The sequence below is a fragment of the Citrobacter amalonaticus genome (assembly GCF_002918555.1).
GTDB lineage: Bacteria > Pseudomonadota > Gammaproteobacteria > Enterobacterales > Enterobacteriaceae > Citrobacter_C > Citrobacter_C amalonaticus_A.
Map to the genome: position 1 here is coordinate 691,525 of NZ_PQMB01000001.1, position 57,671 is coordinate 749,195.

Sequence of the window (57,671 nt, forward strand, 5' to 3'; positions counted from 1 at the left end):
CCGTGGCGTCTTTCCCGGCCAGTGGGCGCTTTCCGGCGGCGGCGTTGAGCCCGGCGAGCGTATTGAAGAGGCATTACGCCGTGAAATCCGGGAAGAACTGGGCGAGCAGCTTGTGGTAACGGAGATAACCCCCTGGACTTTCAGTGATGACATCCGCACCAAAACTTACGCTGACGGGAGCCAGGAAGAAATTTATATGATCTATCTGATCTTCGACTGCATCAGCGCAAATCGTGAAGTACAAATTAACGAAGAGTTTCAGGCTTATGCGTGGATAAAACCTGAAGATCTGGCAGGTTACGATTTAAATGTCGCAACGCGTAAGACCTTAACGCTGAAAGGCTTACTGTGAAAAGGGATGACAGCCAGGCATGGCTGTCATCCCCGAAACAAATTTTATTGTCATTTTGCAATAAATTCACCATCAAGAAACAGTTTGCCATTCTCAGCATGCATCACCAGTCCATCGAGATAATCGGGAGTAAATTTAACGCCACGTTTATCTTTTGCGATATATGTCAGACAGTGGTTATGGGTAAATGCCACGATATTATTATTGGCAGATTTTTTCAGTATCGCATTAATCGAACCATAAATGCCGCTGCCGCATTCCATCAGTTTTTTATCAACCGTCAGTTTTTTACCGCCAGAAAACCAGGTCGCGGACTGGATAGTACGAACCGTATTGCTGGAATAGAGTTCAAAATTTTTGATATCCGCGCTGAACGCTTTTCCTGACGCACGGGCATCCTGCGCCCCCTCCACGGTAATCCCTGTTTTATCTGACAGGCACGCATTATCTGAACGGTCACAGCGCTCAGCGTGGCGGAACAACACGATCACCGGATGCTGAGTGGCAAGCAGGGCCAGCGTCTTGCTGTCAATTCGCGGCAGTCCATTGCTGCTCCATGCATGTTGAGCGCCAAACCCAGCCAAAATGATGAACGCGGTCACGAGAATAGCGACATATTTCTTCGTTTTTACGACACTGATAGCAGATGCAAGCACGTTAATCTCCACCCTGAAAAACAGGTTGGCGATCCCTGGCGCGCAAAACGGATAAAAGGATCCGTCGCGATAAAAAGGATCGCAGCATAAAATAAACAGATTTAGATGAGCGCAAAATGCCCTAAAATTTTTGCAAAAGCAAAAAATATATATGCAAAAGTCAAAAAAAACGTCTATTTATACGCTACATTAATTTCTTAAGGTTAAGTTAATATTCTATCCTTATCCTGTATGACTAAATGAAATAATTAACACTGTACTCTCCTTTTCATTATTCAATGAATTAGCGAGTAACGGAATTTAAAATGGCTATACTCGTCATACTTCAAGTTGCTGGTGCGTTGGCTTTATTACTCGGCCCATCCCTGGGCTTCGCCCTTTCAGGGCCGCTGCAAGCAGCGTTCAAATCTGTTCCTGACAGATTTGTCGCTCACCCCAGTCACGTACTCATGTACGCTCCAGGGGACTCGCTGCGTTGCCTCCTTCCCGCAACTCAAATTATTTAGAGTATAAAGGAAATATGATGTCTGACTTTTTGCCTTTCTCACGTCCGGCGGTAGGTGCTGAAGAACTTGACGCAATCAAGGCGGTTCTCAGTTCTGGATGGATCACTACCGGCCCGAAAAACCAGCAACTGGAAGAGGCATTTTGCCAGTTAACAGGAAACCAGCACGCAATCGCGGTCAGCTCCGCCACCGCAGGTATGCATATCGCCCTGATGGCGCTGGGAATTGGTGCAGGCGATGAAGTGATTACCCCCTCCATGACCTGGGTTTCCACACTGAATATGATTGTTTTGCTGGGCGCAACCCCAGTTATGGTTGATGTCGACCGCGACACGCTGATGGTGACTCCTGAGCAAATTGAAGCGGCGATAACGCCCCGCACTAAAGCGATTATTCCCGTTCATTACGCCGGCGCACCTGCCGACCTGGACACCATTTACGCCATCGCTGAACGTCACGGCATTCCGGTAATCGAAGATGCGGCCCACGCGGTTGGTACGTACTACAAAGGCCGCCACGTCGGCGCACGCGGCACCGCAATTTTCTCTTTTCACGCCATCAAGAATGTGACCTGCGCGGAAGGCGGGCTTGTCGTCACCGATGACGAAAAGCTCGCCAGCCAGTTACGCAGCCTGAAGTTTCACGGACTGGGCGTCGATGCCTATGACCGCCAGACCTACGGTCGCGCTCCGCAGGCGGAAGTTCTCGCGCCGGGCTACAAATATAATCTGACGGATATTAACGCCGCCATCGCCCTGGTGCAGTTGAACAAGCTTGAGATGCTTAACAGTCGCCGCGCCGCCATTGCAATACAGTATCAGCAGGCTCTGGCAGAGCTCCCGTTTCAACCGTTAAGTCTGCCGCCGTGGCCCCACGTTCACGCCTGGCATCTGTTTATTATTCGTACCGATGAAGAGCGCTGCGGCATCAGCCGGGATGCCCTGATGGAAACCCTGAAGGCTCAGGGAATTGGTACAGGTCTGCATTTCCGTGCGGCACATACGCAGAAGTATTATCGCGACCGCTTTACAACCCTGTCGCTGCCAAACACCGAGTGGAATAGCGCACGCATCTGCTCATTACCGCTTTTCCCCGATATGACTGCTGATGACACCGCTCGCGTCATCGCCGCGCTTCGCCAGATTGCAGGAAAATAACCATGTTTGAAGTCGCCCCGATTAAGAAAGTTTCGGTGGTTATTCCCGTCTACAATGAACAGGAAAGCCTGCCAGAATTGATAAAGCGCACCACCGCCGCCTGCGAGAAGCTGGGAAAAGAGTATGAAATCCTGCTGATCGACGACGGCAGCAGCGATAACTCAGCACAGCTGCTGGTCAGCGCGTCAGAGGCGAAAGACAGCCATATTGTGTCGATTTTACTTAACCGTAACTACGGCCAGCACTCTGCCATCATGGCCGGTTTCAGCCACGTCACGGGCGACCTGATCGTCACGCTGGATGCCGATCTCCAGAACCCGCCGGAAGAGATCCCGCGTCTGGTCGCTAAGGCCGACGAGGGGTATGACGTGGTCGGGACCGTGCGCCAGAATCGCCAGGACAGCCTGTTCCGTAAGACGGCGTCGAAGATGATCAACCACCTGATTCAGCGTACCACCGGGAAAGCGATGGGTGACTATGGCTGTATGCTACGCGCCTACCGCCGCCACATTATCGATGCCATGCTGAATTGCCACGAACGCAGCACGTTTATCCCAATCCTGGCGAACATCTTTGCTCGCCGTGCGGTGGAGATCCCGGTGCACCACGCTGAACGTGAATTCGGCGACTCAAAATACAGCTTTATGCGCCTGATTAACCTGATGTACGACCTGGTGACCTGCCTGACCACCACGCCGCTGCGTCTGCTGAGTCTGCTCGGTAGCGTGATTGCGGTGAGCGGTTTCACCCTGTCCGTGTTGCTTGTCATTCTCCGCCTGACGCTGGGTCCACAATGGGCGGCGGAAGGTGTGTTCATGCTGTTTGCCGTCCTGTTTACCTTCATCGGCGCACAGTTTATTGGGATGGGATTGCTCGGGGAATATATCGGGCGTATCTACAACGATGTCCGCGCCCGCCCCCGCTATTTTGTTCAGCACGTTATTCGCCCGGAAAGCTCGCACACTACAGAGGAAAAACACGAATGAAAGCCGTCGTCTTTGCGTATCACGATATGGGATGTCAGGGAATACACGCTGTGCTGGACGCAGGTTATGAAATTGCTGCCATTTTCACCCATGCCGACAATCCAGGGGAAAAAGCCTTTTTTGGCTCCGTTTCCCGCCTGGCGGCGGATGCCGGGATCCCTGTCTACGCCCCGGATGAGGTCAATCACCCGATCTGGATCGAACGCATCAGCCAGCTTGCGCCGGATGTTATCTTCTCGTTTTATTACCGCAATCTGCTCAGCGAGGAGATCCTGCGTCTGGCTCCCGCCGGCGCATTCAACCTGCACGGCTCGCTGCTGCCGAAATACCGCGGTCGCGCCCCGCTGAACTGGGTGCTGGTCAACGGCGAAACCGAAACCGGCGTCACCCTGCACCGAATGGTGAAACGCGCCGACGCGGGAGCGATTGTCGCACAACAGCGCGTCGCAATTTCCCCGGATGATGTGGCGCTCACCTTGCACCACAAATTGTGCCAGGCGGCCCGACAGGTGCTGGAGCAGGCGCTGCCGGCGATCAAAAATGGCAACACGCTGGAGATTGCCCAACGCGAAGATCTGGCAACCGTGTTTGGTCGCCGCACTCCGCAAGACAGCTTCCTTGAATGGAACAAACCAGCCACCACGCTGCATAATATGGTGCGTGCTGTTGCCGATCCCTGGCCAGGCGCGTTCAGCTATGTCGGCACCCAGAAGTTCACTATCTGGTCATCCCGCGTTCACCCACAAACTCAGGCGGTCCAACCCGGTACCGTTGTCTCCGTGTCTCCTCTGCTGATTGCTTGCGCAGAAGGCTCGCTGGAGATAGTCACCGGACAAGCCGGCGACGGCATTACCATGCAGGGCTCACAGCTGGCACAGGTTCTCGGTCTTGTTGCCGGTTCTCGTTTGAACAACGCATCGCTTACCACCAGCAAACGCCGGACCCGCGTGCTGATCCTCGGCGTGAATGGCTTTATCGGCAACCACCTGACTGAGCGTCTGTTGCGTGAAGACCATTACGAGATCTATGGTCTGGATATTGGCAGTGATGCGATTAGCCGTTTTCTCAACCATCCACGCTTCCATTTTGTGGAAGGTGATATCAGCATTCACTCAGAGTGGATCGAATATCACGTTAAAAAATGCGACGTGGTGCTACCGCTGGTGGCCATCGCCACCCCGATTGAATATACCCGCAACCCGCTGCGCGTCTTTGAACTGGATTTCGAAGAAAACCTGAAAATCATTCGCTACTGCGTGAAATACCGTAAGCGCATCATTTTCCCGTCAACGTCTGAAGTTTACGGCATGTGTACTGACAAGGTTTTCGATGAGGACAGTTCTAATCTGATCGTCGGACCGGTAAACAAGCCGCGCTGGATCTATTCGGTCTCCAAACAGCTCCTGGACCGCGTAATTTGGGCATATGGCGAGAAGGAAGGACTTCGCTTCACCCTCTTCCGCCCGTTTAACTGGATGGGGCCGCGCCTTGACAGCCTGAATGCCGCACGTATCGGCAGCTCACGCGCCATCACGCAGCTGATCCTCAACCTGGTAGAAGGTTCACCGATTAAACTGATCGAAGGCGGCAAGCAGAAACGGTGCTTTACCGACATTCGCGATGGTATTGAAGCGCTGTACCGTATTATCGAAAACGAAGGTGGCCGCTGTGACGGCGAAATCATCAACATCGGTAATCCGGACAACGAAGCGAGCATCCAGGGGCTGGCTGAGATGCTGCTTGAGAGCTTTGACAAACATCCGCTTCGCCCTCACTTCCCGCCGTTTGCCGGTTTCCGGGTGGTCGAAAGCAGCAGCTATTACGGAAAAGGTTATCAGGACGTCGAGCACCGCAAACCGAACATTCGCAATGCAAAACGGTGTCTGGACTGGACCCCTGCGATTGAAATGCGCGAAACGGTAGAAGAGACGCTGGACTTCTTCCTGCGCAGTGTCGATCTTACGGAACACTCATCATGACAAAAGTGGGCTTGCGAATTGATGTCGATACCTTCCGGGGGACGCGCGAAGGCGTGCCCCGCCTGTTAGCAACATTGAGCCGATATAATATTCGGGCAAGTTTTTTCTTCAGCGTGGGGCCGGACAATATGGGACGCCATCTCTGGCGTCTGGTGAAACCCCAGTTTCTGTGGAAGATGCTGCGTTCAAATGCAGCATCGCTCTACGGCTGGGATATTCTGTTGGCGGGAACAGCCTGGCCGGGTAAAGAAATTGGCCGCGCGAACGCGGAGATTATCCGTGCGGCGGCCCGCGACCATGAGGTCGGGCTTCACGCCTGGGATCATCATGCCTGGCAATCCCGTAGCGGTCACTGGAGCGAACAGCAATTGGTGGATGATATTTCCCGCGGTATTTCCGCTCTGGAAGCCATCACCGGGCAACCGGTCACCTGCTCCGCGGTTGCCGGCTGGCGCGCCGACCAGCGCGTCGTTCTGGCGAAAGAAAAGTTCAATCTTCGCTACAACAGCGACTGCCGGGGTATTTCACCGTTTCGTCCGGTTTTCAAGGCAAACCATGCTGGCACACCACAAATCCCGGTGACGCTGCCCACCTGGGATGAGGTTGTGGGCCGTGAAGTGCAGGCTGGCGATTTCAACAGCTACATTCTCTCTCGTATGCTGCACGACACGGGAACACCAGTGTATACCATTCATGCCGAAGTCGAAGGTTGCGCATATCATCACGATTTCGAAGATCTTCTCCGGCAAGCGGCAGATAAGGGAATGATCTTCTGCCCACTTGGCGACCTGCTGCCTGAAACCCCGGAGACATTGCCCATTGGACAAGTTGTTCGCGGCAAAATAGCGGGAAGGGAAGGTTGGTTAGGCTGTCAGCAACAGGTGAGCATCACACGATGAAGAAAACTCGTTACTCTCTGATCCTGATTGCATTTATTGCGCTCTGGTATGTCATTCCTGTTAACTTCCGTCTGCTATGGCAGCCGGATGAAACGCGCTATGCCGAAATCAGTCGCGAAATGCTGGCGTCCGGTGACTGGATCGTCCCGCATTTCTTAGGGCTACGTTATTTTGAAAAACCCATTGCCGGTTACTGGCTAAACAGCATAGGTCAGTGGGTATTTGGCGCGAACAATTTTGGCGTTCGCGCTGGCGCTATTTTCGCAACGCTAATGACCGCAGCGCTGGTGGCCTGGCTTGCCATGCGCTTATGGCGGGATACGCGCACCGCGATACTCTCCGTTTTTATCTTCCTGTCGCTGTTCCTTGTTTACGGTATCGGTACCTACGCGGTACTCGATCCGATGATCGCACTCTGGCTAATGGCCGGGGCCTGTTGCTTCTGGCAGGCAATGCAGGCAAAAAGCTGGCAAGGAAAAAGCATGGGATTTCTGCTCCTGGGTCTGACCTGCGGCATGGGCGTTATGACCAAGGGCTTCCTCGCGCTTGCCGTTCCGGTGATCAGCGTCCTGCCCTGGGTGGCTGTCCAGAAGCGCTGGAAAGATCTGTTCCTCTATGGCGGACTGGCGGTCGTGAGCTGCATCGCCACCGTCCTGCCGTGGGGAATGGCGATTGCGCAACGTGAAGGCGATTTCTGGCATTACTTTTTCTGGGTTGAACATATCCAGCGTTTTGCGATGGATGACGCCCAGCACAAAGCGCCGTTCTGGTACTATCTGCCGGTACTGATAGCCGGAAGCCTGCCCTGGCTGGGTCTGCTTCCCGGCGCGTTGAAAACGGGCTGGCAGGCGCGCGATGACTCACGCAGTTCGCTGTATTTGTTAAGCTGGATAGTCATGCCGCTGCTCTTTTTTAGCATTGCCAAAGGTAAGTTGCCGACCTATATCCTCTCCTGTTTCGCACCACTCGCAATGCTAATGGCGCGTTACGGTCTGAGCGCGGCAGAGAAAGGGTACGCCGCGCTACGCATTAACGGCTGGATCAATATCCTGTTTGGGGCGATCGGCATTATTGCGACAATAGTGGTCTCCCCCTGGGGGCCTATGAAAACCCCGGTCTGGGGGCATATCGAAATTTACAAAGTGTTCTGTTCACTGGGCATCTTTTCCGCCTGGGCATTTTTCGGCTGGTATACGCTGACAAACACGGAAAAAAGCTGGATCTTCGCGGCGTTGTGCCCGTCAGGGCTGGCACTCCTGTTTGGTTTCTCCGTGCCCGACAGAGTTATGGAATCAAAACAGCCGCAGTTTTTTGTCGAAATGACCCGGGAAAACCTTGCGCCAAGCCGCTATATTCTCACCGATAGCGTCGGTGTCGCCGCCGGTCTGGCAGGAAGCCTGAAGCGGGACGACATCATGATGTACGGACAAAAGGGCGAGCTGAAGTATGGGCTTAGCTACCCTGATGCGAAGGGGCGTTTTGTCAGTTATAGCGATTTTACACAGTGGCTCAGCCAGCACCGTCAGGAGGGAATTATTACGCTCGTACTCTCAATTGCGAAGGATGAAGATATCAACCATCTTGCCATCCCCCCTGCGGACACGATTGATAATCAGGGGCGCCTGGTCTTGATTCAGTATCGTCCCAAATGATCTGGCTGGTCCTGGTGCTGGCGAGCCTGCTCAGCGTGGCGGGACAACTGTGCCAGAAGCAGGCCACTCTCCCCGTGCCGACAGGAGCGCGGGGACGGCACATCACGCTATGGCTGGGACTGGCATTAGCCTGCCTCGGTCTGGCGATGGCGTTGTGGCTGCTGGTGCTGCAAAACGTCCCCGTGGGGATAGCCTATCCGATGCTAAGCCTCAATTTCGTCTGGGTCACCCTGTCGGCATGGAAAATCTGGCACGAGCCGGTGGCGGCGCGCCACTGGTTCGGCATTGCATTGATTATTACCGGTATTTTTATCCTTGGGAGTGCGGCGTGATGGGATTACTGTGGGGATTGTGTAGCGTGATTATCACCTCAGTCGCCCAGTTAACGCTGGGGTTCGCCATGACGAAATTACCGCCAATGCAGCACCTGTGGGCGTTTATCCACGCCCTGCTCTCCTTTGAGGCGGGTACGCTTCCGCTCTTTGCCGGATTAGCAGGCTATCTGCTTTCTGTTTACTGTTGGCACAACGCGTTACATCGCCTCGCGCTGAGTAAAGCGTATGCGCTGCTGAGTCTGAGCTACGTCCTGGTGTGGCTTGCCTCAATGGTTTTGCCCGGATGGCAGGGAACATTCTCGCTGAAAGCCCTGATGGGGGTACTCTGTATTATGGCCGGACTGATGGTTATTTTCTCGCCTGCGGCACAAAAAACGCGTTAAGGGCAGTGCTCAGACTTTTCCATGACGCTGGCTTAACCGTTCCCACTCCTCGCTGGTGTAGTTTTTGGCATCAAGAATCTTCACCGTCCGCCCTTTTTCACGGTTAATGCAGTACAGAGCATCTTTCATTGGAGAGAGGATATCACCCGGATTAACCGCGATATCGGTTTTGACTTCCGCAATCATTTTCAGTGAGCCACCGGCATCACTCAACACGAGTACCTGCTCCCCTGATTTTTTGTCGTAACACGACTTTTTTACCAGCCACTCCATTGCTTACCTTTGCTCGCTGAGAACTTTCACATTAAGTTACACATTAGCAGATAAACAAAGGCGCAATGACAATGAATTGGCAGAAATGAGAAGCGAACTTAATGTTTTATTGAGCTTTTTTCCTCTGAACCCAGTCTGTTAACGCCTGACGAGAAATCTTGATGCCGCCATTTTTCAGTTCAGCAGGAAGTCTGAACCATTGTATCGGCTGCTGAAAACGGGCCAGCTTACCCTGCACCCATTCGCTAATGTCGACGTCCCCTGCGTCAGCGGTATATTCAACAACCGCGACGGGGCGCTGACCAAACTCCCGGTCCGCAACCGGTACAACAAAAACCTGTAACACCTGCGGATGCCCCGCAATGACCCTCTCCACCTCTTCCGGCTGGATCCCTTCCCCACCGCTAAAAAAGAGGTTATCCAGACGCCCCACAATGGTCAGCTTACCTTCAGCCAGCACACCACGATCGCGGCTGGCAAACCAGCCTTGATCATTGAGCAGCGGGATCAGGCGGCCGTTACGCCAGTAGCCTTTCGCCATGCTGGCAGCGCGGATCCAGACTTCGTCATTAACAATCCGAACCTCTCTGCCGGGTAGCGCAGAACCGACATCCCCCAGACCATCAGCTTCTTTTGCACACACGGTGGAGGCAAATTCCGTCAGTCCGTAGCCGCACCAGCAGCGGATCCCCTGCGCTCGCGCCTGCACGGTCAGGTCGACCGGAATCGCCGCCCCGCCCAGCAACACCGCTTTCAGCGCAACTGAAGCATGGTTGACCAGTAGCCGCCAGAGCTGCGTCGGGACAAGTGAAGCATGGGTACACCCTTCCAGCATTTGCTCCAGGGGTTGCTTCTCACGGACCGTCATCCGGGCGCCGGCAAACAGCCAGCGCCACATAATCCCCTGACCGGAAACGTGAAACAGCGGCAAAGAGAGCAGCCAGTCATCCTCTGCGCCAAAGGGGATCAGCGACAATACCCCCTGTGCGCTGGCAAGATGAGCCTGACAGGTATGGACGGCGGCTTTAGGTAGCCCCGTGGAACCGGAGGTTAACGTCATTGAGCTTAAACGCGCCGGTTGCCAGCTCGCGGCATATCCGTCAGCGCTTTCCTGCATCTGCAATGGACGTAGCGCCAAAAAGGTATTCTCGCCTTCCAGCACCAGCGCAAACCGCAGCGTCAGGTCGGGTAAAAGCACATCAAGAAGCGCCTGGGGAAGCTGCGGATTGACCGGCAGGATTCTGGCGCCGCACTGCAACAGCGCCAGCCAGGCCAGCAGCGTGTCCGGTTGATTCCATGCCCGAAGCATCACGCCGCTGCCTTCCGTCACGCCCTGAGCGGCAAAACTCCCCGCCAGGGCATCAATACGCGCGCAGAGCGTGCGCCAGCTCAGCACCTCATCATTCAGGCGTAAGGCTGGCGCATCTCCACGAACCTGCCGCCAGTGACGCCACGGCCAGTCAGGAAAGGTCATAACAGTCGTTCCAGCCGTTCTTTATCAACGCACGGCAGCGTACTGTCCGGCCAGCGCCGCACCTGCTGCGTCTGCATCAGGCTCAGCGTGTCCAGACCGGGAATCGTCTGCGGCGTCAGCCAGGCAGCGATACGCGCCAGCTGAGTGAGGCCAAGGCTCGATTCGATGGAGGAGCTGATCACCGCCGTCAGTCCCAGCGCATGAGCGGTCTGTACCTGCTCACGAACCTTATCCAGCGAACCGGTTAGCGTGGGTTTGATCACCACCGCACTGACGCCCTCTTCTGCGACAAAAGAAAAGTCGTCTTCACGCAGGCTCTCATCCCAGGCAATTGCAATCCCCGTTTCGCGGGCAAAAGCGCGGGAATCATCGCGGGTTTTGCACGGTTCTTCGAGAAAAGCAATGCGGGAGCGATGCTCCGGGTTGACGTACTTCGCAAACTGCTGTGCCTTCAGCGGCGTCCAGGCACGATTCGCATCCAGACGTAACCGCAGTGCCGGAATGGCTTCCAGCAGCAGGTTAACGACCATCCCGTCACGAACCGCTTCGTACAGACCGACTTTGACCTTCGCCACTTTCTCGCCCGGCATATCAGCCAGTTGCAGCACCAGATCGTCCGGGTCGCCGGTACACAGCGGCGCGGCGCGGTAGTCTGCCGCCTCGGGCAACGTTCCAGCCATCTCCGCCAGCGCACAGCTCACGCCAAAGGCGACCGAAGGCAGCTGCGATGGCGCATCACGCCCCTGTAGCCAGCCATCAACCCAGCCCAGCAGTTCGGCCTGCGCCTCTTCCCAGGTTTCATGGCTGAAGCCCGGAAGCGGGGAGATTTCTCCCCACCCTTCGCGCTCGCCGTCCTGGAGACAGACATACAGCCCGTCGCGGGTTTTTAACCGCCGATCGCGCAGAACCACCCCCGCGTCCATGGGGATCTGCCAGCGGTATACCTGCGCGCTACGCATTACGGATTCCGTTTAAATTTGCTGAAATCAGGCTGACGTTTCTGGTTGAAGGCGTTGCGGCCTTCCTGACCCTCTTCCGTCATGTAGAACAGCATGGTGGCGTTGCCCGCCAGCTCCTGCAATCCCGCCTGACCATCACAGTCGGCATTCAGCGCAGCTTTCAGGCAGCGCAGCGCCATCGGGCTGTTTTGCAGCATTTCGCGGCACCAGCGCACGGTCTCTTTTTCCAGGTCAGCCAGCGGCACGACGGTGTTGACCAGCCCCATGTCCAGCGCCTGCTTCGCGTCGTACTGACGGCACAGGAACCAGATTTCACGCGCTTTTTTCTGGCCGACGATACGCGCCATGTAAGAAGCGCCCCAGCCGCCGTCAAAGGAACCCACTTTCGGACCGGTCTGGCCGAAGATAGCGTTTTCCGCCGCAATGGTCAGATCACACATCATGTGCAGCACGTGACCGCCGCCAATAGAATAACCGGCTACCATTGCCACTACCGGCTTCGGACAGGTACGAATCTGACGCTGGAAATCCAGCACGTTCAGGTGGTGTACGCCAGAGTCATCCTGGTAGCCGCCGTAATCGCCGCGAACCTTCTGGTCGCCGCCCGCACAGAACGCTTTATCGCCTTCGCCGGTCAGGATAATCACGCCGACGTTGTCGTCATAACGTGCATCCGCCAGCGCCTGAATCATCTCTTTGACGGTCAATGGACGGAATGCGTTGCGCACCTGCGGACGATTAATGGTGATTTTAGCCATACCGTCAGTAGATTTTTCATAACGAATGTCCGTATACCCTTCGGAACAGTCTTGCCATTCTACCGGTGCGTAAAGCATTGTTTCATCAGGATAGATCATAGTGTGTCCTTTAGTCAGAGACGCAAAATTCGAGCCAGGCTGTCAACCACGCCTGCGGGGTTTTCCCGATGCGCGTTGTGTCCGGCGTTATGAATCACATGGCAGGTGACCGCCATTTCCGCCGCCAGAGCGCGGAATTTACTGTCACGTTCGCCACATAAATAATAAAACGTAAACGTGCGCGCGTGGAGCGCGTCACGTAAATCAGGTTGTACCGCCAGCGAGGTCGATTCGAGCATCGCCGCCAGCGTTTCGCCATTGTTCCGGCTGCGCAGGGCGACCAGCGCTTCTCTTTGCACTGCATTAAGCGAGGCAAAAACCGGCTGCCGATACCAGTCGTTGAAGACATCCACGAGCGATTCACGGCGAAAACGCTCCGCCCAGCGGCTGTCGGAGAGCTGGCGAGCCTTACGTTCAGCGTCACTTTGCAGCCCCGGATGTCCACCTTCAACCACCAGCCCACAAAGTCCGGGCATGTCCTGACAGGCCGCCATCATCGCCACTCTGCCGCCGAGGGAATATCCTATCAGCCAGTAGTTAAGTATGTTGTAACTATACAGGGTATTACGCAACATTTCGCACACATCCGCAAAGCCGCTGACGCCAGTTTCAGCAGAACCGCCGTGCCCCGGCAGGTCGATATACAGTCGCGAGAAATCGGGAAACTGCTCACCGATCTGCTGCCATTCCCGGCAGTCCCCGGAAAAACCGTGCAGAAAAACCAGCCAGGGTGAACCTGGCTGAGCTTCATTTGCCTGCGCATGCAGGATCACAGATGGCTTACCTGCGCCAGCAACTGTTGCAGGGTTTGCGCCCCGTCAGTCTCGTTAACCACCAGCTCTATCACCGTGGTGGCCGGTGTCCGCCATGCGCCAGCCAGCGCAGCGTCCAGCTCATCCCAGCTTTCCGGGCGATGATACGTGAGATTAAACATGGCGGCCGCATGTTCAAAATGGACATTTTGCGGCATCAGATAAAAACGTTCACGTTCGCTTTGCGGCGTGGGTAAAAGCGAGAAAATCTGCCCGCCGTTATTGTTCACCACAATCAGCACAAACGGCGCAGACACCTGGCGCAACAGCGCCAGCGCGTTGAGATCGTACAAAGCAGACAGATCGCCCACAATGGCCAGCGTCGATTTGGCGCTGGCACGCTGAACGCCCGCCGCCGTCGAGATTAAACCATCGATACCGCTGGCACCCCGGTTGCTGTAGACCGGATAGCCCGCGGGCAGCTGCGACAGCGCGTCTATCAGGCGGACCACCAGACTGTTGCCCACGAACAGCTGCCCCTGCTCCGGCAGATAGTCGCGAATACGGTGCGCCAGCTGTGCTTCGCCAAACGTATCACGACGCGCAGCCACCGCCTGCCACGACAGCTCCGCAAGGCGCGGGATGTCGACGCACCAGGGCTGGCGTTTTTCTGCCGGATGCAGCGCCAGCCAGTCGGCGACCTTCGCCACCAGCCTGCGCCCGCGATGATGCGCGGGATCCAGGCAGCCTTCGATGTTGTCGATAATCCAGTACTCTTCCGGCTCACAGCTTGCCTGCCACTGCAGGAGACGTTTTCCGGTCAGGCTGCTGCCAAGCTGGACGACAATCTGCGCACGCTGTAACTCGGTTATCGCTTTTGCATTTCCCAGCCAGAGATCGGCACAGGGCAACGGCTGACCGGTTTGTGACAGCACGTCGCCAATCAGCGGCCACCCCAGCGTTTGCGCCCACTGAGCGACTTTTTTACCCTCTTCCGCGCTCATGCGACCGGCAACCACCACGCCGCGCTTTTGCCGCCAGAAGAACCAGTCGCGTTGTTTAACGCTCTCCAGCCGACGCGCTACGTGCAGCCAGGGTTTGTCGTCCTGCCACCAGTCCCCAGGACGCTGTTGCCAGGCCAGACCGGTTTCGTCCATCTCTCCATACAGCGGCTCCGCGAACGGGCAGTTAATATGTACCGCCCCACCGTGCAGCGCGGCCAGGGCGTTGTCGATCGTCGAAATCAGCCAGCTTGCCGGGATATCCTGCGTCGGGCGCGGTAGCGAAAGCGTTTGTGATGGATGCGAGGCAAACATCCCCGGCTGACGAATGGCCTGGTTCGCACCACAGTCAATCAGCTCTGGAGGCCTGTCCGCCGTCAGTAAAATCAGTTTTTCACCGGTCAACCCTGCTTCAATCAGCGCCGGATAGAGGTTCGCTACCGCCGTACCGGAGGTAACAATGACCGCAACAGGCTGTTGACTGACCTTTGCCAGACCCAGCGCCAGGTGACCAAGACCCCGCTCATCAAAGTGAGTGTGATGAATAAAGGCCGAGTTTTCCGCCGCCGCCAGTGTGAGCGGTGTCGAGCGAGAGCCAGGGGCAATGCAAACATGCCTGACGCCGTGGCGAGTTAATGCTTCCAGTATGACCGCCGCCCAGCGTCGGTTAAATGCGCTTACTGACATAAGTTGTCCGGTATCAATATTGCGACCAAGAGCCTGACCCATCAGGCTATTTTGCTTATCATTTCGAACCAGGTCCGCGCTCGCCATCCTCGCATACTGCATGTACGCTCCGGTGGCTGCGCGCTGTCCGTGTTCAAACCGTCTGCGCCAATTACGCCTGATGGGACAGGCTCCAAGTATAAAGATAAGAAATAATGGATCATTGATATGAGTCGGGAATCAGGTTTCCATCTGTAATAAAGTACGCAGACCCGCCGCTTTGTTCTCAATTTCCTGCCATTCCTGCTCAGGATCTGAACCGCGAACAATCCCCGCCCCTGCGTACAAGCGCACCACGTTTTCAGTCACTTTGGCCGAACGTAACGAGACGCAAAATTCACTTTGTTGTAATGAGAGATACCCGGCTGAACCGGCATACCACTCACGTTCAAAAGGTTCATGCCGGGCAATAAACGCTCGCGCCCGTTCACGAGGGATCCCCGCGACCGCCGCCGTCGGCTGAAGTTGCATCAAACAGAGCAGATCGTCCGCCTGGTTCAACGCCGTCCAGATACAACGCCGCAGGTGCTGCACCTTACGCAGTCTGAGAACCTGCGGCGGCAGCACATCAAGTGAATGCGTACAGTTTTGCAGACGCTGGCAGATGTCTTCCACCACCAGCATGTTTTCCCGCTGGTTTTTATCATCCTTCATCAGCCATTCGCCCAGTTGCCAGGCCTTATGGTCATCGGGATGGTTCGCCACCGTTCCCGCCAGCGCTTCTGTTCGCAGTGCGTCATCACGACGCCGCCAGAGGCGCTCAGGAGATGAGCCGAGAAATGCGCACCCGCCATTGAAAGCCATATAGAAATGATAGCAGTTCAGGTTCAAACGACGGCTGGACGCCATCACTGCCGCAGCATTTACCGGGCGAGAAAACTGCAAGTCGGTGGCCCGTGCCAGCACCACTTTCTCGAGTTGCTCTTCGGCAATGGTTCGCGTAGCCCGTTGAATCAACCCGACCCAGCCACGTTTATCCGGCCAGTGTTTTTCATCGGTTAACGTCAGACGTAACGCAGGCAGAGGCCTGACGCCAGCCAGCGCGGACAGAAAGGTTGCCGCCAGAGCGGCATCTTCTCGTAACGAAACCTCACTGCACAGATGCAAACGTAATATCGCCACCCCCGCGCTGCGCCGCCACTCAAGACGCGGCAGAAGTAAATGGCCCTGACGCGGCTCAAACGCGTTCAGCCCCCAGATCCGCAGATCGGGCTGCTGTTCATGCTGGCGAAGAAACTGCTGCGCCTGCTCAAGGGAAGAGAACGTTTTAACGGCGCCAAGTACGGCCGCTTCTTCGTCACCGTTACGTTGTTGCCAGTAGAATTGCGGGTAACAGGGCTGGCTTGCCAGCCAGCTCAACGCATCGAAAGCATCGTTAAGGGGGAAAGGGACGTCAAAGACACGAATTCCAGGTGCGGCCGGTATCGCGCGCGACAACAAGCGCGACAGATTTTCCAGCGCAGTAGTGAGTGAATACACGCGGACCTCTCCCTGTTAAAAACCTCGCATTATACGGGGTACTGCGGCAAAAGCAGTACCCTCATTTAGGGAGGAAAGGCGAATCCGCTCAGATTATCGCCGGGCAAGCAGGAGTCCCAGCACCAGGCCTACAGTTGCACCCACGCCAATTCCCTGCCAGGGTTTTTCATGAACATAGTCGTCTGCACGATAAGCCGCCTGCTTTGCGCGATAGTAATAGCTGTCCGAAGCGTGGCTCACACGGCTCTTAACCTCTTCCAGCGCCTGTTCCGCTCGTGCCTTTAGCTCAATATATTTTTGGTCGGCAGGATCGCCGGAGGAGCGCAGAACCTCTGCTAACGTTTCACTCAGAAGTTCCAGGTCATCATCGATACGTGAGTCGCCAAATTGATATGACATATTTGTTCTCCATTAGGGTAAACCTGCCCATAACTATAGACAATAGTTATGGGTTACGCCCGATTCGCTTCGCGCACCATGCCGATATGCGCAATGCCATCCTCGTCGTAAACGTCAGTCACCGGCACAAAACCAAAATAGGCGTAAAAGGCTTGCAGATGCGCCTGCGCCCCCAGATATAACGCCTTACCAGGCCAGTGCTGCTCACAAGAACGTAGCGTTTGCGCCATTAGCTGCTGACCCAGCTTCGCCCCGCGCAGCGCCTCGCTGACAATTACCCGACCAATGACAACGGGCTCTAATTCGTCGGCGCTTTTCAGAATCCTCGCATACGCCACCAGTTCGTCATTATGCCAGCCAAGGATATGCCGGTTTTCCCCCGCCAGGTCATCGCCGTCAACATCCTGATAAGGGCAGTGCTGCTCCACCACAAATACCTCGCAGCGCAGTTTCAGTAAGGCATACAGTTGCGGGACCGTTAATTCTGAATGATGAAGATCTTGCCAGATAATCATAGAGCGCTCCTTTTCCGTGTTAGCCTTATACTAGTCCGGTTACTTTTCAAAAGTGTAATGAAATAATGGAATTCATATTCTTAGGCACCTCCGCAGGCGTTCCCACGCGGACGCGAAACGTCACGGCGATGTTGTTAAATCTGCAACACCCGACCCACGCAGGGCTGTGGTTGTTTGACTGCGGCGAAGGCACCCAGCATCAGATGCTGAGTACCGCCTTTAATCCCGGCAAGCTCGATCGCATTTTTATCAGCCATCTGCATGGTGACCATCTGTTCGGTTTACCGGGGCTGCTGTGCAGCCGCTCAATGGCCGGTAACGTCCAGCAGCTAACAATATACGGCCCGAAAGGGATCCGTGAATTCACCGAAACGACCTTGCGTCTCAGCGGATCCTGGACCGATTATCCGCTGGAGATCATCGAAATCACCGCAGGTGAGATTGTCGACGACGGCCTGCGTAAAGTAACGGCGTACCCGCTGGAGCATCCGCTGGAGTGCTACGGCTATCGCGTCCAGGAACATGACAAGCCCGGTGCCCTGGATGCCAGTGCGTTAAAAACGGCGGGGGTGAAGCCAGGCCCTCTGTTTCAGGAGCTGAAAGCCGGAAAAACGGTGACGCTGGCAGATGGTCGCATTATTAACGGTGCGGATTTCCTGGGTCCCTCCACGCCGGGTAAATCGGTGGCGATTTTCGGGGATACCGCCCCCTGTGCTTACGCGGTGGAACTGGCGAAAGGGGTCGATGTCATGGTTCACGAAGCCACGCTGGACACCGCAATGGAAGAAAAAGCCAACAGTCGCGGCCACAGCTCCACGCGTCAGGCCGCGCTTCTCGCGCACGACGCCGGAGTGGGTAAACTTATCATCACCCATGTGAGTTCCCGCTACGATGAACGAGGCTGTCAGCGCCTGCTCGAAGAGTGTCGCGCCATCTTTCCCGAAACCGAACTGGCAAATGATTTTGCCGTTTTCACGATTTAGCGCTTCATTTTTTATCCTCTGTGCCGATAACTGTTTAAAGGTTAGCCTTCACACTGAGGACCGCATGGACAATTTCCAGAAAGATATTGATGACAGGGCGAACCTGACCCTGTCTAACCGCTTTGAACTGCTGTTGTTTCGACTCGGTACATCGCTCCAGGAACAGAAATCAGAACTATTTGGCATTAACGTCTTTAAGTTACGCGAAATTGTGCCAATGCCCACATTCACGCGCCCGGCGGGGATGAAATCGCCACTGCTGGGAATGGTTAACATCCGCGACCAGGTCATCCCGGTTATAGACCTCCCGGCAGTCGCCGGTTGCAAGCCAGAGAGTGGACTGAATATTCTGTTAATCACTGAATATGCCCGTAGCGTTCAGGCGTTCGCCGTGGAGTCAGTAGAAAACATTATGCGCCTCGACTGGCAGCAGGTGCATACGGCGGAGAAAGCCGTCAATGGTCGCTATATCACCAGCATTGCCTGCCTGGATGAAGATAAAGAGACCAATAATCTGGCGCTGGTGCTCGACGTTGAGCAGATTCTCTACGATATCGTACCGTCGAGCCACGATCTGCGCGCCACAAACCTGAAGGCCAACAAGTTCAATATCACCCCTGGGGCGGTGGCGATTGTGGCGGAAGATTCTAAAGTTGCCCGTGCTATGCTAGCGAAAGGTCTGAATGCGATGGAAATCCCGCATCAGATGCACGTGACCGGAAAAGATGCGTGGGAGAAAATCCAGCGACTGGCCAAAGAAGCCGAAGCGGAAGGCATACCGATTAATGAGAAGATCGCGCTGGTGCTGACAGATCTTGAAATGCCAGAGATGGATGGCTTCACCCTCACCCGCAAAATCAAAACCGACGAGCGACTGAAAAATATCCCGGTGGTGATCCACTCGTCCCTTTCCGGTAGCGCGAACGAAGATCACGTACGTAAGGTTAAAGCGGATGGCTACGTGGCGAAGTTTGAGATTAACGAGCTGTCTTCGGTGCTTAAGGAAGTAATGGAACGCGCGGAACAAAGCGCCAGCGGGTCGCTGGTAAGCCGTCAGTTGCTGAACTAAGTTTTTGGCAGGACATAAAAAAACCCGCGATGCGGGTTTTTTTGTTTCTGCATTTCGCTTACATCAGCGGCATCGCTAACTGCACAATGCTGATCAACGGTTGCGGGTAGACACCCAGAATCAATACCAGCAGCGCCGAGATGAGTACCACGATACCGCCCGCGCTGTACTGCCAGTTAGATGGCGCATCGCGATTCAGCTGCTGCGGCGCACTCAGATAGAGACTCACAGCAACGCGCAGGTAGTAGTACAAACCAATCGCCGAGCCAACCACCACGGCAGCCACCAGCCACCACAGGTTAGCCTGCACACCGACAGCCAGCACGTAGAACTTACCGATAAAGCCCAGGGTCATCGGGATCCCCGCCAGAGACAGCATCATCACCGTCATTACCGCAGCAAGAATCGGACGATGCCAGAACAGACCGCGGTAGGAGAACAGAGAATCCGCATCCGGACCACGGTACGGGCTGGACATCAGGCTGACCACGCCGAACGCGCCAAGGCTGCTGAACAGGTAGCCTGCCAGGTAGACACCCACCGCTTCCATCGACATCTCACCGCTCTGCAGAGCGATCAGCGCCACCATCAGGTAGCCGAGGTGAGAGATAGAGGAGTAACCGAGCAGACGTTTGATGTTGGTCTGGCTCAGCGCCATCAGGTTACCAAAGATGATAGACGCAAAGGCAATCACACCCAGCACTATGCGTACTGCTTCGCTGTCGCCAACCGGCGCGTACAGGAACAGACGCATCACCACACCGAAGATAGCGATTTTGCTCGCCGTCGCCAGGAAGGTGGATACCGGAGCAGGGGCACCCTGGTAAACGTCCGGGGTCCACAGGTGGAACGGCACCAGCGAGAGCTTGAAGCCCAGGCCAACAATCATCATGCCAAAGCCCGCCAGCAGCAGCGGCTCGTTCAGCATACCGTCGCTGAGGCTCTTACCGATCGCAACAAACGACAGGTTGCCGGACTGCGCGTACACCAGCGCCATACCGAACAGCAGGAAGGAAGAGGCGGCGGCAGACAGGATGGTATATTTGATACTGGCTTCCAGCGAGCGTTTCTGACGGAAAGCGTAACCGACCAGACCAAACAGCGGCAGAGAGATAAGCTCGATACCGAGGAACAGCGCCGCCAGGTGGTTGGCGTTAGCCAGAAGAATACCGCCCAGCGCGGCAATCAGCACCAGCAGGTAGAACTCTTCCCGGTTGTCGTCGTAGCCTTCCAGCCACGGGTAGGCAAAGGTACAGGTGGCAAGACTCGCCAGCAGCACCAGCCCGGTGTAGAGCATGGCAAAACCGTCGACCCGCATCAGCGGGGTGACGTCCATGGCGCCAGCCTGGCCTACGAACCAGAGCGAAACCAGCGCAGCGTTAAGCCCAATGACCGACAGCGTGGCATTGAGGAAGTGATTGCGTCGCCACGCAATGGAGAGCATCACAACCACCACCGTCAAGCCGACGATCAGCAGCGGTAGCAGCGCAATCAGGTGTTGTGGAGTTATTGTCATGGCGATTTACGGCCTTGTAGTAGTAACGGAATTAACAAACCACTGCTGGATGTTGCTCATCGCAGAATGCGAGGTATCCAGAATCGGCTGCGGATAGAAGCCAAGCAGTACCAGGAGCACGACCAGCAACAGGATGATAAACAGCTCACGCAGCGACATCCCTGGCAGTTCAACACTGGCAATCTGGCTCTTCGCCTTACCAAAGTAAGCGCGATGCAGCATCGCCAGCGAGTAAACAGAAGCAAATACCAGACCAAATGTCGAGATCACGGTAATGACCGGAACCACCTGGTAGCTGCCGAACAGAATCATAAATTCGCCAACAAAGTTACCGGTACCCGGCATACCCAGCGTACACACTGCGAAGAACATCGACAGCGCCGGCAACCATTTCATTTTGCCCCACAGGCCGCCCATCATACGCATATCACGGGTATGCAGGCGTTCGTACAGCTGACCACACAGAATGAACAGACCGGCTGCGGACAGGCCGTGCGCGATCATCTGAATAACCGCACCCTGGTATGCCAGCTGGCTACCGGTGTAGATGGCAATCAGCACGAAGCCCATGTGGGATACGGAGGTGTAGGCTATCAGACGTTTGATGTCGTACTGATTAAAGGCCATCCACGCGCCGTAGAAGATGCCGATAACGCCAAGCCACATTGCAACAGGTGCAAACTCCGCCGACGCGTTCGGGAACAGCGGCAGGGAGAAGCGCAGCAGACCGTAGGCCGCGGTTTTCAGCAATATACCGGCCAGGTCAACGGAACCTGCTGTCGGCGCCTGAGAGTGCGCATCCGGCAACCAGCCGTGCAGCGGAACCACCGGCATTTTCACCGCGAAAGCGATGAAGAAGCCCAGCATCAGCAGGTATTCCACGCCGTGGGACATCGGAGTATTCAGCAATTCTTCATAGTTGAAAGTCCACACGCCGGTCGCTTTGTAGTGCACAAACACCAGCGCCAGGATGGCAATCAACATCACCAGACCACTCGCCTGGGTATAAATGAAGAACTTGGTTGCTGCCGTGATACGCGTTTTACCGTCAGAGGCTTTATGCCCCCACAGCGCGATCAGGAAGTACATCGGCACCAGCATCATTTCCCAGAAGAAGAAGAACAGGAACATGTCAATGGCAAGGAACACGCCGATAACGCCACCCAGGATCCACATCAGGTTCAGGTGGAAAAAGCCCTGGTATTTTTCGATTTCATTCCAGGAGCAAAGTACCGCCAGAACGCCAAGCAGGCCGGTCAGCACCACCATCAGCAGCGACAAGCCATCGATAGCTAAATGGATAGAGATGCCAAAACGCGGGATCCACGGCAGGACAAATTCAGACTGCCATTGAGGAATACCGGCAGATTGCGTCAGTGAATAGCAGCCCTGCATCCACAGTTGCAGGCCAAGCGCCAGCGTCAGCCCCATGGTAATCAGCGCGATCCAACGCGGCACCTTCACGCCAAAGCGTTCGGTCTGCCAGCACAGGAAGCCACCGATAAAGGGGATTAATATCAACCAGGGTAATAACATAGCTAAGTATGTCCCTTATATTTACTCCTGCTCAGGCTATCTCACTCGTCAGCCCAAATCCCGGCAGTGCTCGCAATCCTCACGCACTTCAGTACGCTCCGGTTGCTCTGCGCTGGCGGTATTCGGTCTGACTTCGCCGATGACGCCTGTACTTCAGGAACAGATTTTCAACGAATTCTAAAAATTATTTTGGGTTTGTAGGCCGGATAAGCGTAGCGCCATCCGGCAGTCGTTCATCCAGCCAACAAACTCAACGCAGTACCATCAACAGAGCCAGCACAACGACGGCACCGATGCTCATTGATGCTACATACCAACGCAGATAGCCGTTCTCGCTTAACAACAGGCCTTTACCTGCAAAGCGGGAAAGGATCGCCGGAATGTTCATCATTGCGTTCAGCGGATCGCGTTTCAGCAACCATGCAACGCCCAGGAACGGCTTGACGAACACTTTGTCGTACAGCCAGTCGAAGCCCCAGGCGTTATACCACCAGGTACCCAGCAGACGGCCTGGCGCACTGTTGGCAATCGAGGTCACCAGCGTACGTTTACCCAGCCACAGCCATGCAGCGATCAGAATGCCTGCAATCGCGACGATACCGGAGGTAATTTCCAGCGTCATCACGCGACCATGCTCAAGCTCGGTCGTCGCAGGCAGTACCCCCTGCAGCGGTGGCACAATCAGTGCGCCAACGAAGGTGGACAGGATCATCAGCACAATCAGCGGCAGATGATGCGTAATCCCCTTCCCTGCGTGAGCGTGAATTTGCTCTTTACCGTGGAACACGATGAAAATCATACGGAAGGTGTACAGAGAGGTCATGAACGCACCGACCAGACCTGCAACCATCAGGTTGATATGACCGTTCGCCATCGCACCGGCCAGAATCTCATCCTTACTGAAGAAGCCTGCGGTAATCAGCGGCAGAGCCGACAGCGCCGCGCCACCGATCAGGAAGCAGAGATACACCAGCGGAATAGACTTACGCAGGCCGCCCATCCTGAAGATGTTCTGTTCGTGGTGACAGGCCAGGATAACCGAGCCGGATGCCAGGAACAGCAGCGCTTTAAAGAAGGCGTGCGTCATCAGGTGGAAAATCGCCGCATCCCACGCCTGAACCCCGAGAGCCAGGAACATATAACCAATCTGGCTCATGGTGGAGTATGCGAGAACGCGTTTAATGTCGGTCTGTACCAGCGCAGCAAAACCAGCCAGTACCAGCGTGATAGCCCCGATAATCCCCACCAGATGCAGGATTTCCGGCGTCATCAGGAACAGGCCGTGAGTACGTGCAATCAGGTAGACACCGGCGGTAACCATCGTCGCGGCGTGGATCAGCGCGGAGACAGGCGTCGGGCCCGCCATCGCGTCAGCAAGCCAGGTCTGCAACGGCAGCTGTGCCGATTTACCTACCGCACCGCCCAGCAGCATCAGCGTCGCCCACATCAGCATGTTGTTACCATCTGCAAAGTGAGCAGGTGCCAGTTCCACCATTTCGCGGAAGTTAAGGGTGCCCAGCTCGTTGTAGAGGATAAACAATGCGAAGGCGAGGAACACGTCACCCACACGGGTCACCACGAAGGCTTTCATGGCCGCGGCGCCATTCTTCGGATCGCTGTAATAGAAGCCGATCAGCAGATAGGAGCACAGGCCCACGCCTTCCCAGCCGAGGTACATCAGCAGCAGGTTATCGGACAGCACCAGAACAACCATGCTGGCAATAAACAGGTTGGTATAAGCGAAGAAGCGGGAGTAGCCCTCTTCACCGCGCATGTACCAGGAGGCGAACATGTGGATCAGGAAACCCACACCGGTCACCACACTGAGCATGGTCAGCGACAGGCCGTCCAGCACCAGGTTAAAACCGATATTGAAATCGCCGACAGACATCCACGTCCACAGCGGCTGGCTGAAAGCCTGCTTGCCGTTAGCGAAGAAGTCAACGCCGACAAAGGCGGTAACCAGCGCGGCCAGACCAATGGAGCCGACGCCCACGGTCGCAGAGAGGTTTTCCGACCAGCGACCGCGAGAGAACGCCAGTAATACAAAGCCAATCAATGGCAGAATAATGGTTAAGGCAAGCATGTTCATCCGCGCATCTCACTTACTGAATCGATGTTCAGGTTCTGGCGACGGCGATGAAGTTGCAGCAACAGCGCAAGTCCGATGCTCGCTTCCGCAGCCGCAAGGCTGATGGCGAGAATGTACATCACCTGACCATCGGTCTGGCCCCAGTAGCTTCCGGCGACCACGAAGGCCAGCGCGGAGGCGTTAATCATGATTTCCAGCCCGATCAGCATAAACAGCAGATTGCGGCGGATAACCAGGCCGGTTAAACCCAGCACGAATAAGACAGCCGCGAGGATCAGTCCATGTTGTAAGGGGATCATGCGTGCTCCTCCGTTTTTCTTTTCGCGCTGTCGTCCTTACGGTTGCTCAGCACCTCACCCGAGCGCTCTTCGCGACCGACGTGGAAGGCGACAACCAGACCGGCCAGCAGCAGCATAGACGCCAGCTCAACCGCCAGTACATAAGGTCCAAACAGCGTAATACCGACCGCTTTTGCGCTAACTGGCGTGCCGTCGATACCCTGGTCGTTAACACCCAGAATGGCATAAACAATAACCGCCAGCATGATGGCCGACAAAATCGCCGGACCAATCCACACCTGCGGCTTCAGCCACTGGCGCTCCTGCTCGATTTCAGAACCACCGAGGTTGAGCATCATGACCACGAACACGAACAGCACCATGATGGCGCCCGCATAGACGATAATTTCCAGCGCACCTGCGAAGTAAGCGCCCAGCGAGAAAAACACCCCGGAAATCGCCAGCAGCGAAATAATCAGGTACAGCAGCGCGTGCACCGGATTGGTGTGGGTGATAACTCGCAAGGTTGCGAGAATGGCTATCAGGCCACAGATATAAAAAGCGAACTCCATTGCCCCTCTCCTTACGGTAACAGGCCCTTGACGTCGATAGGCTTGGCTTCGTTCTCTGCTTCGCCCTTATCTTTGCCGTCGATTGCCATACCTGCCATCCGGTAGAAGTTATATTCCGGGTATTTACCCGGACCGGAGATCAGCAGATCCTCTTTCTCGTAAACCAGATCCTGGCGCTTGTACTCACCCAGCTCAAAGTCCGGAGTAAGCTGAATCGCCGTCGTTGGACAGGCTTCTTCGCACAGACCGCAGAAAATGCAACGTGAGAAGTTGATGCGGAAAAACTCCGGATACCAGCGGCCGTCTTTGGTCTCTGCTTTCTGCAAAGAGATACAGCCGACCGGACAGGCTACCGCACACAGGTTACAGGCAACGCAGCGCTCTTCACCGTCCGGATCGCGCGTCAGCACGATACGACCACGGTAGCGCGGCGGCAGGTAGACCGGCTCTTCCGGATACATTTGCGTTTCGCGTTTCGCGAACGCATGCAGGCCGATCATCCAGATACTGCGTACCTGGGTGCCGAAACCTACGAGTAATTCTTTTAAGGTCATGGTCTTTGTGCCCCTTATTGCGCCTGCCAGAGAATGACAGCCGCCGTTACCAGCAAGTTGATGAGCGTCAGCGGCAGGCAGATTTTCCAGCCGAAGGACATTACCTGGTCATAACGAGGACGCGGTAACGACGCACGAATCAAAATGAACATCATCATGAAGAACGCGGTTTTCAGCGCGAACCAGATGAATGGCGGTAAGAACGGGCCCTGCCAGCCACCAAAGAACAGCGTCACCATCAGTGCAGAAATCGTGACGATACCGATATATTCCCCCACGAAGAACAGACCGAATTTCATACCGGAATATTCGATGTGGTAACCATCGGCCAGTTCCTGCTCGGCTTCCGGCTGGTCAAACGGGTGGCGGTGACATACCGCCACGCCCGCGATGGCAAAGGTGACAAAACCAAAGAACTGCGGAATCACGTTCCAGATGTCAGCCTGGTTATTGACGATGTCGGTCATATTGAATGAACCGGCCTGCGCCACCACGCCCATCAGGGAAAGCCCGAGGAACACTTCGTAGCTCAGCGTCTGCGCAGACGCACGCATCGCACCGAGCAGCGAGTATTTGTTGTTGCTCGACCAACCGGCGAACAGCACCGCATACACCGCCAGACCCGCCATCATCAGGAAGAACAGGATCCCGATGTTCAGGTCAGCAACCACCCAACCCGGACTCACCGGCACGATGGCGAAAGCCAGCAGCAGCGAGGTGAAGGCGATCATCGGCGCCAGGGTAAAGATGACGCGATCCGAGAATTTCGGGATCCAGTCTTCTTTAAAGAACATCTTGATCATGTCCGCCACCAGCTGGAGCGAACCGCCCCAGCCAACGCGGTTTGGTCCATAACGGTTCTGGAACAGACCCAGCAGGCGACGTTCGCCAAAGCTCATGAACGCCCCGCAGGTGACGACCACCAGCAGGATCACCACCGCTTTGATGATGGTCAGCAGGATATCGATAAGCTCAGGTGTAATCCAACTCATTGTTGTGCCTCCTGCAGATCCTCAAGACGCGCACCTGCCAGAACTGGCGCGATACCCGGCATACCCATCGGTAAGCCCACCTGCCCTGCCGTCAGTCCTTCAGAGATCTCAACGAGCAGCGTGACCAGATTGCCTTCGTAACTAAAGGAGACGAGGGTACCCGCATTCACGCCCAGCTTCGCGGCATCGGCCGGGTTTAGCTTGATATACGGCTGCGGCATGCGGCTCTGGAACACTGGCGCACGCTGAGACATCTCATCGCTACCAAACAGATGATAGTACGGCGCGATACGCCACTGACCTTCCTGTGCCTGGAAACTGGCCGGAACGGTAGTGAAGTAATCCAGCCCCCCTTCCGTCGCCTCGATCAGACGCACACCGGGATCGCCATGACGCAGTTTGCCACCCACCTCATCCTGGAATTTGTTCCAGGCCTGCGGGGAGTTCCAGCCTGGCGCCCAGGCAAACGGGATCTGCGAACGCGGAGCATCCGGCTGGTTGTTCCCTTCCATCGAGAAGGCGAACATCGTGTCTTTGTCCTGCGGCTGGCGCGGTTCATGAACGCTGATGTTCGCACGCATGGCGGTACGCCCGCTGTAACGATGCGGCTCACGCGCCAGTTTCTGTCCACGAATACGGAAGCTCGCGTCCGGCGCGGCATCTTTAATCCCGGCCAGTTCCGGTATCGCGGCAATTGCGGCATCGATAACGTGGTCAAGCTGCGTCCAGTCCACTTCGCGGTTCTGCACGGTACTGTGCAACGAGTGCAGCCAGCGCCAGCTTTCCAGCATAATCGTGCTGCTGTCGTAGTACGACGGGTCATAGACCTGGAAGAAACGCTGTGCGCGGCCTTCGTTGTTAATGACCGTCCCGTCGCTCTCAGCAAAGCTTGCGGCGGAAAGTACCAGATGCGCATTTTCCATGATTGCCGTACGCTGATGGTCAACGACCATGACCAGCGGCGCTTTTGCCAGTGCGGCATTCACACGCGTGGCGCTTGCATGGCGATGAAGATCGTTTTCCAGCACAACCACCGCGTCAGCTCGTCCCGTTTCCAGCTCGGTCAGCGCATCATCAAGCGAACCGCCGCCCATAATGCCCAGCCCCATGCTGTTAACAGAACGCGCAATCATGGTGATACCCACGTCTGCGCCACGGCCTTTCAGCGCTTTCGCCACGTTAGCAGCGGCCTGAATCACTTCGGCGCTACCGGCGTTGGTACCGGAGATAATCAGTGGTTTTTTCGCCCCGGCAAGTGCCTGAACGATCACGTCGATTTTGTTTTGCAGATCGCGGTCGATGCCGTCAACCGCCGGTGCGTTGTTGTCCAGCGCATGGGCAATGGCGAAACCTAAACGCGCCTGATCTTCAACCGGTGCGCGATAGGTCCACGCAGCGACATCATCCAGGCGGGTGTCATCGACGTTGGTTACGAACAGCGGGTGCTTGGCACGCTGGCCGATATTAAGGATTGCCGCAATCTGCCAGTCAGCCACTTTCTGAGCCGCCGCCATCTCACGCGCTTTACCTTTCACCGCCTGACGTACCGCCAGCGCAACGCGTGCGCCGGTCTGGGTGATATCTTCCCCCAGCACCAGAACCGCATCGTATGACTCGATTTCGCGCAGCGCCGGGGTATGAATACCACCGTCACGCAGCACCTTCAGCGCCAGTTGCAGACGTTCCTGCTCGCCCTGGGCAATACCGGTATAGAAGTTATCCGCACCGACCAGTTCACGCAGCGCGAAGTTACTTTCAACGCTGGCACGCGGGGAGCCGATACCAATCACTTTCTTCGACTGACGCAAAATATCTGCCGCGCCCTGCATCGCCTGTTCGGCGTTCAGCGTGATCAGGTCATCGCCACGACGCTGTACCGGCTGACGCGGACGGTCTTTCAGGTTCACGTAACCATAGCCAAAACGACCGCGGTCGCAGAGGAAGTAGTGGTTAACGGTACCGTTGTAGCGGTTTTCAATACGGCGCAGTTCGCCATAGCGCTCGCCCGGGCTGGTGTTACAGCCGATGGAACACTGCTGGCAGATGCTTGGCGCAAACTGCATGTCCCATTTACGGTTGTAACGCTCGGAGTGCGTTTTATCGGTGAAGACGCCGGTCGGGCAAATTTCTACCAGGTTACCGGAGAATTCGCTTTCGAGCGTACCGTCTTCCGGACGACCAAAATAGACGTTGTCGTGTGCGCCATAGACGCCCAGATCCGCGCCATCGGCGTAATCTTTGTAGTAACGTACGCAGCGATAGCAGGCGATGCAGCGGTTCATTTCGTGAGAGATGAACGGCCCTAAATCCTGATTACGGTGAGTACGCTTCGTGAAGCGGTAGCGACGGAAACTGTGGCCGGTCATCACGGTCATATCCTGAAGGTGGCAGTTGCCGCCCTCTTCACAGACCGGACAATCGTGCGGGTGGTTGGTCATTAACCACTCCACCACGCTTTCGCGAAACTGTTTCGCTTCTTCGTCGTCAATAGAAATAAAGGTGCCTTCGGTGGCCGGTGTCATACAAGACATCACCAGGCGACCACGCGTGTCTTCCGCGTTTTGGTATTGCTTCACCGCACACTGGCGGCAAGCACCGACGCTTCCCAGCGCCGGGTGCCAGCAAAAGTACGGAATATCAAGGCCGAGAGACAGACAAGCTTCCAGCAGGTTGTCCGCCCCGTTGACCTCATATTCTTTGCCGTCTACATGAATCGTAGCCATAGTCAGCATGCTTCCAGTTATCTTAGTCAGGGACTAAGCGTTAATCGAAATTCATATCGCGATACAGGCTCACGCCTGCAATCACCAGCGCTCTTTCAGCAGGTTCGGCTGAATACCACTAATCAAATGGGTATTGCTGAAGGTCTGCCTGATGCCAGCTTCGAATTCTTCGCGGAAATATTTAATGGCGCTCTGCAGCGGTTCCACCGCACCCGGTGCGTGCGCACAGAAGGTTTTACCTGGACCGAGGAAGCGACACAGTTGCTCAAGCGTCTCGATATCCCCAGGCTGGCCTTCACCACGCTCCAGCGCGCGCAGAATTTTCACGCTCCACGGCAGGCCGTCACGGCACGGCGTACACCAGCCGCACGATTCGCGGGCAAAGAACTCTTCCAGGTTGCGCACCAGCGACACCATGCCAATCTCGTGGTCAACCGCCATCGCCAGCGCGGTACCCAGACGGCTACCCGCTTTACCGATGCTTTCAAATTCCATCGGCAGGTCGAGGTGCGCTTCGGTCAGGAAGTCGGTACCCGCGCCGCCTGGCTGCCAGGCTTTAAATTTCAGGCCATCGCGCATCCCGCCCGCGTAATCTTCAAGGATCTCACGCGCGGTGGTACCAAATGGCAGTTCCCACAGTCCCGGATTCTTCACGCGACCGGAGAAGCCCATCAGCTTGGTGCCCGCATCTTTGCTCTTCGAAATGTTCTGATACCACTCCACGCCATTAGCGAGGATCGCCGGAACGTTACATAACGTTTCAACGTTGTTCACGCAGGTCGGTTTGCCCCATGCGCCAGAGGTCGCCGGGAACGGCGGCTTGGAACGGGGGTTAGCACGACGACCTTCGAGAGAGTTGATAAGCGCCGTCTCTTCACCGCAGATGTAGCGCCCTGCCCCGGTGTGCACAAACAGTTCGAAGTCAAAACCGGTGCCCATGATGTTTTTGCCGAGCAGACCGGCTTCGGTGGCTTCAGCAATTGCGCGACGCAGATGGACAGCCGCTTCAATATATTCACCGCGCAAGAAGATGTAACCACGGTACGCTTTCAGCGCAAACGCGGAGATCAGCATACCTTCCACCAGCAGGTGCGGCAGCTGTTCCATCAGCAGACGGTCTTTATAGGTGCCCGGCTCCATCTCATCGGCGTTACACAGCAGGTAGCGGATGTTCATGGATTCGTCTTTCGGCATCAGGCTCCACTTCAGACCGGTGGAAAAGCCTGCGCCACCGCGCCCTTTCAGGCCAGCGTCTTTTACCTGATTGACGATCTCATCCGCAGACAGACCGGTCAGCGCCTTACGTGCGCCTTCGTAGCCGTTCTTGCTACGGTATTCGTCCAGCCAGACCGGCTGTTTGTCATCGCGCAGACGCCAGGTCAGCGGATGCGTTTCGGGAGTACGGATAATATCTTTCATTTATACCGCTCCAGCAGTTCAGGAATGCCTTCCGGGGTCAGGTGAGCGTGAGTATCCTCATCGATCATCATGTTCGGCCCTTTATCGCAGTTCCCCAGGCAGCAGGTCGGCAGCAGCGTAAAGCGACCGTCAAAGGTCGTCTGCCCCGGCTTGATGTTGAGCTTTTTCTCCAGTGCGGCCTGGATCCCCTGGTAACCGTTGATGTGACACACCACGCTGTCGCAATAGCGGATCACGTGACGGCCCACCGGCTGGCGGAAGATCTGGCTGTAGAACGTGGCAACACCTTCGACATCGCTGGCCGGGATCCCCAGCACGTCAGCGATCGCATGGATCGCGCCGTCCGGCACCCAGCCACGCTGTTTCTGAACGATCTTCAGCGCTTCAATGGACGCCGCACGCGGGTCTTCGTAGTGGTGCTTCTCGTGCTCAATCGCTTCACGCTCTGCCGCACTCAGCTCAAAAGCCTCGGTTTGTGGTTGTTGATTCTCGTGCATAATTAGCGGTCCACATCTGACATAACAAAATCGATACTACCCAGATGGACGATCAGGTCGGACACCAGGCTGCCGCGTACCGCCACCGGGATCTGCTGCAGATGCGCATAGCTCGGGGTACGAATACGGGTACGATAACTCATGGTGCTGCCATCGCTGGTCAGGTAGTAACTGTTAATACCCTTGGTCGCTTCCACCATCTGGAAGGACTCGTTCGCCGGCATGACCGGGCCCCACGAAACCTGCAGGAAGTGGGTGATCAGGGTTTCGATATGTTGCAGCGTACGCTCTTTCGGCGGCGGCGTGGTCAGCGGGTGATCCGCTTTAAACGGCCCTTCCGGCATGTTATTGAGGCACTGCTCAAGGATACGCAGACTCTGGCGCAGCTCTTCTACTTTCAGCATCACGCGGGTATAGCAGTCGGAGACACCGCCGCCAACCGGCACCTCAAAGTCGAAGTTTTCGTAGCCAGAGTACGGACGTGATTTACGCACGTCGAAATCGATACCGGTCGCACGCAGCGCGGCGCCCGTGCAGCCCCAGTCCAGCGCTTCTTTCTTACCGTAAGCGGCAACGCCCTGCGAACGTCCTTTCAGGATGGTGTTGCGCAGTGCGGCTTTCTCGTAGGAATCCAGACGCTTCGGCATCCAGTCCAGGAAATCGCGCAGCAGCTTGTCCCAACCGCGAGGCAGGTCATGGGCAACGCCGCCAATACGGAACCAGGCCGGGTGCATACGGAAACCGGTGATCGCTTCCACTACGTCATAGATTTTCTGACGATCGGTAAAGGCGAAGAAGACCGGCGTCATCGCGCCGACGTCCTGAATAAACGTGGAGATGTAAAGCAGGTGACTGTTGATGCGGAACAGCTCAGAGAGCATGACGCGAATCACGTTGACGCGATCCGGCACGGTGATGCCCGCCAGCTTTTCCACCGCCAGCACGTACGGCATTTCGTTCACGCAGCCGCCGAGGTACTCGATACGGTCGGTGTACGGGATATAGCTGTGCCAGGACTGGCGTTCGCCCATCTTCTCAGCACCACGGTGGTGGTAGCCGATGTCCGGCACGCAGTCGACAATCTCTTCGCCATCAAGCTGGAGAACAATGCGGAATGCACCATGTGAAGACGGGTGGTTAGGGCCGAGGTTGAGGAACATGAAGTCCTCGTTTTCGGTGCCGCGCTGCATGCCCCAGTCTTCCGGTTTGAAGGTCAACGCCTCCATCTCCAGATCCTGTTTCGCTTTGGTCAGCTCAAACGGATCGAACTCCGTTGCCCGCGCCGGATAATCTTTCCGCAGCGGATGGCCTTGCCAGGTTGACGGCATCAGCAGACGCGTCAGGTGCGGGTGACCGTCGAATTCAATACCAAACATGTCCCAGGTTTCACGCTCATACCAGTTGGCGTTCGGGAACACTTTAGTGAAGGTCGGCACGTGCAGATCGTTTTCAGACAACGCCACCTTGAGCATGATGTCGCGATTGCGCTCAATGGAAATCAGGTGGTAGAAAACGGAAAAATCCGCGGCGGGTAACCCTTCGCGGTGTGTGCGCAGACGTTCGTCCATACCGTGTAAATCAAACAGCATGACGTAAGGCTTTGGCAGTCTCTTTAAGAAGTCGCCCACTTCCAGTAATTGTTCACGCTTGACCCAAACAACGGGTACACCCGTCCGGGTCGCCTGAACGGTAAAGGCATCCGGCCCAAAACGGTTGCGCAGTTCGCCAATGACCGGATCGTCAAGGTGATCCCTGGTCTGCCATGCGGCTTCTTGCGCGGTTAAGTCGGTCATATTTTTCACCATTGCAAATGGTCCGTGGTGACTGTCGACAGGGCTTCGCGCTATTTATCCACTTTATCCTTCATGCTGACGCGTTGATGCAACCTGAATGATTTTGTGTATATCTAATAATAAGCGAAGTTAAAACGCCGCTGCCGACAGGCGCAAATTAAATCTCGTCTGGTGTACGCAGATTGGTGACTGCGATGCGTTCGCCGCGCTTACGCTCGCGCTCTGACTGCATATTGGCGCGATAAACGCCCTGATCGCCAACCACCCAGGAGAGCGGACGACGTTCCTTACCAATAGAATCCTGCAACAGCATTAACGCCTGCATGTACGCTTCAGGACGCGGCGGGCAGCCAGGGATATAAACATCCACCGGGATAAACTTATCAACGCCCTGCACCACAGAATAGATGTCGTACATACCGCCGGAGTTGGCGCATGCGCCCATGGAAATAACCCATTTCGGCTCCAGCATTTGATCGTACAGACGCTGGATTACCGGCGCCATTTTGGTAAAGCAGGTACCCGCTACCACCATCAGGTCGGCCTGACGCGGGGAAGCACGGAGTACTTCTGCGCCAAAACGCGCCACGTCATGTACGGCGGTGAATGAGGTCACCATCTCTACGTAGCAGCAGGAAAGGCCGAAGTTATAAGGCCAGATTGAGTTCTTACGACCCCAGTTAACCATGTCATGCAGCTTACCCATGAACACGTTTTTATTAACTTCTTGCTCCAGGGGGTCGGTTACGATCTCCTGTTTTTGCAGGGGGTAACGGTCATTCTCACCGTTAGGATCTATGCGGGTGAGCGTATAATCCATCTTAATGCCTCGCGGTTAGCGTTGACGGTTAGCGATACTGTTTTCCGGGTTCATACGCTCGCGGCGTGAACGTGCGGGCGTCCAGTCCAGCGCGCCAATACGCACCAGGTAAACCAGACCTGCCAGTAACACAAAAATAAAAATTGCAGCTTCCACAAAGCCAACCCACCCGCTTTCACGAATAGAGGTTGACCATGCGTACAGATACAGTGCTTCAACGTCGAAGATAACGAAGAACATGGCTACCAGGTAAAACTTGGCAGACAGGCGTAAGCGAGCGGTGCCGACCGAGTCGATACCTGATTCAAACGGGACGTTTTTCGACCTCGCGCGTGCGCGACCGCCCAAAAACCAACCGCCGATCAACATCAGGCAGCACAGGCCAATGGCGACAATAAGAAAGATTGCGAATGCCCAGTGATGAGCGATGACTTCAGTGGATGTTGACATACTCATTGCTTACTCATCAAAAGTGACGCCAAATTCTCTGCTCTTTTCGGCAAATGAACGCCACATCGATTCATGGGGAGGAATAAAAAAAACCTTACAATCACTGTAGAAAACGATTTATACAGCCAATTGATGGGGTTTTTTACTCCTTTCTATAACCTTTTGTCAACTTTAACAAAAGTTCCTTCACATTAATTTACATGACCACAACACCATTAACATTTAATGCTTTTTAGCCGTAAAACCGACTTTACGAAAGCCAAAGTTTGGATTGTTGAATCGTGTCCGTTGCGAAGTAAAAGGGTAATACCCGCCTATTTTGACAGGAATTCACGCTGATTCCTCCCCCTAAATGAGAGTATTTTCTTGATCTGCGACACGCTTTTGTTAATTCACCCTAAAAAACAGCAACAATTTCTCTTGTTTTTTAACATGGCAATTCAGCTACGCTGTAACTGACGCCTGTAGGCGTAACGTTGAAGCGGCACATTTTACCTGCTGATTTACAGCGTTTTTTGTCTTGTCAAAATGACGTCTCTCCGATATTAGTACAAAAAAAGAGCCACTGACTGTTTTTCCAGCATCAGTGGCTCTTTTTTACATTTACATTTTAAGACTTATTTTGTGATGCGTTACTCAAAATCACCTTCGACCAGCACAGAGTCATCTCCGCTTTCCGAAGTCAAATGACTGTACTGCCACGGATTTTGGTAGGTATTCATCGCCTGATAGATAACCTGCGCCAGCTCATTTTTGCTTGCTGGATCGCAACACAACAGATATTCCGTATCAGGTAACGGGGGTAAACCATCCACGGCCCCCAGTACGCGCAAATCCGGACTCATCATCTCAACCGGACGCGCCGTGACGCCAAGACCCGCTTTCACCGCCGCACGAACCGCAGACAACGTGGAAGCAACATAGGCCAGACGCCAGGGAATGTTCGCCGCGTTGAGCGTCGCCAGAACCACATCGCGGAACGGGCTCGGATCGTCTAACAGCACTAACGGTACAGGTTCTCCTTTTTGCAGCACATATTCTGCTGCGCAGTACCAGTGAGTGGGAGATGTACGCAGATTCAGACACTCAAACGCCCCTGGGCGATTGGTCGTGACAATCAGGTCCACTTCCTGCGCCTTCAGCATATCCACCATAAACGCATTACGCTTGACCCTGACATCCAGCGCAAGTTTCGGATATACCGAACTAATCCGGTTAAGCAGGAAAGGCAGTATCGTATCGGCGGATTCATCGGAGGCGCCAATAGTTAACACCCCCTGAAGATTACTGAACATTAATGATGAGCAGGCCTCATCATTAAAGCGCAAAATTTTTCTGGCATAACCCAGAAGCTGAATGCCGTGTTCAGTCAACAGTTTGTTACGGCCATGACGGGCGAAGAGTTCCTTCCCCACGAGTTGCTCGAGACGCTGCATTTGCTGGCTAACCGCGGACTGAGTACGACACACCGCTGTCGCCGCCGCCGCAAACGTGTTCAGATCGGCAACAGCAACAAAGGTTCTCAGCAGATCGAGGTCGAGGTTAATTATCGGACGATTTGCATTTATCATATTTTATCACTTACTGGCGGCTCATACTGAGCATGTTCAATGCTGTGCATACAGAAACAAGCAATTCCATTTGTAATGTGCTTCCCTTGCAGTACCCCCTGTGACAGGCGGCTGAATGTAAAAATGTATATCACGTTACTGGTGAAATGCTACCCACTTTTCCCTGCTATAATACGTGCCGTCACCATACTGGATATTTCATTGAGGAAATACTCATTCATTATGATGTCTGCCGATTTCTGCAATTGGTAGATATGTAAATTTTGTAAAAAACGTAAATAGAGACATAATGCTTTGCGATTTTAGAAAAAATCATAAAAAACAATTATGTAAAACCAAAAGCCGTCACAGACATTTGCAAAGTACGTATACTGCAGGCCATTTCATCCCGGATATCTTAACCTAAAACCTTTTTATTTATAAGTATTAATGCGAATAATCTGATGCAAAGTTTTGTTATCTTAATCAAGGTAATCCTGTATTATTAATGTCTTTAGTAAAGACTTTCTTAATATTAAATAATAATTAATTAGAGACGCAATCATTCATTAATTATGCTTAACATTAGATTCACACTCCAGTGTTAGCAACCCACGCCGATAATAGTAACAAGGTTAAATCTTTCACTATTTGCGAAATAATGAATACCGTCACGCGGGACAAGACCTTTTTTTCGCAAAACTTTGACGTTTCGTTAACAAGACGATCCACCAAAGTAAAAGCCAAAATAAAGAATAAAAAACCATACAATTATAATTATTAAGATTTTTCAACCAATAATTTATTCATTATTAAGTCACTCACTGCGTGTCGATCTGCCACGTATGAGCAAAATCTTCTTCTGTACACCCTTCAAAACTCACCGCCGGGGGAGTACATTGTTCTGGGCTGACTTCCACGGCAGGGAGTGGCGATAACAGCAAAAGGTCAAGGTTCATGTCCCCCATTGAAAAATCCAGCAAATTAGAAAATGTCTGTTATGACATTCGTGGCCCCGTTCTGAAAGAAGCAAAGCGTCTGGAAGAAGAAGGCAATAAAGTTCTGAAACTGAACATCGGTAACCCGGCGCCTTTCGGATTTGACGCACCTGACGAAATCCTGGTGGATGTCATTCGAAATCTGCCAACCGCCCAGGGATATTGCGACTCGAAGGGGCTGTATTCTGCGCGTAAAGCGATCATGCAGCATTATCAGGCACGCGGGATGCGCGATGTCACCGTTGAAGATATCTATATTGGCAACGGTGTCTCAGAGCTTATCGTGCAGGCCATGCAGGCATTGCTGAACAGTGGGGACGAAATGCTGGTACCGGCGCCGGATTACCCGCTATGGACGGCGGCAGTCTCGCTCTCCAGCGGAAAAGCCGTGCACTATCTTTGTGACGAATCCTCAGACTGGTTCCCGGATCTGGATGATATTCGCGCTAAAATCACCCCACGTACGCGTGGCATCGTCATCATCAATCCGAACAACCCAACAGGGGCCGTCTATTCCAAAGAGCTGCTGATGGAGATTGTTGAGATTGCGCGCCAGCATAATCTCATTATTTTCGCCGATGAAATCTACGACAAGATCCTTTATGACGATGCCGAGCATCACTCTATTGCCGCGATGGCGCCGGATCTGTTAACCATTACCTTCAACGGTCTGTCTAAAACCTACCGCGTTGCAGGTTTCCGTCAGGGCTGGATGGTGCTGAACGGCCCTAAAAAACACGCTAAAGGGTATATTGAAGGCCTTGAAATGCTGGCTTCAATGCGCCTGTGCGCTAACGTCCCGGCACAGCACGCGATCCAGACCGCGCTGGGAGGCTACCAGAGCATCAGCGAGTTTATTTTACCCGGCGGGCGTTTGTATGAGCAGCGCAATCGGGCATGGGAGCTGATTAACGAAATCCCCGGAGTCTCCTGCGTGAAACCACGCGGCGCGTTGTATATGTTCCCCAAAATTGATGCAAAGCGCTTCAATGTTCATGATGACCAGAAGATGGTGCTCGATTTTCTGCTACAGGAAAAAGTGCTGCTGGTACAGGGGACGGCGTTCAACTGGCCGTGGCCGGATCACTTCCGCATTGTGACGCTGCCGCGAGAGGATGACCTGGAAATGGCCATCAGCCGTTTTGGAAGATTCCTCTCAGGTTATCACCAGTAATCCTGAAATCAGGCTACTCCGGTAGCCTGATTTGCATCTTGTCTCCGCGCCCCCCACAATGAAACCTGTCGCAGTGAAGACAAAAGGTAACCTATGAAGCAGAGCCATTTTTTTGCCCATCTCTCCCGCCTCAAACTCATTAATCGCTGGCCTCTGATGCGCAACGTGCGCACGGAAAATGTCTCCGAACATAGCCTGCAGGTCGCCATGGTTGCCCACGCGCTGGCAGCCATCAGGAACCGTAAATTCGGCGGTCAGCTCAATGCTGAACGCATTGCGCTGCTGGCGATGTACCACGATGCTTCTGAAGTGCTGACCGGCGACCTTCCTACTCCGGTGAAATACTTCAATTCGCAAATTGCACAGGAATATAAAGCCATTGAGAAGATCGCCCAGCAAAAGCTGGTAGATATGGTTCCTGAAGAGCTGCGGGATATCTTTGCCCCGTTGATTGATGAACACGCGTATAGCGAAGATGAAAAGTCGATCGTTAAGCAGGCCGATGCGCTTTGCGCCTACCTGAAATGTCTGGAAGAACTTTCAGCTGGTAATAATGAATTTCTGCTGGCAAAAACGCGGCTGGAAAAAACGCTGGAGTCACGACGTAGCGAAGAGATGGACTATTTTATGGAGGTGTTCGTACCAAGCTTCCATCTCTCGCTGGATGAAATCAGCCAGGATTCGCCGTTATAACGATTGTTGCCGGATGGCAGCTGACGCCGGTAAGCGCAGCGCCATCCGGTCCCATCAGAACGGAAACAGCAGCGGGATCATCAATACACACACGACCATCACTATAATCGTGAATGGGACGCCCAGTTTGATAAAATCACTGAAACTGTAATTGCCGGGCCCAAGAACCAGCGTGTTAACCGGTGACGACACTGGCGTCATAAACGCGGCGGAAGCGGCCATCGCAATTGCCATCGCAAACGGATAAGGCGATACGCCCATTGTTTTTGCCGCCGCCAGCGCAATAGGCGCCATCAATACGGCTGTTGCGGTATTGGAGATAAACAACCCAATTGCTGAGCACAGCACAAACAGACAGCCCAGCATCATGTATGGCCCGTAGCCCCCGCCGACATCCATGAGTCCTTTAACGATCAGATCGACACCGCCCGTTTTTTGTAACGCGAGGGCAAACGGCATCATGCCGACAATTAAAATAATACTCGGCCAGTGAATGGCTTTATAGGCGCTTTCCGCATCGATACAGCGGAATTTCCCCATCAGCAAACAGGCAATAATCGCGGCAATCGGGTTGGGAATTTCGTCAGTCAGCATCAGCGCGACCATCAGCACCAGACAAAAAATCGCATGGGGCGCCTGGCTGTGTGCCGGTGAGGCTTCACTGACCTCTTCCGGCAGATTGAGAGCCACAAAATCGCGCCCTTGCTTCGCCAGCATACTGATGAGTTTCCAGTTACCAACGACCAGAATAATGTCGCCCATCAGCAGCGGTTCATCGGAAAGCGAACCTTCCTGCGCCACGCCGTCGCGCTTAAGGCCCACAACGTTCAGCCCGTAACGGGTACGAAAGCCAATTTCACGCACCGATTTTCCGATCAGCTCCGACTCAGGTATTAACGAAACCTCCGCCATCCCGACATCCAGCGCCTGATCGGAGAAATACTCACCGCGCAGCACCATCGGTTCGAGTAATTGTTCGCTGCAAAACTGTCTCAAATCAACGTCCGCTGCCGACATATCAATCAGCAACACGTCACGGGCGCGAAATTCCGACACCCCATTGACGTTCACAATCACCCGCCGAAAACGCCGCCAGCGTTCAACGCCGATGACATTCGCCCCATAGCGTTCACGCAGCTTAAGATCGTCGAGTCGCTGTCCCACCATCGGCGAACCGGGCCGGATAGCCAGGCGGCGCGCGCGTCCGGTCAGACGATACTCTTTGATTAAGTCACGGAAGGTACGGCGTTTCCAGCCGTCACGCTGCTGTGCAGGGTTATCCCCTTTAAGCATAAATCGCATCAGCAGCATATAGATAATGCCCAGCACCAGAACCACCAGGCCAATTGGCGTTACGCTGAAGAAGCTGAATCCCGCATATCCTTCGCGCAGCAACTCACTGTTGACCACCAGGTTAGGCGGCGTCGCCACCAGGGTCATCATACCGCTAATCAACCCGGCAAAGCTGAGCGGCATCATCAGGCGCGAAGGTGAGATCTGCATACGCATTGACACGCTGAGCACCACCGGAATAAAGATAGCCACCACCCCGGTTGAACTCATGAAGGCGCCAAGTCCCGCAACGGTCAGCATCAGCAGAACCAGCATTTTAACCTCACTGCTGCCTGCCACTTTCACCAGCCAGGCACCCATTACGGTGGCCACGCCAGTACGTACCAGCCCATCGCCAATAATAAACAGGGCGGCGATCAGTACAACGTTAGGATCGCTAAAACCGGAAAAGGCCTCGGAGAGGTTAAGGGTTCCACTGAGAACAAAAGCCACGATGACAAACAAAGCAACCGCGTCCATACGCACTTTGCCCGTCGCAAACATGATAACGGCAACCGCTAATAAGAAAAGAACCCAAATCAATTCACCGTTCACAACATATCCTTGTTAAATGAGAGGGATGGACTGATTCTGCCATAAAAAAGCCCCGAGGAGACGGGGCTAAATCATGATCAGGCATTTCTTAGAACAACCACGTCGCCATTTGGCTGTTTGGTCACCGATATTTGGTCCAGACGGGTTAGCGCAAAGTCAACCTCATCCAGGCGCGGCGTCTCCTCTGGCGCATTAACGGCAATAACGTGGCACCCCGCCGCCAGCCCGGAAAGCACTCCCGCAGGCGCATCTTCCACTACCGCGCACTCACCCGGTGCCAGGCCAAGCAGCTGTGCGCCCAACAGATAGGCATCCGGCTCCGGTTTTCCTCTTTTTACCCGCTCGGCAGTGACAAACACTTCGGGGGCAGGAAGGCAAGCCACCCGATGACGCGCGCGCGCCACCGGCATTGACCCGGAGGTGACAATGGCCCACGGGATCCCGACTTTATTAAGGTGATTAAGCAGTTCAATTGCCCCCGGCAGCGCGGTAATCCCGGCCGTCCCGGTCGCCTCAATTTGTTCCAGACGCGTAAACTCGGCGGCAATCTCTGCCTCTGACTTGCCCGCCATAAAATGGCGCAGAGAAGTGATTGCCTGCTTGCCATGAATAAATCCCAGCACTTCATCATGAGCAAGACCGAAACGATCGGCCCAGTTGCACCACGCTCGTTCTACCGCTGGTAAGGAATCGACCAGCGTTCCATCCAGATCAAACAGAAAGCCTTTGCACTGCACACTCACCTCCTCAGGCATTAATGATTTGATTGATTTCGTTCGAACTCAGGTGATACTGACGCGGGCAAGCGTGCCATACGCTCAGCATCCGCTGGTATTTTTCCCACATCGGGGTCTGGGCGTTGAAGCCGTGAGTACCGGCATCAAAATGGGTATAGCGCCCTTCTACATTGACCATAAAGCGAACATAACCCAGGTATCGCGCTTCTGTAGCAGCATCAAAGCCCAGGAACGTTACGCGGCGCTCATCAATGGTTTGTGCATCTTTCAGGTTAGTCCAGGATACATGCAGCGCGTGGTACATCTCCATAATGTCGATCACCGTACGGCAGGTTTCTTCTTTCAGTTCACCAAACTCACGATCCAGCTCGCGCATCTGCAAGCCATAACCGCGTTCGATAATCGTCTGCAGTCGACGATAACGTTCAGCGTTGGTCGGATCGAGCATAGTCATCATTTTATACTGATTAGACAAAATCAGACGTTGAGCGTTGGTCATTTCCATTTTGGGACTCCTGTATCACTCTGGTACTGCAAAAAAAAGAAGGCATCAGTGTGCCTTCTTTTATATGCGTAATCAGGGGGCAATTACAAATCATCAAGGAAAGTTTTATCCAGTTGTTTGAAGGCGCGCTTAAGCGTGTCAGCTAACGCCTGATAATCCGGCTTTCCTTCAACCGGCGTCAGTGCCTGTCCGGCTTCCTGTAATTTACCGCGAACTTCATAAAACCAGTTCAGGATGGTCGGGGGCAGCGGTGTAACCGAACGCTTACCCAACCACCATAGCCCCTGCATTGGCAAGCTGAGTGCAAACAGCGCGGTGGCTACCGCGGGTCCCAGCTGACCGCCCAGCGCTATCTGCCAGCACAGGGTAAAGATGGCGATCGGCGGCATAAAACGAATCGCGTAGCGGGTCATGCGTATTACACGATTTTCGACAAAGACCGGCGCCAGGCGCTTTTCCATCGGCCACGTCTTTGAGTAGTGCTGCCCCCGGCGAAACAGACTAAAAAAATTTACGGAGCGATTATCCGGCATCGACATGGCTTACCTCAACTTCACATATAAAAATTCAAAAAATTGTGCAAAACAACAACTACGAGGGACAACGTTCAAAACATTTTGTCTTCGATACCCACTATCGGGTATCCTGTATCAGCCTGTAGAAGGCCTGTAGTCCAAAATCATTGAGTCGTCAAATTTACATATAGTATGCCATTGGCTGAAAAATACGCAAAATGGCATAGACTCAAAGGTATTTATTCCATCATGTCAAAAAAGATTAGTGGGCATGATGTTAATCATAAATGTCAGCGTCATCATGCGCTACGCTTTATGGCTTCCTGACGTTTTTTTAGCCACGTATCAATAATAGGTACTTCCATGTCGAGTAAGTTAGTACTGGTTCTGAACTGCGGTAGCTCCTCACTGAAATTTGCAATCATCGACGCAGTTAACGGTGAAGAATACCTTTCTGGTTTAGCCGAATGTTTCCATCTCCCGGAAGCACGCATCAAATGGAAAATGGATGGCGGCAAACAAGAAGCGGCTTTAGGTGCAGGCGCCGCTCACAGTGAAGCGCTGAACTTTATCGTTAATACTATTCTGGCACAAAAACCAGAACTGTCTGCGCAGTTGACCGCAATCGGTCACCGTATCGTACACGGCGGCGAGAAGTATACCAGCTCCGTGGTCATTGATGACTCTGTTATTCAGGGTATCAAAGACTCTGCTTCTTTCGCGCCGCTGCATAACCCGGCTCACCTGATCGGTATCGCTGAAGCGCTGAAATCCTTCCCGCACCTGAAAGATAAGAACGTTGCCGTGTTTGACACCGCGTTCCATCAGACTATGCCGGAAGAGTCTTACCTCTATGCCCTGCCGTACAGCCTGTACAAAGAGCACGGCGTACGTCGTTACGGCGCACACGGCACCAGCCACTTCTATGTGACTCAGGAAGCCGCAAAAGCGCTGAACAAGCCGGTTGAAGAGTTGAACATCATCACTTGCCACCTGGGCAACGGGGGTTCCGTTTCTGCTATTCGTAACGGTAAATGTGTTGATACCTCCATGGGCCTGACCCCGCTGGAAGGTCTGGTGATGGGTACCCGCTCTGGTGACATTGACCCGGCGATCATCTTCCACCTGCACGACACCCTGGGCATGAGCGTTGACCAGATCAACAAAATGCTGACCAAAGAATCCGGTCTGCTGGGCCTGACTGAAGTCACCAGCGACTGCCGCTATGTTGAAGACAACTACACCACCAAAGAAGACGCCAAACGTGCGATGGACGTTTACTGCCACCGTCTGGCGAAATACATCGGCTCTTACACTGCGCTGATGGATGGTCGTCTGGATGCCGTGGTCTTCACTGGTGGTATCGGTGAAAATGCCGCGATGGTTCGCGAGCTTTCCCTGAGTAAACTGGGCGTTCTGGGCTTTGAAGTCGACCACGAACGTAACCTGGCCGCGCGTTTCGGCAAATCTGGTTTCATCAACAAAGAAGGTACCCGTCCTGCGGTGGTGATCCCAACCAACGAAGAACTGGTTATCGCGCAAGACGCGAGCCGTCTGACCGCCTGATTTCACACCGCCAGCCATAACGCTGGCGGTGCTGTTTTGTCACCCGCCTGATGTCGGCGGTAACGAAAGAGGATAAACCGTGTCCCGTATTATTATGCTGATCCCTACCGGAACCAGCGTCGGCCTGACCAGCGTCAGCCTCGGCGTCATCCGTGCTATGGAACGCAAAGGCGTTCGACTGAGCGTCTTTAAGCCAATCGCTCAACCTCGTGCCGGTGGCGATGCGCCCGACCAGACAACCACTATCGTTCGTGCAAACTCTAATCTGCCCGCGGCTGAACCGCTGAAGATGAGCCACGTTGAGTCTCTGCTGTCCAGCAATCAGAAAGATGTGCTGATGGAAGAGATCATCGCGAACTATCACGCCAGCGCGAAAGACGCTGAAGTCGTACTGGTTGAAGGCCTGGTCCCAACCCGTAAGCACCAGTTCGCGCAGTCCCTGAACTACGAAATCGCCAAAACGCTGAACGCGGAAATCGTCTTCGTCATGTCCCAGGGTACCGATACGCCGGAACAGCTGAACGAGCGTATTGAACTGACTCGCAGCAGCTTCGGCGGCGCAAAAAATACCAGCATCACCGGCGTTATCGTCAACAAGCTGAACGCCCCGGTTGATGAGCAGGGCCGTACTCGCCCGGATCTGTCTGAGATTTTCGACGACTCTTCCAAAGCGCAGGTGATCAAAGTCGATCCGGCTAAACTGCAGGAGTCCAGCCCGCTGCCGGTTCTGGGCGCGGTGCCGTGGAGCTTTGACCTGATCGCAACGCGTGCAATCGATATGGCGCGTCACCTGAACGCCACCATCGTTAACGAAGGCGACATCAACACCCGCCGCGTGAAGTCAGTGACTTTCTGCGCGCGCAGCATTCCGCACATGCTGGAGCACTTCCGTGCAGGTTCCCTGCTGGTCACCTCCGCTGACCGTCCGGACGTACTGGTTGCCGCTTGCCTTGCCGCGATGAACGGGGTGGAAATTGGCGCCCTGCTGCTGACCGGCGGCTACGAAATGGACGCGCGCATCAATAAACTGTGCGAACGCGCATTCGCTACCGGCCTGCCGGTATTTATGGTGAACACCAATACTTGGCAGACCTCCCTGAGCCTGCAGAGCTTCAACCTGGAAGTACCGGTTGACGATCACGAGCGCATTGAGAAAGTTCAGGAATATGTCGCTGACTACATCAACGCTGACTGGATTGACTCCCTGACGGCGACCTCTGAGCGCAGCCGTCGTCTGTCGCCGCCAGCGTTCCGTTATCAGCTGACCGAACTGGCGCGTCAGGCCGGTAAACGCGTCGTGCTGCCGGAAGGTGACGAACCGCGTACCGTTAAAGCGGCAGCTATCTGTGCTGAACGTGGTATCGCAACCTGCGTGCTGCTGGGTAACCCGGAAGAGATTAACCGCGTTGCGGCGTCGCAGGGTGTTGAGCTGGGTGCGGGCATTGAAATCGTCGATCCTGAAGTGGTTCGTGAAAGCTATGTCGCTCGCCTGGTTGAGCTGCGTAAGAGCAAAGGTATGACCGAAACCGTCGCCCGCGAACAGCTGGAAGACAACGTGGTTCTCGGTACCCTGATGCTGGAGCAGGATGAAGTTGACGGACTGGTTTCCGGCGCGGTTCACACCACGGCGAACACCATCCGTCCGCCGCTGCAGCTGATCAAAACGGCACCGGGCAGTTCCCTGGTTTCTTCCGTGTTCTTCATGCTGCTGCCGGAACAGGTTTATGTTTACGGTGACTGTGCGATCAACCCGGATCCGACCGCTGAACAGCTGGCAGAGATCGCGATTCAGTCCGCAGATTCCGCCATTGCTTTCGGTATTGAACCGCGCGTGGCAATGCTCTCCTACTCCACCGGCACTTCTGGCGCGGGTAGCGACGTAGAAAAAGTCCGTGAAGCGACTCGTCTGGCGCAGGAAAAACGTCCTGACCTGATGATCGACGGCCCGCTGCAGTATGACGCTGCCGTCATGGCTGACGTTGCGAAATCCAAAGCGCCGAACTCTCCGGTTGCAGGTCGCGCGACCGTGTTCATCTTCCCGGATCTGAACACCGGTAACACCACCTACAAAGCGGTACAGCGTTCTGCCGACCTGATCTCCATCGGGCCGATGCTGCAAGGTATGCGCAAGCCGGTGAACGACCTGTCTCGTGGCGCGCTGGTAGATGACATCGTCTACACCATCGCTCTGACCGCGATTCAGTCTTCCCAGCAGCAGTAATAATCTGCCCCCGTTGCGCGGCTCCGGCTGCGCAACTCCGATCCGGAAATAGTGATATTTCCGGATTTTTTATGTCTGCCATTTCCCTGCGCAAACCTGAATTATTTGCTTAGATGCGCTGCGTCAATGAATAACTATTCTCCTCTTCGCATACTTAGCCTCTTTGCCTTGCAACAGGGATAGTCTTTAATGTCTGCAGTAACAGAATCACAGCCAGCCAAAAAATGGGCGATGCCCGACACGCTGGTCATCATCTTTTTCGTCGCCATTTTAACCAGTCTTGCCACCTGGGTTGTCCCCGTCGGGATGTTCGACAGCCAGGAGGTGCAATATCAGGTCGATGGCCAAACGAAGACCCGCAAAGTGGTCGATCCGCACTCTTTCCGCATTCTCACCAATGAAGCCGGTGAGGAGCAGTATCATCCGGTTAAGTTCTTTACCACCGGTGACGAAAGTCCAGGCCTGATGAATTTCCCATTCGAAGGATTAACTTCCGGCTCTAAATTCGGCACCGCTGTTGGCATCATCATGTTCATGCTGGTGATCGGCGGGGCATTCGGTATCGTCATGCGTACCGGCACCATTGATAACGGCATCCTCGCCCTGATCCGCCATACACGGGGTAACGAAGTCCTGTTTATCCCGGTACTATTCATCCTCTTCTCGCTGGGCGGCGCGGTATTCGGCATGGGGGAAGAGGCGGTTGCCTTTGCGATTATTATTGCGCCGCTGATGGTGCGGCTCGGTTACGACAGCATCACCACCGTTCTCGTCACCTATATCGCCACCCAGATTGGCTTTGCCAGCTCCTGGATGAACCCCTTCTGCGTGGTTGTGGCGCAGGGTATCGCGGGTGTCCCCGTGCTCTCCGGTTCCGGCCTGCGCATCGCCGTATGGGTGCTTTCCACGCTGATTGGGCTCACGTTCACCCTGGTCTACGCCTCACGCGTGAAAAAGAACCCGCTGCTGTCACGCGTCCATGAATCTGACCGCTTCTTCCGTGAGCAACAGGATGAAGTTGTCGAACGACGCTTCACCCTCGGCGACTGGCTGGTGCTAATCGTCCTGACCGGAGTGATGATTTGGGTCGTCTGGGGGGTCATTGTCAACGCGTGGTTTATCCCTGAAATTGCCAGCCAGTTCTTCACGATGGGCCTGGTGATTGGCATTATTGGCGTGGTTTTCCGACTCAACGGCATGACGGTCAACATTATGGCGTCGTCATTTACTGAGGGGGCGCGGATGATGATCGCCCCTGCTCTGCTGGTCGGTTTTGCCAAAGGTATTCTGTTGCTGGTAGGCAACGGCGAAGCAGGTGATGCCAGCGTGCTGAACACCCTTCTGCACAGCATCGCCAACGGCATCAGTGGTCTGGATAACGCCGTTGCCGCCTGGTTCATGCTGCTCTTTCAGGCCGTTTTTAATTTCTTCGTTACCTCCGGTTCCGGACAGGCGGCGCTGACCATGCCGCTGCTGGCGCCACTGGGCGATCTTGTCGGCGTAAACCGCCAGGTTACAGTGCTGGCCTTCCAGTTTGGTGATGGCTTCAGCCATATCATCTATCCAACGTCCGCCTCTTTAATGGCGACGCTGGGCGTTTGTCGGGTCGACTTCCGCAACTGGCTGAAGGTGGGAGCAACGCTGCTGGGACTGCTGTTTATTATGTCCAGCGTGGTGGTGGTTGGCGCTCAGATGATGGGATATCACTAAAAAAAGCCCCCTTGCCACTGTGTGGCAAGGGGTAACTCTTACAGCAGCGATTTCGCTGCTTCAACAATCGCCGCGGCGGTGAGTCCGTATTCTTCCTGTAAGAAATCCTGCGTCCCGACCTGACCATAACGTTCTTTGACACCAACACGACGCATCGGCACCGGACACGTTTCCACCAGCACTTCGGCGACCGCAGAACCTAATCCGTTATGAATGCTGTGGTTTTCACAGGTCACAATCCGCCCGGTTTTCTCGGCGTAGTTCTTCACCAACATGCGATCGACAGGCTTAAGAGTAAACATATCGATGACCGCCGCGCTTATCCCCATACGCTCCAGCTGACGTGCGGCTTCCAGCGCTTCTGCGACCATAATCCCGTTGGCAATTAGCGTGACATCATCACCTTCACGCAGCACATTCCCTTTGCCGATAGTAAATGTCGATCCTGGCGCGTAAATACTCGGCGCCTGCTTACGGATTGTGCGTACCCAGTAAAAGCCATCAAGCTCGATAAGCTGGCGTAAGATATCGTCAAACATTACCGCATCGGTCACTTCCAGCACCACCGAATGCGCCAGTCCACGCACAATCCCCATATCTTCAAACGACATATGCGTTCCGCCGTTGTGACAGGCGGTGACCCCGGCATCCGAAGCGATCACTTTGACGTTATTGCGCTGATAGTCCAGCGACATAAACAGCTGATCGAAACAACGGCGGCTGGCGAATGCGGTAAAGGTATGCACAAATGGCTTGCGCCCCGTCAACGCCAGCCCCGCGGCTGTCCCTATCACATTGGCTTCCATGATGCCGCAGTTAATGACGTGCTGCGGGTAATCCCGCGCCACGCTGTCCATTGCCATCGAACTCATCAGATCGGCTTCAAGAGCAACAATCGGGCTTCCTGCTGCCGCGGCTTTCGCCACAAATCCGGCATATACCTTGCGCATCTCTACGCTATCTTTTTGTCCTGCGGGCGCGAGCTTAATCATGCGTGGCCTCCAGTTGGCGAAGGGTGTCGTTCAGCGCCTGTCTCATTTCGTCCGTCAGGCGCAGATGATGGGAATTACTGAGCTGTTCCAGATACGGCACGCCCTGGCCTTTGATACCGTCAAGAATGACCACGCGCGGACGCGCCTGCGCCTCCGGAACCGGCTGAACCACGGCCAGCAGACCTGCGATATCATCGCCTTTCACCGTCAGCGCCTCAAAACCAAACGCCGTGAATTTGTCCTCAAGACTGAACGGGCGAATAATGCCATCCAGTTCGCCATCCAGCTGTTGTTTGTTCCAGTCAACAAACACCGTCAGGTTATTCAGCCGGTGGTGCGCAATAAACTGAAATGCTTCCCAGCACTGACCTTCGTTCAATTCTCCATCGCCAACAATGCAAAATACCCGGTTCGGACGCTTTGCCAGCTTATGCGACAACGCCATACCTGCGGCGATCGATATGCCCTGCCCCAGCGAACCGGTAGTGGCATCTACGCCACGTGTTTTAAGCCTGTCCGGATGGCTGGGCAAGCGGGTGCCGTTTTGATTTAACGTATCCAGCTCTTCAATCGGGAAATAACCTTTAATCGCCAGCGTGCTATACAGCGCGGGTCCCGCATGGCCTTTGGACAGCACGAAATAATCCCGATCCGACCAGTCCGGGTCGGTCGGGTCGATTTTCATCACCGCGCCATACAATACCGCCAGCGTTTCCACAACCGACATACTGCCGCCGAAATGGCCAAAACCCAGGTGCGTCAATGATTTCAGAGTGGCAATACGGATCTCCCGCGCCAGCTGTGTTACTTCATTCACATTCATGATTTAGCTCCGTTGTTTTCCGGCGAATCACCTGCTCCCGTTCTGTTTTTAGCAAAAACGTTCCACGCAACCAGCAGCACGAACACTGCCACAACCAGCCCCGTAATGGCGAAAGGCGACAGATAGCGGGCAAGGTTACCGAGCACAATGCCAATCGCGCCAAAATCGGCATCTGAGAAGGTGGTGTTGGCAAAGCCGATGGCGCCCAGCACCGGCAGAAGGAGTACGGGAAGGAAGGTGATCAACAGGCCATTAGCAAAAGCCCCGATCATTGCGCCACGGCGTCCGCCGGTGGCGTTACCAAATACCCCTGCGGTTGCCCCCGTGAAAAAGTGCGGCACGACGCCGGGCAAAATAAGCACCAGCTTCATCTGCCCAAGCAGGAACAGCCCCACCAGACCACCGAGAAAACTGAACAGAAAACCGATCAGTACAGCGTTAGGGGCATAGGGATAGACCACCGGACAGTCAAGTGCCGGGCGGGCGTTCGGCACCAGTTTTTCAGAGAATCCGGTAAACGCCGGGACAATCTCCGCCAGAATCAGGCGTACCCCTTGCAGAATGATAAACACCCCGGCAGCAAAGGTAATTGCCATAATGATGGCGTAAACCAGGTAGTTCTGACCGCCGCTGAAGGTGCTTTCAACGTATTCCCGCCCCGCGCTAATCGCCATAATCAGATAGATGATCATCATGGTCAGAGAAATAGAAATCGAACTGTCACGCAGGAAGCTTAAATTCTTCGGCAGATTCATCTCTTCCGTCGAACGGGAACCTTTACCGCACACGCTTCCAATCCAGCCTGAAAGCACATATCCCAGCGTCCCGAAGTGACCAAAGGCAATCTCATCGTTACCGGTGATACGTCTCATATAGCGCTGCGCCAGCGCCGGGAAAAAGGCCATCACCAGGCCCAGAATCAGCGATCCGGTGAAGACCAGCCCGATACCGTCAAACCCCGCGACGGTCAGGATGACGCCAATCATGCAGGCCATATAGAACGTATGATGCCCGGTCAGAAAGATATATTTCAGACGCGTGAAGCGGGCGACAATAATATTGGCTACCATCCCAAAAGCCATAATAAGCGCTGTAGAAGCACCGTATTTTTCCAGCGCAATCGAGACAATGGCTTCGTTATTGGGGATAATGCCCTGAATATTAAAAGCGTGCTCAAACATCCCGCCCAATGGGTTTAATGATCCCACCAGCACGGTGGCACCACCGCCAAGAACAATAAACCCCAGAATAGTTTTAATCGTGCCTTTGACGACATCAGAAAACGCTTTTTTCTGCGCAACCAGACCTATTAAGGCAATTAACCCTACCAGCACAGATGGCACTTTCAGAATATCAACAACAAAATTTAGCGTTTCAAGGATAAACATATCCACCTCGCTTTATACTCGTCATACTTCAGGTTGTGGGTGTGTTGGCTTTCCCACAACTCGAATTATTTAGAATATATGCACATTTGCGGTCAAACTGGCGTAATGCCGTTTGAGTGATTGCGTATATACCGTTATTGTTTATCGAACCAGGCGCGCAGCTGCGCTTCGAGTTCATTGATATCGATAATGTTGTTAATCACGACCAGCTGGGTATCGGGTACGCTGGCGCTGGCGGCAATGTCTTTAGCCATAACAAACAGATCGGCGGCCCCCGGCGTGGCTGAGGAGAGATCGGAATGTTCAACCTCGGCATCAATATTAAGTTTTTTGAGTATTTTTTTAATATTCATTTCGACCATAAAACTGCTGCCAAGGCCAGATCCACAAATAGCCATTATTTTCATTATTATCACCTTTTTTAAGTAGAGTATGCCCGCATTACGCTTGCGCATAATGTTTCACAAAATTTAGTCCGAACTTAAATCAGAAGCGTGAAATGATGTTTTTAATTTCCTCCCGGGTGGTAGCGCGATGTAATTGCGCAAGGTCCTCATCACTTGAAAATAATTCTGCCAGGGCAGAAATCATGTCGATATGGCTATGTTTATCAGGTGCAGCCAGCATAATAATAATATCAACAGGGTCAAATTCCCCGGCACCAAATGAGACACCCTGATTTAATTTCAGCAGCGATAGCCCTAAACCTTTTGCCCCCTCTTCCGGTCTGGCATGAGGCATCGCAAGGCCCGGCGCCAGCACGTAATAAGGGCCAGACTCATGGTGCTGCCTAACGATGGCGGTGAGGTAATCAGAGGTAATGACTCCCGCATCAAGCAACGGCCCGGCGCACAGTGCCAGAGCCTGCGGCCAATCCTCAACGCTTTCGCGTAACATAATGGTTGTATCCGTTAACCAGGTTTTCAGCACTTTTCCTCCTCCGCTTTTACGCAATATGGGCAAACTTTATTCAACCACTGAAACCATATCCGTGACTGATATCACAAAGATAGCGCTATCAAAAGTTATCGTTCAGATATGTGATAGCGCTATCAAAACGCGTTTACTGAGTGAAATCACAGCAAAAAAAGCGATTTAAGGCGTATACTGCCTGTTACGTGAAGCAAAGAACGACAATAAAAAAGCAGTTCAAATGGTTGTAATTAAGCAGGAATTTGTATGTCTCTAACCCGAAAACGGCGTAGTACAGGTAAAGTGACCATCGCCGATGTCGCTCAGCTTGCTGGCGTAGGCACCATGACCGTCTCCCGTGCATTACGCACGCCTGAACAGGTTTCCGATAAACTCAGAGAAAAAATTGAAGCGGCAGTCCATGAGCTTGGATATATGCCTAATCTCGCGGCAAGCGCGCTGGCATCAGCTTCATCACGGACTATTGCCATGGTTGTTCCTAATCTGGCAGAGGCGGGTTGTTCGGAAATGTTCGCCGGGTTGCAGGAAATTTTACAGCCAGCCGGGTACCAGATCATGCTGGCCGAGTCCCGTCATCGTCTTGAACAGGAAGAAAAACTGCTGGAGACGCTGCTGGCCTCCAATATTGCTGCCGCGATACTGCTCAGCGTCGAACATAGCGATACCGTACGACACTGGCTGAATAATGCGTCAATTCCCGTCATGGAGATAGGGGCTATTCGTAGCGATCCCATTGATATGAATATCGGCATTGATAACGTGGCGGCCATGTTTGAACTGACTGAAATGCTGATTCAGCGCGGCTACCAAAACATTGGCCTGTTATGCGCCAATCAGGAACAGTGGATTTTTCAGCAACATTTGCAAGGCTGGTATAAAGCGATGTTGCGTCATCATATGTCGCCAAATCGGGTGATTAATGCCGCCCTGCCGCCTGGCTTTTCTACCGGGGCTTCGCAGCTTCCCGAATTTATCCTCGCCTGGCCGGAGCTGGACGCGCTGGTCTGCGTGTCGGATGAGCTGGCCTGCGGCGTACTTTACGAGTGCCAGCGGCGACGGATTAAAGTACCTGACGATCTGGCTGTCGTGGGGTTTGGCAACAGCGATGTGAGCAAAGTCTGCCAGCCGCCGCTGACCACAATGGCCGTGCCGCATCGTAAGATTGGCCTTGAAGCAGGCCGCGCATTACTCGCGAGAATTCAGGATGGAAACTGGAGCGATCAAAAACAGATCGCCTCCAGCTTATGCGTGCGGGACAGCTGCTGAGACTTTACTCCGCCTCTTCCTGCTTTTCATGTTGAGTCTCTGACTTCGCCGCGGACTCATTTTTGGCGTTGCGGGTCATCCACAGCGCCAGCGCTTTTAATGAATCGGGCGTGAACTCATCGCAGCGTGCGGTAATTTCTTCCGGTGTGAGCCAGCATACTTCACTGACCTCTTCTTCCTGCAAAGCAAAAGGCCCGTGGGAGACGCAGCTGAACAGCGCGCCCCAGACGCGGCAGTTTTCATCTTCAAAATAGAACTGACCGTGCTCGGCAAACGGGACGCCTGCAATACCTAACTCCTCTTCCGCTTCACGGCGGGCGGAGTCCAGCAGTTGTTCATCGGCCTGCACGACACCGCCTGCGGTGGCGTCTAACATGCCGGGTAAAAAGTCTTTTGTCTCGGTACGCCGCTGCACCAGAATTTTGCCCATTCCGTCATGTACCACGATATAAGTCGCACGATGACGCAGGCACTGCGCTCGCATCTGTTCCCGGCTGGACTGTGCGATGACCTCATTATCTTCGTTCACAATATCCACCCATTCAGTACTTGCCAAACGACGCTGTTCCACCATCAGGAAACCTTCTTTTTCCGGCGCTCTTACGGCGCATTCACATTGTGGGGTAAATTACGAATTAATCGTCACCTGTGCAATGATACGTTGATCATTGAGTGCGATTACACTTAAAACATTATCATCCAGAATGCCGTAGCTTGCTGCATATCCGCCTTTCGGAATGCTCACCGAACCGGGATTAAAGTGATAAACCTCACCACGTTTCTCCGCTACGGGAAGATGAGTATGACCATAGACCAGCACATCTTCAGCCTGTAATGCCGGCAAATTATCCGGCCCGAAAAGATGGCCGTGGGTCAGGAAAAACCGCTGATTTTCCAGCAATACCTGCTGCCACGGCGCAGTCATCGGAAAATGGAGCAGCATCTGATCCACTTCGCTGTCACAGTTTCCGCGTACCGCAATAATTCGCGACGCCTGCTCATTCAGACGTTCAGCAACCTGTGCTGGCGCATACCCTTCGGGCAGCGCATTTCGCGGGCCGTGATTTAACACATCGCCCAGGATCACCAGCCACTGCGCGCCGCTGCGGGCAAACAGTTCAAGCACGCGTTCTGTCGCCGGTAATGACCCGTGAATGTCTGATGCAAACATCAGTTTCATCACTCACTCCTCGTCGTAAAAAACCCGTCTATGATACTGGATTATGGATGGTTTATCAGCCTGAACGCTTCGCGGAAAGCGCAATAAAACGCTGGACAGATGCACGTTGCCACTGAAATGCTGCATATTCCGCCAGCCGTTCAGGAACATCGTCACCGTTCAGCACCAGGCGGTTAAGCATCAGCGCCAGGTCGGTATCGGCAATACACCATTCGCCGAACAAATTCGGCAACCCACCGGAGAGTAAATTCTCTGCGATGGCATACAATTTTTCCGCACTGGCTTTCCCTGCGTCACTCAATGGCCCCTTTTTCACCCCGCCGAATACCACATTGGTCGGACGCTCTTCACGAATGGGCATTAAATCGCTGCGGATCCAGGCCTGAACCTGACGGGCACGCGCACGTTTTTCTCTATCAAGAGGGTAGATACGCTCCCAGGTCGGCGGCGCAAAACGGTCTTCCAGATACTCGGCAATCGCGGACGACTCACTCAGTTCAAAATCATCGATTTGCAGTAACGGGACGCGTCGCGTCAGGGCATATCCTTGCCAGTGCGGCGTTAAATGTTCCCCTCTGTTGAGGTCAACCGTTTTCAGGGTAAAAGACAACCCCTTCTCCTGAAGAGCCACCCAGACGGACAGTACGTAGGGGGAGAAAAAATCGGCGTCGGTCCAAAGCGTGATCGGGTGTTTGCTCATATCATCCTCATTGTCGTGCGGTTTTTTTCTCAAAATATAGCCCCAAAAGATTTCGATTACGTTGAGGCGGTACGTCTGTAAATCCCTGGAGCACTGATAACGATGTAGCCGGGGCGGAACGTTGCTTGATACAGACGCAGCCAACAAAAATACGGCGTGAAAGATGAAGGGTATAGCGTCTTTCTCGCGCTGTCACCTGAACTAAACTCACACTGTGCAGGAGGCTTTCTATACTTGTGTTTGTCTGCGACCAATAAGTGACTTTCAGGAGCTGAAATGATCGACCTCTACTACGCCCCTACGCCCAACGGACACAAAATAACGCTGTTTCTGGAGGAAGCTGAGCTGGACTATCGTTTGATTAAAGTTGATATCAGTAAAGGCAATCAGTTCCGCCCCGACTTTCTGGCGATCTCCCCCAATAATAAAATTCCGGCAATTGTGGATCACGCCCCAGTCGATGGCGGTGCGCCGCTCAGCGTCTTTGAATCCGGCGCAATTCTGCTGTACCTGGCGGAGAAAAGCGGAAAGTTACTCAGCGGAGAGTTACGTGAACGGCATACCACCCTACAGTGGCTGTTCTGGCAGGTGAGCGGATTTGGTCCAATGCTCGGACAGAATCATCATTTCAACCATTTTGCCCCGCAGGCAATTCCCTATGCTATCGAACGTTATCAGGTGGAGACTCAACGCCTGTATAACGTGCTCAACAAGCGGCTGGAGAACGCCCCCTGGCTCAGCGGCGAGCACTACAGTATTGCCGATATCGCCTGCTGGCCATGGGTGAATGCCCACCAGCGTCAGCGCATCGATCTGGATATGTATCCGGCGGTCAACAACTGGTTTGAACGTATTCGCACGCGCCCTGCGACGGAGCGCGCCATGCTGCAGGCACAGCATACTCATGAGAGAGCGAAAGGATAACGTACGATAATTCTCGTGTATCATGCCAACGTTACTACATGGAGGAAACCTGCAATGTCACAACCTGACGCCATTATTCGTATAAAAAACCTTCGGTTACGTACTTTTATCGGAATCAAAGAAGAAGAGATTAACAACCGCCAGGATATTGTCATCAACGTCGCTATTCACTACCCGGCGGAGCATGCCCGCACCAGCGAGGATATTAACGATGCGCTGAACTATCGCACCATCACCAAAGCCATCATTGGGCATGTGGAGAGTAACCGGTTCTCCTTGCTGGAAAAATTAACTCAGGATGTGCTCGATATCGCACGCGAACATCACTGGGTCACTTATGCTGAAGTCGAGATCGATAAACTTCACGCACTGCGTTACGCCGATTCAGTATCAATGACCTTGAGCTGGCGACGCTAGCGGCAACGACGGGAGGCGACATGAACATACTGGTAACCGGTGGTACAGGCCTGATTGGACGCCATCTGATACCGCGCTTGCTGGAGCTGGGCCATCAGGTGACGGTAGTGACGCGTAGTCCTGAAAAGGCGCGTCAGCGTCTGGGTTCCCGAATTGCAATCTGGCAGGGACTGGAAGGGCAGCATAATCTCAATGAGATTGACGCCGTAATCAATCTGGCGGGAGAGCCGATTGCTGACAAACGCTGGACCGCACAGCAAAAAGATTTGCTGTGCCAGAGTCGCTGGCAAATAACCCAACGGTTAGCAGATTTGATCAACGCCAGCGAAGCGCCGCCAGCGGTGCTGATTTCTGGCTCGGCAACCGGCTATTATGGCGATCTGGGGGAAGTCGTGGTCACGGAAGAGGAGCCGCCGCATAACGAGTTTACACATAAGCTTTGCGCCCGCTGGGAGCAAATCGCCAGCAGCGCGCAAAGTGACAGAACGCGCGTTTGTCTGTTGCGTACCGGCGTTGTTCTGGCGCCAAAAGGCGGCATTCTGGCTAAGATGACCCCGGCATTTCGTCTGGGTCTGGGTGGCCCCATTGGCACAGGCCGTCAGTATCTGGCCTGGATCCATATTGATGATATGGTCAACGGTATTCTCTGGTTGCTTGATAACAATCTTCGCGGCCCGTTTAATATGGTTTCCCCTTATCCCGTACATAACGAGCAGTTTTCTCACGCGCTGGGACATGCGCTCAACCGCCCCGCCATTTTACGCGTTCCGGCTGCGGCTATCCGTCTGTTGATGGGCGAATCGTCAGTACTGGTGCTGGGAGGACAACGTGCCCTGCCTAAACGGCTGGAGGCAGCCG

Annotated in this window: 55 protein-coding genes (2 of these 55 only partly in view); 19 read left to right on the top strand and 36 right to left on the bottom strand. The window is 54.3% G+C overall.

What is annotated here, in order from left to right:
- Positions 1 to 352 carry the 3' portion of a nucleoside triphosphatase NudI gene (nudI, locus tag C3432_RS03440; protein WP_103775274.1) on the top strand. The gene continues 74 nt to the left of window position 1, outside the view, so the window shows 352 of its 426 coding nt (coding positions 75-426); its start codon lies beyond the left edge, outside the window; the stop codon is at positions 350 to 352.
- Positions 353 to 402: 50 nt separating this feature from the next.
- Here the strand turns inward: nudI and C3432_RS03445 are convergent, their stop codons facing one another.
- The gene (locus C3432_RS03445; RefSeq protein WP_103775626.1) at positions 403 to 1,008 is read right to left on the bottom strand and encodes a histidine phosphatase family protein; all 606 of its coding nucleotides are present in this window, start codon (positions 1,006 to 1,008) and stop codon (positions 403 to 405) included.
- A gap of 523 nt (positions 1,009 to 1,531) precedes the next feature.
- On the opposite strand from C3432_RS03445, the gene arnB reads away from it, so the two are divergent.
- Genes arnB through arnF form a run of 7 tightly spaced genes read left to right on the top strand, consistent with a single transcriptional unit; the run spans position 1,532 to position 8,905 of the window.
- Positions 1,532 to 2,671, top strand: a complete 1,140-nt coding sequence (gene arnB / locus C3432_RS03455) for a UDP-4-amino-4-deoxy-L-arabinose aminotransferase (RefSeq protein WP_103775276.1) — start codon at positions 1,532 to 1,534, stop codon at positions 2,669 to 2,671.
- Positions 2,672 to 2,673: 2 nt separating this feature from the next.
- Complete coding sequence (gene arnC, locus C3432_RS03460; RefSeq protein ID WP_103775277.1) at positions 2,674 to 3,657, top strand: undecaprenyl-phosphate 4-deoxy-4-formamido-L-arabinose transferase; 984 nt, start codon at positions 2,674 to 2,676, stop codon at positions 3,655 to 3,657.
- On the top strand, positions 3,654 to 5,636 hold the full coding sequence (arnA, locus tag C3432_RS03465; protein ID WP_103775278.1) for a bifunctional UDP-4-amino-4-deoxy-L-arabinose formyltransferase/UDP-glucuronic acid oxidase ArnA: 1,983 nt from the start codon (positions 3,654 to 3,656) through the stop codon (positions 5,634 to 5,636). The genes arnC and arnA overlap by 4 nt, the downstream gene beginning before the upstream one ends.
- A complete protein-coding gene (gene arnD / locus C3432_RS03470) occupies positions 5,633 to 6,535 on the top strand; it encodes a 4-deoxy-4-formamido-L-arabinose-phosphoundecaprenol deformylase (protein ID WP_103775279.1) in 903 nt (300 codons plus the stop codon). The genes arnA and arnD overlap by 4 nt, the downstream gene beginning before the upstream one ends.
- The gene (gene arnT / locus C3432_RS03475; RefSeq protein WP_103775280.1) at positions 6,532 to 8,187 is read left to right on the top strand and encodes a lipid IV(A) 4-amino-4-deoxy-L-arabinosyltransferase; all 1,656 of its coding nucleotides are present in this window, start codon (positions 6,532 to 6,534) and stop codon (positions 8,185 to 8,187) included. Before arnD ends, arnT begins: the two co-directional genes overlap by 4 nt.
- A complete protein-coding gene (gene arnE / locus C3432_RS03480) occupies positions 8,184 to 8,519 on the top strand; it encodes a 4-amino-4-deoxy-L-arabinose-phosphoundecaprenol flippase subunit ArnE (RefSeq protein WP_103775281.1) in 336 nt (111 codons plus the stop codon). Before arnT ends, arnE begins: the two co-directional genes overlap by 4 nt.
- Positions 8,519 to 8,905, top strand: coding sequence for a 4-amino-4-deoxy-L-arabinose-phosphoundecaprenol flippase subunit ArnF (gene arnF, locus C3432_RS03485; RefSeq protein WP_103775282.1), 387 nt, complete (start codon positions 8,519 to 8,521; stop codon positions 8,903 to 8,905). Before arnE ends, arnF begins: the two co-directional genes overlap by 1 nt.
- Positions 8,906 to 8,914: 9 nt before the next feature.
- Here the strand turns inward: arnF and pmrD are convergent, their stop codons facing one another.
- The 9 genes from pmrD to C3432_RS03535 form a co-directional block, all read right to left on the bottom strand.
- Entirely contained in the window at positions 8,915 to 9,178 is a 264-nt protein-coding gene (gene pmrD / locus C3432_RS03490; protein ID WP_103775283.1) for a signal transduction protein PmrD, read from the bottom strand.
- A 106-nt stretch (positions 9,179 to 9,284) separates the two neighbouring features.
- Positions 9,285 to 10,652 (bottom strand): o-succinylbenzoate--CoA ligase, encoded by a 1,368-nt coding sequence (gene menE / locus C3432_RS03495; RefSeq protein ID WP_103775284.1) that lies wholly within the window; start codon positions 10,650 to 10,652, stop codon positions 9,285 to 9,287.
- Positions 10,649 to 11,611 carry an o-succinylbenzoate synthase gene (gene menC / locus C3432_RS03500; protein ID WP_103775285.1) on the bottom strand — a complete coding sequence of 321 codons (963 nt, stop codon included), beginning with the start codon at positions 11,609 to 11,611 and terminating at the stop codon, positions 10,649 to 10,651. The genes menE and menC overlap by 4 nt, the downstream gene beginning before the upstream one ends.
- Complete coding sequence (gene menB / locus C3432_RS03505; protein ID WP_103775286.1) at positions 11,611 to 12,468, bottom strand: 1,4-dihydroxy-2-naphthoyl-CoA synthase; 858 nt, start codon at positions 12,466 to 12,468, stop codon at positions 11,611 to 11,613. The genes menC and menB overlap by 1 nt, the downstream gene beginning before the upstream one ends.
- A 14-nt stretch (positions 12,469 to 12,482) precedes the next feature.
- Positions 12,483 to 13,241 carry a 2-succinyl-6-hydroxy-2,4-cyclohexadiene-1-carboxylate synthase gene (gene menH, locus C3432_RS03510; RefSeq protein WP_103775287.1) on the bottom strand — a complete coding sequence of 253 codons (759 nt, stop codon included), beginning with the start codon at positions 13,239 to 13,241 and terminating at the stop codon, positions 12,483 to 12,485.
- Positions 13,238 to 14,908 (bottom strand): 2-succinyl-5-enolpyruvyl-6-hydroxy-3-cyclohexene-1-carboxylic-acid synthase, encoded by a 1,671-nt coding sequence (menD, locus tag C3432_RS03515; RefSeq protein WP_103775627.1) that lies wholly within the window; start codon positions 14,906 to 14,908, stop codon positions 13,238 to 13,240. Before menD ends, menH begins: the two co-directional genes overlap by 4 nt.
- Before the next feature lie 219 nt (positions 14,909 to 15,127).
- On the bottom strand, positions 15,128 to 16,426 hold the full coding sequence (gene menF, locus C3432_RS03525; protein ID WP_103775289.1) for an isochorismate synthase MenF: 1,299 nt from the start codon (positions 16,424 to 16,426) through the stop codon (positions 15,128 to 15,130).
- Between the two features lie 93 nt (positions 16,427 to 16,519).
- The gene (gene elaB, locus C3432_RS03530; RefSeq protein ID WP_103775290.1) at positions 16,520 to 16,825 is read right to left on the bottom strand and encodes a stress response protein ElaB; all 306 of its coding nucleotides are present in this window, start codon (positions 16,823 to 16,825) and stop codon (positions 16,520 to 16,522) included.
- Between the two features lie 53 nt (positions 16,826 to 16,878).
- The gene (locus C3432_RS03535; protein WP_103775291.1) at positions 16,879 to 17,340 is read right to left on the bottom strand and encodes a GNAT family N-acetyltransferase; all 462 of its coding nucleotides are present in this window, start codon (positions 17,338 to 17,340) and stop codon (positions 16,879 to 16,881) included.
- Positions 17,341 to 17,405: 65 nt separating this feature from the next.
- Between C3432_RS03535 and rbn the strand changes: the two genes are divergently transcribed.
- Together rbn and C3432_RS03545 are read left to right on the top strand one after the other, a co-directional pair.
- Entirely contained in the window at positions 17,406 to 18,323 is a 918-nt protein-coding gene (gene rbn / locus C3432_RS03540; protein ID WP_103775292.1) for a ribonuclease BN, read from the top strand.
- Between the two features lie 64 nt (positions 18,324 to 18,387).
- Positions 18,388 to 19,392: a chemotaxis protein gene (locus C3432_RS03545; protein WP_103775293.1), complete on the top strand. Its 1,005-nt coding sequence runs from the start codon at positions 18,388 to 18,390 to the stop codon at positions 19,390 to 19,392.
- A 58-nt stretch (positions 19,393 to 19,450) separates the two neighbouring features.
- On the opposite strand, the gene nuoN is transcribed toward C3432_RS03545, so the two are convergent.
- The 14 genes from nuoN to lrhA form a co-directional block, all read right to left on the bottom strand.
- Complete coding sequence (nuoN, locus tag C3432_RS03550) at positions 19,451 to 20,908, bottom strand: NADH-quinone oxidoreductase subunit NuoN (protein ID WP_103775294.1); 1,458 nt, start codon at positions 20,906 to 20,908, stop codon at positions 19,451 to 19,453.
- 6 nt (positions 20,909 to 20,914) lie between these two features.
- Complete coding sequence (nuoM, locus tag C3432_RS03555; protein WP_103775295.1) at positions 20,915 to 22,444, bottom strand: NADH-quinone oxidoreductase subunit M; 1,530 nt, start codon at positions 22,442 to 22,444, stop codon at positions 20,915 to 20,917.
- A gap of 250 nt (positions 22,445 to 22,694) precedes the next feature.
- A complete protein-coding gene (gene nuoL, locus C3432_RS03560) occupies positions 22,695 to 24,536 on the bottom strand; it encodes an NADH-quinone oxidoreductase subunit L (RefSeq protein WP_103775296.1) in 1,842 nt (613 codons plus the stop codon).
- Positions 24,533 to 24,835, bottom strand: coding sequence for an NADH-quinone oxidoreductase subunit NuoK (nuoK, locus tag C3432_RS03565; RefSeq protein ID WP_006683663.1), 303 nt, complete (start codon positions 24,833 to 24,835; stop codon positions 24,533 to 24,535). Before nuoK ends, nuoL begins: the two co-directional genes overlap by 4 nt.
- Entirely contained in the window at positions 24,832 to 25,386 is a 555-nt protein-coding gene (gene nuoJ, locus C3432_RS03570) for an NADH-quinone oxidoreductase subunit J (protein ID WP_103775297.1), read from the bottom strand. Before nuoJ ends, nuoK begins: the two co-directional genes overlap by 4 nt.
- Positions 25,387 to 25,397: 11 nt before the next feature.
- Positions 25,398 to 25,940 carry an NADH-quinone oxidoreductase subunit NuoI gene (gene nuoI, locus C3432_RS03575; RefSeq protein WP_103775298.1) on the bottom strand — a complete coding sequence of 181 codons (543 nt, stop codon included), beginning with the start codon at positions 25,938 to 25,940 and terminating at the stop codon, positions 25,398 to 25,400.
- A 14-nt stretch (positions 25,941 to 25,954) separates the two neighbouring features.
- Positions 25,955 to 26,932 carry an NADH-quinone oxidoreductase subunit NuoH gene (gene nuoH, locus C3432_RS03580; protein ID WP_103775299.1) on the bottom strand — a complete coding sequence of 326 codons (978 nt, stop codon included), beginning with the start codon at positions 26,930 to 26,932 and terminating at the stop codon, positions 25,955 to 25,957.
- A complete protein-coding gene (gene nuoG / locus C3432_RS03585; RefSeq protein ID WP_103775628.1) occupies positions 26,929 to 29,655 on the bottom strand; it encodes an NADH-quinone oxidoreductase subunit NuoG in 2,727 nt (908 codons plus the stop codon). Before nuoG ends, nuoH begins: the two co-directional genes overlap by 4 nt.
- Before the next feature lie 81 nt (positions 29,656 to 29,736).
- On the bottom strand, positions 29,737 to 31,074 hold the full coding sequence (gene nuoF, locus C3432_RS03590) for an NADH-quinone oxidoreductase subunit NuoF (protein WP_103775300.1): 1,338 nt from the start codon (positions 31,072 to 31,074) through the stop codon (positions 29,737 to 29,739).
- Entirely contained in the window at positions 31,071 to 31,571 is a 501-nt protein-coding gene (nuoE, locus tag C3432_RS03595; RefSeq protein WP_042317807.1) for an NADH-quinone oxidoreductase subunit NuoE, read from the bottom strand. The genes nuoF and nuoE overlap by 4 nt, the downstream gene beginning before the upstream one ends.
- A gap of 2 nt (positions 31,572 to 31,573) precedes the next feature.
- On the bottom strand, positions 31,574 to 33,376 hold the full coding sequence (gene nuoC / locus C3432_RS03600) for an NADH-quinone oxidoreductase subunit C/D (protein ID WP_103775301.1): 1,803 nt from the start codon (positions 33,374 to 33,376) through the stop codon (positions 31,574 to 31,576).
- Between the two features lie 145 nt (positions 33,377 to 33,521).
- Complete coding sequence (gene nuoB / locus C3432_RS03605) at positions 33,522 to 34,184, bottom strand: NADH-quinone oxidoreductase subunit NuoB (RefSeq protein WP_003028075.1); 663 nt, start codon at positions 34,182 to 34,184, stop codon at positions 33,522 to 33,524.
- A gap of 15 nt (positions 34,185 to 34,199) precedes the next feature.
- On the bottom strand, positions 34,200 to 34,640 hold the full coding sequence (nuoA, locus tag C3432_RS03610; RefSeq protein WP_103775302.1) for an NADH-quinone oxidoreductase subunit NuoA: 441 nt from the start codon (positions 34,638 to 34,640) through the stop codon (positions 34,200 to 34,202).
- Positions 34,641 to 35,266: 626 nt separating this feature from the next.
- The gene (lrhA, locus tag C3432_RS03615; RefSeq protein ID WP_103775303.1) at positions 35,267 to 36,205 is read right to left on the bottom strand and encodes a transcriptional regulator LrhA; all 939 of its coding nucleotides are present in this window, start codon (positions 36,203 to 36,205) and stop codon (positions 35,267 to 35,269) included.
- Positions 36,206 to 37,141: 936 nt separating this feature from the next.
- Here lrhA and alaA point away from each other — a divergent pair.
- Both alaA and yfbR read left to right on the top strand, forming a co-directional pair.
- Positions 37,142 to 38,356, top strand: a complete 1,215-nt coding sequence (alaA, locus tag C3432_RS03620) for an alanine transaminase AlaA (RefSeq protein ID WP_103775304.1) — start codon at positions 37,142 to 37,144, stop codon at positions 38,354 to 38,356.
- Positions 38,357 to 38,449: 93 nt separating this feature from the next.
- Positions 38,450 to 39,049, top strand: coding sequence for a 5'-deoxynucleotidase (gene yfbR / locus C3432_RS03625; RefSeq protein ID WP_103775305.1), 600 nt, complete (start codon positions 38,450 to 38,452; stop codon positions 39,047 to 39,049).
- 54 nt (positions 39,050 to 39,103) lie between these two features.
- Here yfbR and C3432_RS03630 read toward each other — a convergent pair whose 3' ends face one another.
- The 4 genes from C3432_RS03630 to yfbV form a co-directional block, all read right to left on the bottom strand.
- Positions 39,104 to 40,936: an SLC13 family permease gene (locus C3432_RS03630; RefSeq protein ID WP_103775306.1), complete on the bottom strand. Its 1,833-nt coding sequence runs from the start codon at positions 40,934 to 40,936 to the stop codon at positions 39,104 to 39,106.
- Between the two features lie 77 nt (positions 40,937 to 41,013).
- Positions 41,014 to 41,691 (bottom strand): sugar phosphatase, encoded by a 678-nt coding sequence (locus C3432_RS03635; RefSeq protein ID WP_103775307.1) that lies wholly within the window; start codon positions 41,689 to 41,691, stop codon positions 41,014 to 41,016.
- On the bottom strand, positions 41,684 to 42,178 hold the full coding sequence (locus C3432_RS03640; RefSeq protein ID WP_103775308.1) for a YfbU family protein: 495 nt from the start codon (positions 42,176 to 42,178) through the stop codon (positions 41,684 to 41,686). Before C3432_RS03640 ends, C3432_RS03635 begins: the two co-directional genes overlap by 8 nt.
- Before the next feature lie 83 nt (positions 42,179 to 42,261).
- Positions 42,262 to 42,717, bottom strand: a complete 456-nt coding sequence (gene yfbV / locus C3432_RS03645; RefSeq protein ID WP_103775309.1) for a terminus macrodomain insulation protein YfbV — start codon at positions 42,715 to 42,717, stop codon at positions 42,262 to 42,264.
- Positions 42,718 to 43,056: 339 nt separating this feature from the next.
- Here yfbV and ackA point away from each other — a divergent pair, with 339 nt between their 5' ends.
- From ackA to yfcC, 3 genes are all read left to right on the top strand, one after another.
- A complete protein-coding gene (ackA, locus tag C3432_RS03650; RefSeq protein ID WP_103775310.1) occupies positions 43,057 to 44,259 on the top strand; it encodes an acetate kinase in 1,203 nt (400 codons plus the stop codon).
- A gap of 79 nt (positions 44,260 to 44,338) precedes the next feature.
- Positions 44,339 to 46,480 (top strand): phosphate acetyltransferase, encoded by a 2,142-nt coding sequence (pta, locus tag C3432_RS03655; RefSeq protein WP_103775311.1) that lies wholly within the window; start codon positions 44,339 to 44,341, stop codon positions 46,478 to 46,480.
- A 189-nt stretch (positions 46,481 to 46,669) separates the two neighbouring features.
- Positions 46,670 to 48,190 carry a putative basic amino acid antiporter YfcC gene (gene yfcC / locus C3432_RS03660; RefSeq protein WP_103775312.1) on the top strand — a complete coding sequence of 507 codons (1,521 nt, stop codon included), beginning with the start codon at positions 46,670 to 46,672 and terminating at the stop codon, positions 48,188 to 48,190.
- A 38-nt stretch (positions 48,191 to 48,228) separates the two neighbouring features.
- On the opposite strand, the gene C3432_RS03665 is transcribed toward yfcC, so the two are convergent.
- The 5 genes from C3432_RS03665 to C3432_RS03685 form a co-directional block, all read right to left on the bottom strand.
- Entirely contained in the window at positions 48,229 to 49,182 is a 954-nt protein-coding gene (locus C3432_RS03665) for a transketolase family protein (protein ID WP_103775313.1), read from the bottom strand.
- Complete coding sequence (locus C3432_RS03670) at positions 49,175 to 50,005, bottom strand: transketolase (protein ID WP_103775314.1); 831 nt, start codon at positions 50,003 to 50,005, stop codon at positions 49,175 to 49,177. Before C3432_RS03670 ends, C3432_RS03665 begins: the two co-directional genes overlap by 8 nt.
- On the bottom strand, positions 50,002 to 51,393 hold the full coding sequence (locus tag C3432_RS03675; protein ID WP_103775315.1) for a PTS ascorbate transporter subunit IIC: 1,392 nt from the start codon (positions 51,391 to 51,393) through the stop codon (positions 50,002 to 50,004). The genes C3432_RS03670 and C3432_RS03675 overlap by 4 nt, the downstream gene beginning before the upstream one ends.
- Before the next feature lie 134 nt (positions 51,394 to 51,527).
- The gene (locus tag C3432_RS03680) at positions 51,528 to 51,800 is read right to left on the bottom strand and encodes a PTS sugar transporter subunit IIB (RefSeq protein ID WP_103775316.1); all 273 of its coding nucleotides are present in this window, start codon (positions 51,798 to 51,800) and stop codon (positions 51,528 to 51,530) included.
- A gap of 79 nt (positions 51,801 to 51,879) precedes the next feature.
- The gene (locus C3432_RS03685; RefSeq protein WP_103775317.1) at positions 51,880 to 52,323 is read right to left on the bottom strand and encodes a PTS sugar transporter subunit IIA; all 444 of its coding nucleotides are present in this window, start codon (positions 52,321 to 52,323) and stop codon (positions 51,880 to 51,882) included.
- 249 nt (positions 52,324 to 52,572) lie between these two features.
- Between C3432_RS03685 and C3432_RS03690 the strand changes: the two genes are divergently transcribed.
- Entirely contained in the window at positions 52,573 to 53,592 is a 1,020-nt protein-coding gene (locus tag C3432_RS03690) for a LacI family DNA-binding transcriptional regulator (protein WP_103775318.1), read from the top strand.
- 4 nt (positions 53,593 to 53,596) lie between these two features.
- On the opposite strand, the gene yfcD is transcribed toward C3432_RS03690, so the two are convergent.
- From yfcD to yfcF, 3 genes are read right to left on the bottom strand one after another with little or no spacing between them, the layout of a single operon-like run.
- Positions 53,597 to 54,166: an NUDIX hydrolase YfcD gene (yfcD, locus tag C3432_RS03695; RefSeq protein ID WP_103775319.1), complete on the bottom strand. Its 570-nt coding sequence runs from the start codon at positions 54,164 to 54,166 to the stop codon at positions 53,597 to 53,599.
- 54 nt (positions 54,167 to 54,220) lie between these two features.
- Positions 54,221 to 54,772 carry a phosphodiesterase gene (yfcE, locus tag C3432_RS03700; protein ID WP_103775320.1) on the bottom strand — a complete coding sequence of 184 codons (552 nt, stop codon included), beginning with the start codon at positions 54,770 to 54,772 and terminating at the stop codon, positions 54,221 to 54,223.
- 55 nt (positions 54,773 to 54,827) lie between these two features.
- Positions 54,828 to 55,472 (bottom strand): glutathione transferase, encoded by a 645-nt coding sequence (gene yfcF / locus C3432_RS03705; protein WP_103775321.1) that lies wholly within the window; start codon positions 55,470 to 55,472, stop codon positions 54,828 to 54,830.
- A gap of 276 nt (positions 55,473 to 55,748) precedes the next feature.
- Between yfcF and yfcG the strand changes: the two genes are divergently transcribed.
- The 3 genes in view from yfcG to C3432_RS03720 are tightly spaced (at most 54 nt apart) and all read left to right on the top strand, a layout consistent with a single transcriptional unit that may run on beyond the window.
- Entirely contained in the window at positions 55,749 to 56,396 is a 648-nt protein-coding gene (gene yfcG, locus C3432_RS03710; RefSeq protein WP_103775322.1) for a GSH-dependent disulfide bond oxidoreductase, read from the top strand.
- 54 nt (positions 56,397 to 56,450) lie between these two features.
- On the top strand, positions 56,451 to 56,813 hold the full coding sequence (folX, locus tag C3432_RS03715; RefSeq protein ID WP_103775323.1) for a dihydroneopterin triphosphate 2'-epimerase: 363 nt from the start codon (positions 56,451 to 56,453) through the stop codon (positions 56,811 to 56,813).
- A 20-nt stretch (positions 56,814 to 56,833) separates the two neighbouring features.
- Positions 56,834 to 57,671 carry the 5' portion of a TIGR01777 family oxidoreductase gene (locus C3432_RS03720; protein WP_103775324.1) on the top strand. It continues 56 nt past the right edge of the window, so only the first 838 of its 894 coding nucleotides appear in the window; it begins with the start codon at positions 56,834 to 56,836; its stop codon lies beyond the right edge, outside the window.

Coding starts and splice junctions, on each gene's coding strand:
- nuoJ (WP_103775297.1), bottom strand. CDS start 25,386: ATGGAGTTCGCTTTTTATATCTGTGGCCTGATAGCCATTCTCGCAACC.
- C3432_RS03680 (WP_103775316.1), bottom strand. CDS start 51,800: ATGAAAATAATGGCTATTTGTGGATCTGGCCTTGGCAGCAGTTTTATG.
- menB (WP_103775286.1), bottom strand. CDS start 12,468: ATGATCTATCCTGATGAAACAATGCTTTACGCACCGGTAGAATGGCAA.
- nuoF (WP_103775300.1), bottom strand. CDS start 31,074: ATGAAAGATATTATCCGTACTCCCGAAACGCATCCGCTGACCTGGCGT.
- nuoL (WP_103775296.1), bottom strand. CDS start 24,536: ATGAACATGCTTGCCTTAACCATTATTCTGCCATTGATTGGCTTTGTA.
- nuoH (WP_103775299.1), bottom strand. CDS start 26,932: ATGAGTTGGATTACACCTGAGCTTATCGATATCCTGCTGACCATCATC.
- C3432_RS03545 (WP_103775293.1), top strand. CDS start 18,388: ATGGACAATTTCCAGAAAGATATTGATGACAGGGCGAACCTGACCCTG.
- arnE (WP_103775281.1), top strand. CDS start 8,184: ATGATCTGGCTGGTCCTGGTGCTGGCGAGCCTGCTCAGCGTGGCGGGA.
- nuoI (WP_103775298.1), bottom strand. CDS start 25,940: ATGACCTTAAAAGAATTACTCGTAGGTTTCGGCACCCAGGTACGCAGT.
- C3432_RS03535 (WP_103775291.1), bottom strand. CDS start 17,340: ATGATTATCTGGCAAGATCTTCATCATTCAGAATTAACGGTCCCGCAA.
- arnA (WP_103775278.1), top strand. CDS start 3,654: ATGAAAGCCGTCGTCTTTGCGTATCACGATATGGGATGTCAGGGAATA.
- menD (WP_103775627.1), bottom strand. CDS start 14,908: ATGTCAGTAAGCGCATTTAACCGACGCTGGGCGGCGGTCATACTGGAA.
- C3432_RS03640 (WP_103775308.1), bottom strand. CDS start 42,178: ATGGAAATGACCAACGCTCAACGTCTGATTTTGTCTAATCAGTATAAA.
- C3432_RS03665 (WP_103775313.1), bottom strand. CDS start 49,182: ATGATTAAGCTCGCGCCCGCAGGACAAAAAGATAGCGTAGAGATGCGC.
- yfcD (WP_103775319.1), bottom strand. CDS start 54,166: ATGGTGGAACAGCGTCGTTTGGCAAGTACTGAATGGGTGGATATTGTG.
- C3432_RS03675 (WP_103775315.1), bottom strand. CDS start 51,393: ATGTTTATCCTTGAAACGCTAAATTTTGTTGTTGATATTCTGAAAGTG.
- yfcF (WP_103775321.1), bottom strand. CDS start 55,472: ATGAGCAAACACCCGATCACGCTTTGGACCGACGCCGATTTTTTCTCC.
- nuoN (WP_103775294.1), bottom strand. CDS start 20,908: ATGACAATAACTCCACAACACCTGATTGCGCTGCTACCGCTGCTGATC.
- nuoM (WP_103775295.1), bottom strand. CDS start 22,444: ATGTTATTACCCTGGTTGATATTAATCCCCTTTATCGGTGGCTTCCTG.
- C3432_RS03690 (WP_103775318.1), top strand. CDS start 52,573: ATGTCTCTAACCCGAAAACGGCGTAGTACAGGTAAAGTGACCATCGCC.
- nuoE (WP_042317807.1), bottom strand. CDS start 31,571: ATGCACGAGAATCAACAACCACAAACCGAGGCTTTTGAGCTGAGTGCG.
- rbn (WP_103775292.1), top strand. CDS start 17,406: ATGGAATTCATATTCTTAGGCACCTCCGCAGGCGTTCCCACGCGGACG.
- yfcC (WP_103775312.1), top strand. CDS start 46,670: ATGTCTGCAGTAACAGAATCACAGCCAGCCAAAAAATGGGCGATGCCC.
- arnF (WP_103775282.1), top strand. CDS start 8,519: ATGGGATTACTGTGGGGATTGTGTAGCGTGATTATCACCTCAGTCGCC.
- nuoK (WP_006683663.1), bottom strand. CDS start 24,835: ATGATCCCCTTACAACATGGACTGATCCTCGCGGCTGTCTTATTCGTG.
- arnD (WP_103775279.1), top strand. CDS start 5,633: ATGACAAAAGTGGGCTTGCGAATTGATGTCGATACCTTCCGGGGGACG.
- arnC (WP_103775277.1), top strand. CDS start 2,674: ATGTTTGAAGTCGCCCCGATTAAGAAAGTTTCGGTGGTTATTCCCGTC.
- yfbV (WP_103775309.1), bottom strand. CDS start 42,717: ATGTCGATGCCGGATAATCGCTCCGTAAATTTTTTTAGTCTGTTTCGC.
- nuoG (WP_103775628.1), bottom strand. CDS start 29,655: ATGGCTACGATTCATGTAGACGGCAAAGAATATGAGGTCAACGGGGCG.
- arnT (WP_103775280.1), top strand. CDS start 6,532: ATGAAGAAAACTCGTTACTCTCTGATCCTGATTGCATTTATTGCGCTC.
- yfbR (WP_103775305.1), top strand. CDS start 38,450: ATGAAGCAGAGCCATTTTTTTGCCCATCTCTCCCGCCTCAAACTCATT.
- lrhA (WP_103775303.1), bottom strand. CDS start 36,205: ATGATAAATGCAAATCGTCCGATAATTAACCTCGACCTCGATCTGCTG.
- C3432_RS03670 (WP_103775314.1), bottom strand. CDS start 50,005: ATGAATGTGAATGAAGTAACACAGCTGGCGCGGGAGATCCGTATTGCC.
- alaA (WP_103775304.1), top strand. CDS start 37,142: ATGTCCCCCATTGAAAAATCCAGCAAATTAGAAAATGTCTGTTATGAC.
- ackA (WP_103775310.1), top strand. CDS start 43,057: ATGTCGAGTAAGTTAGTACTGGTTCTGAACTGCGGTAGCTCCTCACTG.
- folX (WP_103775323.1), top strand. CDS start 56,451: ATGTCACAACCTGACGCCATTATTCGTATAAAAAACCTTCGGTTACGT.
- menE (WP_103775284.1), bottom strand. CDS start 10,652: ATGACCTTTCCTGACTGGCCGTGGCGTCACTGGCGGCAGGTTCGTGGA.
- nuoA (WP_103775302.1), bottom strand. CDS start 34,640: ATGAGTATGTCAACATCCACTGAAGTCATCGCTCATCACTGGGCATTC.
- menC (WP_103775285.1), bottom strand. CDS start 11,611: ATGCGTAGCGCGCAGGTATACCGCTGGCAGATCCCCATGGACGCGGGG.
- arnB (WP_103775276.1), top strand. CDS start 1,532: ATGTCTGACTTTTTGCCTTTCTCACGTCCGGCGGTAGGTGCTGAAGAA.
- elaB (WP_103775290.1), bottom strand. CDS start 16,825: ATGTCATATCAATTTGGCGACTCACGTATCGATGATGACCTGGAACTT.
- yfcG (WP_103775322.1), top strand. CDS start 55,749: ATGATCGACCTCTACTACGCCCCTACGCCCAACGGACACAAAATAACG.
- nuoC (WP_103775301.1), bottom strand. CDS start 33,376: ATGGTGAAAAATATGACCGACTTAACCGCGCAAGAAGCCGCATGGCAG.
- C3432_RS03635 (WP_103775307.1), bottom strand. CDS start 41,691: ATGCCTGAGGAGGTGAGTGTGCAGTGCAAAGGCTTTCTGTTTGATCTG.
- nuoB (WP_003028075.1), bottom strand. CDS start 34,184: ATGGATTATACGCTCACCCGCATAGATCCTAACGGTGAGAATGACCGT.
- yfcE (WP_103775320.1), bottom strand. CDS start 54,772: ATGAAACTGATGTTTGCATCAGACATTCACGGGTCATTACCGGCGACA.
- pmrD (WP_103775283.1), bottom strand. CDS start 9,178: ATGGAGTGGCTGGTAAAAAAGTCGTGTTACGACAAAAAATCAGGGGAG.